Annotated in this window: 54 protein-coding genes and 4 pseudogenes (1 of these 58 cut by a window edge); 38 read left to right on the top strand and 20 right to left on the bottom strand. The window is 62.6% G+C overall.

Annotated elements, in window-relative coordinates; translation table 11 throughout:
* Positions 1–7: 7 nt before the first annotated feature.
* On the bottom strand, positions 8–265 hold the full coding sequence (locus ABIF91_RS04375) for a hypothetical protein (RefSeq protein ID WP_284281859.1): 258 nt from the start codon (positions 263–265) through the stop codon (positions 8–10).
* Between the two features lie 142 nt (positions 266–407).
* Here ABIF91_RS04375 and ABIF91_RS04370 point away from each other — a divergent pair, with 142 nt between their 5' ends.
* Complete coding sequence (locus ABIF91_RS04370; RefSeq protein ID WP_424578772.1) at positions 408–1,430, top strand: hypothetical protein; 1,023 nt, start codon at positions 408–410, stop codon at positions 1,428–1,430.
* Positions 1,431–1,477: 47 nt separating this feature from the next.
* Here the strand turns inward: ABIF91_RS04370 and ABIF91_RS04365 are convergent, their stop codons facing one another.
* Positions 1,478–1,603, bottom strand: a complete 126-nt coding sequence (locus ABIF91_RS04365; RefSeq protein ID WP_283805393.1) for a hypothetical protein — start codon at positions 1,601–1,603, stop codon at positions 1,478–1,480.
* A 145-nt stretch (positions 1,604–1,748) separates the two neighbouring features.
* Here ABIF91_RS04365 and ABIF91_RS04360 point away from each other — a divergent pair, with 145 nt between their 5' ends.
* Positions 1,749–2,954, top strand: a complete 1,206-nt coding sequence (locus tag ABIF91_RS04360) for an extensin family protein (protein WP_028178091.1) — start codon at positions 1,749–1,751, stop codon at positions 2,952–2,954.
* Positions 2,955–3,038: 84 nt separating this feature from the next.
* Here the strand turns inward: ABIF91_RS04360 and ABIF91_RS04355 are convergent, their stop codons facing one another.
* Entirely contained in the window at positions 3,039–3,377 is a 339-nt protein-coding gene (locus tag ABIF91_RS04355; protein WP_028178092.1) for a DUF6665 family protein, read from the bottom strand.
* A 43-nt stretch (positions 3,378–3,420) separates the two neighbouring features.
* Positions 3,421–4,056: a TetR/AcrR family transcriptional regulator gene (locus ABIF91_RS04350; RefSeq protein WP_028178093.1), complete on the bottom strand. Its 636-nt coding sequence runs from the start codon at positions 4,054–4,056 to the stop codon at positions 3,421–3,423.
* 193 nt (positions 4,057–4,249) lie between these two features.
* Here ABIF91_RS04350 and ABIF91_RS04345 point away from each other — a divergent pair.
* Positions 4,250–4,765, top strand: a pseudogene (locus tag ABIF91_RS04345) (biotin/lipoyl-binding protein); the annotation flags it as partial.
* Positions 4,766–4,794: 29 nt separating this feature from the next.
* On the opposite strand, the gene ABIF91_RS04340 reads toward ABIF91_RS04345, so the two are convergent.
* A complete protein-coding gene (locus ABIF91_RS04340; RefSeq protein ID WP_038952271.1) occupies positions 4,795–6,063 on the bottom strand; it encodes an IS256 family transposase in 1,269 nt (422 codons plus the stop codon).
* A gap of 86 nt (positions 6,064–6,149) precedes the next feature.
* Between ABIF91_RS04340 and ABIF91_RS04335 the strand changes: the two are divergent.
* Together ABIF91_RS04335 and ABIF91_RS04330 are read left to right on the top strand one after the other, a co-directional pair.
* A pseudogene (locus tag ABIF91_RS04335) lies at positions 6,150–6,854 on the top strand (efflux RND transporter periplasmic adaptor subunit); the annotation flags it as partial.
* 89 nt (positions 6,855–6,943) lie between these two features.
* Positions 6,944–8,074: pseudogene (locus ABIF91_RS04330) on the top strand (IS3-like element ISRj2 family transposase).
* Positions 8,075–8,517: 443 nt separating this feature from the next.
* Here the strand turns inward: ABIF91_RS04330 and ABIF91_RS04325 are convergent.
* Positions 8,518–8,730, bottom strand: a complete 213-nt coding sequence (locus tag ABIF91_RS04325; protein WP_028180185.1) for a hypothetical protein — start codon at positions 8,728–8,730, stop codon at positions 8,518–8,520.
* A 420-nt stretch (positions 8,731–9,150) separates the two neighbouring features.
* Between ABIF91_RS04325 and ABIF91_RS04320 the strand changes: the two genes are divergently transcribed.
* The 7 genes from ABIF91_RS04320 (at position 9,151) to ABIF91_RS04290 (ending at position 17,234) form a co-directional block, all read left to right on the top strand.
* Complete coding sequence (locus ABIF91_RS04320) at positions 9,151–10,443, top strand: DUF2254 domain-containing protein (protein ID WP_035694786.1); 1,293 nt, start codon at positions 9,151–9,153, stop codon at positions 10,441–10,443.
* 142 nt (positions 10,444–10,585) lie between these two features.
* Complete coding sequence (locus ABIF91_RS04315; protein ID WP_028180186.1) at positions 10,586–11,671, top strand: AI-2E family transporter; 1,086 nt, start codon at positions 10,586–10,588, stop codon at positions 11,669–11,671.
* A 64-nt stretch (positions 11,672–11,735) separates the two neighbouring features.
* Positions 11,736–13,955, top strand: a complete 2,220-nt coding sequence (locus ABIF91_RS04310; protein ID WP_424578771.1) for a DUF3141 domain-containing protein — start codon at positions 11,736–11,738, stop codon at positions 13,953–13,955.
* 29 nt (positions 13,956–13,984) lie between these two features.
* The gene (locus ABIF91_RS04305) at positions 13,985–14,947 is read left to right on the top strand and encodes a phosphate acetyltransferase (RefSeq protein WP_028180188.1); all 963 of its coding nucleotides are present in this window, start codon (positions 13,985–13,987) and stop codon (positions 14,945–14,947) included.
* A 5-nt stretch (positions 14,948–14,952) separates the two neighbouring features.
* Positions 14,953–16,167, top strand: a complete 1,215-nt coding sequence (locus ABIF91_RS04300; RefSeq protein ID WP_028180189.1) for an acetate/propionate family kinase — start codon at positions 14,953–14,955, stop codon at positions 16,165–16,167.
* Positions 16,164–16,952 (top strand): enoyl-ACP reductase FabI, encoded by a 789-nt coding sequence (gene fabI / locus ABIF91_RS04295; protein ID WP_035672680.1) that lies wholly within the window; start codon positions 16,164–16,166, stop codon positions 16,950–16,952. Before ABIF91_RS04300 ends, fabI begins: the two co-directional genes overlap by 4 nt.
* A gap of 18 nt (positions 16,953–16,970) precedes the next feature.
* The gene (locus ABIF91_RS04290; protein WP_080659961.1) at positions 16,971–17,234 is read left to right on the top strand and encodes a DUF3551 domain-containing protein; all 264 of its coding nucleotides are present in this window, start codon (positions 16,971–16,973) and stop codon (positions 17,232–17,234) included.
* A gap of 42 nt (positions 17,235–17,276) precedes the next feature.
* On the opposite strand, the gene ABIF91_RS04285 is transcribed toward ABIF91_RS04290, so the two are convergent.
* The 5 genes from ABIF91_RS04285 to ABIF91_RS04265 form a co-directional block, all read right to left on the bottom strand.
* Positions 17,277–17,735: a MaoC family dehydratase gene (locus tag ABIF91_RS04285; RefSeq protein ID WP_028180191.1), complete on the bottom strand. Its 459-nt coding sequence runs from the start codon at positions 17,733–17,735 to the stop codon at positions 17,277–17,279.
* Positions 17,736–17,748: 13 nt separating this feature from the next.
* Positions 17,749–18,399: a 3-oxoacid CoA-transferase subunit B gene (locus tag ABIF91_RS04280; RefSeq protein ID WP_028180192.1), complete on the bottom strand. Its 651-nt coding sequence runs from the start codon at positions 18,397–18,399 to the stop codon at positions 17,749–17,751.
* A gap of 3 nt (positions 18,400–18,402) precedes the next feature.
* Entirely contained in the window at positions 18,403–19,056 is a 654-nt protein-coding gene (locus ABIF91_RS04275) for a CoA transferase subunit A (protein WP_028180193.1), read from the bottom strand.
* Between the two features lie 91 nt (positions 19,057–19,147).
* Entirely contained in the window at positions 19,148–19,747 is a 600-nt protein-coding gene (locus tag ABIF91_RS04270; RefSeq protein WP_028180194.1) for a hypothetical protein, read from the bottom strand.
* Positions 19,744–20,670: an alpha/beta fold hydrolase gene (locus ABIF91_RS04265; protein ID WP_028180195.1), complete on the bottom strand. Its 927-nt coding sequence runs from the start codon at positions 20,668–20,670 to the stop codon at positions 19,744–19,746. Before ABIF91_RS04265 ends, ABIF91_RS04270 begins: the two co-directional genes overlap by 4 nt.
* Before the next feature lie 131 nt (positions 20,671–20,801).
* On the opposite strand from ABIF91_RS04265, the gene ABIF91_RS04260 reads away from it, so the two are divergent.
* The 5 genes from ABIF91_RS04260 (at position 20,802) to ABIF91_RS04240 (ending at position 25,836) form a co-directional block, all read left to right on the top strand.
* Positions 20,802–23,309 (top strand): alpha/beta hydrolase, encoded by a 2,508-nt coding sequence (locus tag ABIF91_RS04260; RefSeq protein WP_028180196.1) that lies wholly within the window; start codon positions 20,802–20,804, stop codon positions 23,307–23,309.
* An 8-nt stretch (positions 23,310–23,317) separates the two neighbouring features.
* Positions 23,318–24,181, top strand: coding sequence for an alpha/beta fold hydrolase (locus ABIF91_RS04255; protein WP_028180197.1), 864 nt, complete (start codon positions 23,318–23,320; stop codon positions 24,179–24,181).
* Between the two features lie 20 nt (positions 24,182–24,201).
* Positions 24,202–24,378 (top strand): hypothetical protein, encoded by a 177-nt coding sequence (locus ABIF91_RS04250; protein ID WP_162832017.1) that lies wholly within the window; start codon positions 24,202–24,204, stop codon positions 24,376–24,378.
* 580 nt (positions 24,379–24,958) lie between these two features.
* Complete coding sequence (locus ABIF91_RS04245; protein WP_028180198.1) at positions 24,959–25,309, top strand: phasin; 351 nt, start codon at positions 24,959–24,961, stop codon at positions 25,307–25,309.
* A gap of 74 nt (positions 25,310–25,383) precedes the next feature.
* A complete protein-coding gene (locus ABIF91_RS04240) occupies positions 25,384–25,836 on the top strand; it encodes a potassium channel family protein (RefSeq protein ID WP_028180199.1) in 453 nt (150 codons plus the stop codon).
* Positions 25,837–25,928: 92 nt separating this feature from the next.
* Here ABIF91_RS04240 and ABIF91_RS04235 read toward each other — a convergent pair whose 3' ends face one another.
* Positions 25,929–26,612: a helix-turn-helix domain-containing protein gene (locus ABIF91_RS04235; RefSeq protein WP_028180200.1), complete on the bottom strand. Its 684-nt coding sequence runs from the start codon at positions 26,610–26,612 to the stop codon at positions 25,929–25,931.
* Positions 26,613–26,851: 239 nt separating this feature from the next.
* On the opposite strand from ABIF91_RS04235, the gene ABIF91_RS04230 reads away from it, so the two are divergent.
* Together ABIF91_RS04230 and ABIF91_RS04225 are read left to right on the top strand one after the other, a co-directional pair.
* On the top strand, positions 26,852–27,484 hold the full coding sequence (locus ABIF91_RS04230; RefSeq protein WP_035672699.1) for a response regulator transcription factor: 633 nt from the start codon (positions 26,852–26,854) through the stop codon (positions 27,482–27,484).
* Between the two features lie 160 nt (positions 27,485–27,644).
* On the top strand, positions 27,645–28,037 hold the full coding sequence (locus tag ABIF91_RS04225) for a response regulator transcription factor (RefSeq protein WP_348522450.1): 393 nt from the start codon (positions 27,645–27,647) through the stop codon (positions 28,035–28,037).
* A gap of 182 nt (positions 28,038–28,219) precedes the next feature.
* Here the strand turns inward: ABIF91_RS04225 and ABIF91_RS04220 are convergent, their stop codons facing one another.
* Together ABIF91_RS04220 and ABIF91_RS04215 are read right to left on the bottom strand one after the other, a co-directional pair.
* Positions 28,220–29,563, bottom strand: a complete 1,344-nt coding sequence (locus ABIF91_RS04220; RefSeq protein ID WP_208086440.1) for an IS1380-like element ISBdi2 family transposase — start codon at positions 29,561–29,563, stop codon at positions 28,220–28,222.
* Positions 29,564–30,166: 603 nt separating this feature from the next.
* Positions 30,167–31,435 carry an IS256 family transposase gene (locus tag ABIF91_RS04215; RefSeq protein ID WP_038952271.1) on the bottom strand — a complete coding sequence of 423 codons (1,269 nt, stop codon included), beginning with the start codon at positions 31,433–31,435 and terminating at the stop codon, positions 30,167–30,169.
* Positions 31,436–31,643: 208 nt separating this feature from the next.
* Here ABIF91_RS04215 and ABIF91_RS04210 point away from each other — a divergent pair, with 208 nt between their 5' ends.
* Positions 31,644–31,991, top strand: a complete 348-nt coding sequence (locus ABIF91_RS04210) for a hypothetical protein (protein WP_028182046.1) — start codon at positions 31,644–31,646, stop codon at positions 31,989–31,991.
* Positions 31,992–32,290: 299 nt separating this feature from the next.
* Positions 32,291–32,956 carry a helix-turn-helix domain-containing protein gene (locus ABIF91_RS04205; protein ID WP_028182045.1) on the top strand — a complete coding sequence of 222 codons (666 nt, stop codon included), beginning with the start codon at positions 32,291–32,293 and terminating at the stop codon, positions 32,954–32,956.
* A 29-nt stretch (positions 32,957–32,985) separates the two neighbouring features.
* On the opposite strand, the gene ABIF91_RS04200 is transcribed toward ABIF91_RS04205, so the two are convergent.
* Positions 32,986–33,570, bottom strand: a complete 585-nt coding sequence (locus ABIF91_RS04200) for an invasion associated locus B family protein (RefSeq protein WP_028182044.1) — start codon at positions 33,568–33,570, stop codon at positions 32,986–32,988.
* 30 nt (positions 33,571–33,600) lie between these two features.
* Positions 33,601–34,443 carry an alpha/beta hydrolase family protein gene (locus ABIF91_RS04195; RefSeq protein ID WP_162131059.1) on the bottom strand — a complete coding sequence of 281 codons (843 nt, stop codon included), beginning with the start codon at positions 34,441–34,443 and terminating at the stop codon, positions 33,601–33,603.
* Positions 34,444–34,701: 258 nt separating this feature from the next.
* Here ABIF91_RS04195 and ABIF91_RS04190 point away from each other — a divergent pair, with 258 nt between their 5' ends.
* The 5 genes and pseudogenes from ABIF91_RS04190 to ABIF91_RS04170 all read left to right on the top strand — a co-directional run bounded on the left by ABIF91_RS04190 (position 34,702) and on the right by ABIF91_RS04170 (position 39,471).
* Positions 34,702–35,373 carry a YoaK family protein gene (locus ABIF91_RS04190; RefSeq protein WP_028182042.1) on the top strand — a complete coding sequence of 224 codons (672 nt, stop codon included), beginning with the start codon at positions 34,702–34,704 and terminating at the stop codon, positions 35,371–35,373.
* A pseudogene (locus ABIF91_RS04185) lies at positions 35,370–37,062 on the top strand (SulP family inorganic anion transporter). The gene ABIF91_RS04190 and the pseudogene ABIF91_RS04185 overlap by 4 nt, the downstream one beginning before the upstream one ends.
* Positions 37,063–37,184: 122 nt before the next feature.
* Positions 37,185–38,314 (top strand): IS3-like element ISRj2 family transposase gene (locus ABIF91_RS04180; RefSeq protein WP_129557670.1). Its coding sequence is split into 2 segments (ribosomal slippage): positions 37,185–37,437 and positions 37,437–38,314, totalling 1,131 coding nucleotides; the frame shifts between segments, so codons are not numbered across the junction.
* 266 nt (positions 38,315–38,580) lie between these two features.
* Positions 38,581–39,003, top strand: coding sequence for a hypothetical protein (locus ABIF91_RS04175; RefSeq protein WP_028177099.1), 423 nt, complete (start codon positions 38,581–38,583; stop codon positions 39,001–39,003).
* A gap of 33 nt (positions 39,004–39,036) precedes the next feature.
* On the top strand, positions 39,037–39,471 hold the full coding sequence (locus ABIF91_RS04170) for a hypothetical protein (protein WP_028177098.1): 435 nt from the start codon (positions 39,037–39,039) through the stop codon (positions 39,469–39,471).
* A 209-nt stretch (positions 39,472–39,680) separates the two neighbouring features.
* Here ABIF91_RS04170 and ppk2 read toward each other — a convergent pair whose 3' ends face one another.
* Entirely contained in the window at positions 39,681–40,481 is an 801-nt protein-coding gene (gene ppk2 / locus ABIF91_RS04165; RefSeq protein ID WP_028177097.1) for a polyphosphate kinase 2, read from the bottom strand.
* Between the two features lie 44 nt (positions 40,482–40,525).
* On the bottom strand, positions 40,526–40,981 hold the full coding sequence (locus tag ABIF91_RS04160; RefSeq protein ID WP_028177096.1) for a hypothetical protein: 456 nt from the start codon (positions 40,979–40,981) through the stop codon (positions 40,526–40,528).
* Between the two features lie 149 nt (positions 40,982–41,130).
* On the opposite strand from ABIF91_RS04160, the gene ABIF91_RS04155 reads away from it, so the two are divergent.
* The 10 genes from ABIF91_RS04155 to ABIF91_RS04110 all read left to right on the top strand — a co-directional run bounded on the left by ABIF91_RS04155 (position 41,131) and on the right by ABIF91_RS04110 (position 51,628).
* Positions 41,131–41,586: a hypothetical protein gene (locus ABIF91_RS04155; RefSeq protein ID WP_050995086.1), complete on the top strand. Its 456-nt coding sequence runs from the start codon at positions 41,131–41,133 to the stop codon at positions 41,584–41,586.
* A complete protein-coding gene (locus ABIF91_RS04150) occupies positions 41,579–42,817 on the top strand; it encodes an HlyD family secretion protein (protein ID WP_028177095.1) in 1,239 nt (412 codons plus the stop codon). The genes ABIF91_RS04155 and ABIF91_RS04150 overlap by 8 nt, the downstream gene beginning before the upstream one ends.
* A gap of 11 nt (positions 42,818–42,828) precedes the next feature.
* Complete coding sequence (locus ABIF91_RS04145) at positions 42,829–43,245, top strand: hypothetical protein (RefSeq protein ID WP_028177094.1); 417 nt, start codon at positions 42,829–42,831, stop codon at positions 43,243–43,245.
* A gap of 84 nt (positions 43,246–43,329) precedes the next feature.
* Complete coding sequence (locus tag ABIF91_RS04140) at positions 43,330–44,121, top strand: DUF2092 domain-containing protein (protein ID WP_035672703.1); 792 nt, start codon at positions 43,330–43,332, stop codon at positions 44,119–44,121.
* Complete coding sequence (locus ABIF91_RS04135; protein WP_028177092.1) at positions 44,118–44,399, top strand: hypothetical protein; 282 nt, start codon at positions 44,118–44,120, stop codon at positions 44,397–44,399. The genes ABIF91_RS04140 and ABIF91_RS04135 overlap by 4 nt, the downstream gene beginning before the upstream one ends.
* 95 nt (positions 44,400–44,494) lie before the next feature.
* On the top strand, positions 44,495–46,378 hold the full coding sequence (locus ABIF91_RS04130; RefSeq protein WP_028177091.1) for a sensor histidine kinase: 1,884 nt from the start codon (positions 44,495–44,497) through the stop codon (positions 46,376–46,378).
* 128 nt (positions 46,379–46,506) lie between these two features.
* Positions 46,507–48,186 carry a DUF3300 domain-containing protein gene (locus ABIF91_RS04125; protein WP_424579080.1) on the top strand — a complete coding sequence of 560 codons (1,680 nt, stop codon included), beginning with the start codon at positions 46,507–46,509 and terminating at the stop codon, positions 48,184–48,186.
* Positions 48,183–49,097: a DUF2950 domain-containing protein gene (locus ABIF91_RS04120; protein ID WP_035672728.1), complete on the top strand. Its 915-nt coding sequence runs from the start codon at positions 48,183–48,185 to the stop codon at positions 49,095–49,097. Before ABIF91_RS04125 ends, ABIF91_RS04120 begins: the two co-directional genes overlap by 4 nt.
* Entirely contained in the window at positions 49,081–49,548 is a 468-nt protein-coding gene (locus tag ABIF91_RS04115; RefSeq protein WP_035672731.1) for a hypothetical protein, read from the top strand. The genes ABIF91_RS04120 and ABIF91_RS04115 overlap by 17 nt, the downstream gene beginning before the upstream one ends.
* A 325-nt stretch (positions 49,549–49,873) precedes the next feature.
* Positions 49,874–51,628 carry a beta-(1-6) glucans synthase gene (locus tag ABIF91_RS04110; RefSeq protein ID WP_245285419.1) on the top strand — a complete coding sequence of 585 codons (1,755 nt, stop codon included), beginning with the start codon at positions 49,874–49,876 and terminating at the stop codon, positions 51,626–51,628.
* Positions 51,629–51,673: 45 nt separating this feature from the next.
* On the opposite strand, the gene ABIF91_RS04105 is transcribed toward ABIF91_RS04110, so the two are convergent.
* A complete protein-coding gene (locus ABIF91_RS04105; protein ID WP_028177086.1) occupies positions 51,674–52,360 on the bottom strand; it encodes a CBS domain-containing protein in 687 nt (228 codons plus the stop codon).
* A gap of 155 nt (positions 52,361–52,515) precedes the next feature.
* Here ABIF91_RS04105 and ABIF91_RS04100 point away from each other — a divergent pair, with 155 nt between their 5' ends.
* Both ABIF91_RS04100 and ABIF91_RS04095 read left to right on the top strand, forming a co-directional pair.
* A complete protein-coding gene (locus ABIF91_RS04100; protein ID WP_035694793.1) occupies positions 52,516–53,337 on the top strand; it encodes a universal stress protein in 822 nt (273 codons plus the stop codon).
* Positions 53,338–53,362: 25 nt separating this feature from the next.
* On the top strand, positions 53,363–53,545 hold the full coding sequence (locus ABIF91_RS04095; protein ID WP_028177085.1) for a hypothetical protein: 183 nt from the start codon (positions 53,363–53,365) through the stop codon (positions 53,543–53,545).
* Positions 53,546–53,643: 98 nt separating this feature from the next.
* Here the strand turns inward: ABIF91_RS04095 and ppsA are convergent, their stop codons facing one another.
* Positions 53,644–55,960, bottom strand: the 3' portion of a protein-coding gene (gene ppsA / locus ABIF91_RS04090; RefSeq protein WP_284282791.1) for a phosphoenolpyruvate synthase. The gene runs 104 nt beyond the window's last position; 2,317 of the gene's 2,421 nt are visible here — the last part of the coding sequence; its start codon lies off the right edge, out of view; it ends in the stop codon at positions 53,644–53,646.

Below are 55,960 nucleotides of genomic sequence, written 5' to 3'. Positions count from 1 at the left end.
ACTGAAGTCACGGCCGCCGGCCCGCGCAGCGCGAAGTGTCGGGCGGCTCGCGGTCGTAACAGCGTCTCGCTGCTTGCTCGGTCTTGCGGAGAAAGCCATCCAGACCGGCAAGCGCCGTGACCCAGAGCAATAACAACTCGTTATCGGGAGTAGTGAATCCGTGCCACGCGTTCTTGGGAATAAATATCGTTGCGGCTTTCTCAATTGGGCAACTGACATCCATCATTCGCGTCAGATGTGTCGACGCTGTCCGCTTCTCGCCCATTTGCAACCGCCTCGACTTCTGGACACCCTGTAGCCCTTCGATTAAGTTGATCGCTCCGGCTTCTGAATTGATCGCTCTGCCTTCCTGCGCAGCCGGCCGTCACTGACGCGCTCCTCCGTCCACGACGAACAAGGGGTCACGCATGGTGGAAGACGTTCCCGAGCTGGAGTATCGCTCGCCGCGTGAAGTCGAGCGGGAGCCAAAGAGGCCGCTCGAGACGCAGAGCGTCCCCATGATTCGAGAACTCAAGGATCACCCGAGCGCCAAGGCGTTTCCGGCGAACGACAGGCTCCAAGTCGCCGCTCCGGATACGGTCGTGGCCGACAGGGTGTTGCGGTCGGGGACGACCGGGCACAACGGGTTCAGGAATTTCGTGTTTGCATACGCGAGAGGGTTGCCGGCGCGCGTATGCGCCGTGGTGCCGGACGGCACGACCGAGTTCACCCGCGCGCTCATCTTCTTCCATCCGCTGCCCACACCACGGGCCGGATACGACGACGGACAGTACGCGGCCCAGACCGGCGGCTGGCACAACATCTACCGCTACTGCGAGCAGCAGGGCGCCCAGCTCGCCGCGTCGAACAAGAAGATCGTGCTCATCATGCCGATCTTCAACCTCGCGTCGACGGAAACGTGCGGCGTGTTTCCCGACAAGTGGAAGGATTTGATCGAGTTGATCCTGAGGCATATCCGCGACCAGCGTTTTCCGGGACGGAAAGGCGAGGATATGGACCTCAAGGAGGTGATTACGGCGAGCTACAGCGCAGGCGTCCACTACATGAGCACGTTCCTGAACCAAGCCAAGGACCTCAAGTCCGCTCTGAAAGAGGTGTGGGACTATGACGGCCGCTTCTCGACGAGTAGGGACAAGAGTGAGGGACTGCGCTCTTTCGCCCCGAAGGTGTTGACCTACGACCAGCGGCCGGTGAAGCTGAACCAGGTCGTGCAGGAATTCCGCCTCAACAAGGGGATCCACATTCCGCTGCCGCGGTGGCAGGACCTCGGCAAGTCGTCGAGCTTCCTCGACGTTGCCGACCCCAACGTCGCAGCGGTCCCGGGTGCATCGCTGTTCGTCCACGGCGCCATGCCGCGGTACCTGATGTTTCACTCGCTGAAGCTCGGTTGGATAGCACTCGGCTCAGGCTGGCATTCACACACGCTTTAGAGCCTCGGCGGCCTGATGGCAGGCTGTGATGCGGTCGGTGAACGCTTCTAGATCATGCCGAGGACGATAGCGCCGACGAAGGCCATGGCGAGGTAGGCGGTGATAACGCCCAGTCTGCCGGCGAACGTCATGAGGTCGCTCCCGATGGTCGCGCACCCTGCCGCGACCATCATGGTTAACAGAAAGTCTCCTCGCGAAAAAGGCAGTCTCGCTGTCGCTCATCGTCGGCAGCCGACAGCGCGCGCGGCCGCCATGGTTAAGGAAGGCTGAAATCAACGTGTTGAAGAGTCTTTAAGTAAATTCACCGAACGTGCGTGCATGACGCGCGGAGTTCGTTTGTATCTCGTCGGCTCCATCGTCCTTGTTTCGCTAGCGGGTTGCGGTCGCGGCTTCTTCCAGGCCGAACGCGAACCGTGGCGGGCCGAGGCGGAAGCCGCATGCCTGAAATCGGGCGCGGTGAAGGAGAGTGCGGACATCGTCCGCATCGACCCGATTTCCGGCCCCGGCCAGTGCGGCGCCGAGTTTCCACTCAAGGTCGCAGCGATCGGCGAAGCCTCCAGCACCTATGGCTTTGCCGACGAGCCATTGCGTCCGCCGGGGAGCATCGGCAACCAGCCGCGCTGGCCCGTGACACAACCGCAATCGAACTATCCGCAGGGTCAGAACTACCCGGCCTCCTCCTATCCGCCGCGGTCGAACTATCCCGAGAGCGCGACGCGCCAGCCGTCCGGCTATGGGGCCTCGACCGGGCCGATGTCGCTGAACGCGCCCGGCGTGGCGCCGCAGGAGGACGAGATCGATCTGCCGCCCGAAGGCACCGATGCCGCCGGGGCTGCGCGCTACATGAATGCGCCGAGCTATCCGGCACGGCCGGCGCCTTACTCGCAGGCGCCCGCGCAGCAGCCACTGCCGCGCCTTGGTCCGGCGCAGGGCAATCCCGTCACCGCGGTCGGGCCCGTCGCGATCAAGCCGACGGCGACGCTGGCCTGCCCGATCGTGTCCGAGCTCGACCGCTGGCTCGCCGACACGGTGCAGCCCTCGGCGATGCGCTGGTTCGGCGTCCGCGTCGCCGAGATCAAGCAGATCTCCGCCTATTCGTGCCGCGGCATGAACGGCAACTCGCGGGCCCACATCTCCGAGCACGCCTTCGGCAACGCGCTCGACATTTCCGCCTTCGTGCTCGCCGACGGCCGTCGCGTCACCGTGAAGGACGGCTGGCGCGGCATGCCGGAGGAACAGGGTTTCCTGCGCGACGTGCAATCGGGAGCGTGTGCGCATTTCACCACCGTGCTCGCGCCTGGCTCGAACGTCTTTCACTACGATCACATTCACGTCGACCTGATGCGCCGTGCCAGCCGCCGCCTGATCTGTCAACCTGCCGCCGCGTCCGGAGAGGAGGTCGCCGCGCGCGCGCAGTCGCGCAGGCCCTATGCCAATGCGCGCGATCCCTCCGTCACCGGCTCGCTGGGTGCGCGCAAGAGCATGGCGCGCAAGCACGAAGAAGACGAGTACGTCGACGAGTAGCCTTCCTTTGTAGTCCGGATGAGCGCAGCGATATCCGGAGCAGTTTTCCCGCATGTCGCTGCGCTCATGCGGGCTACGATCTCGCTACGAGGCCGGCTTCGACGGTGCAGGGGCCAGCCCCATGCACACCTGCACCTCACTTGGAACGTTGTAGGTGCGCATGATGTGGCGGCTGTCGCGCAAGCCGGACGCCTCACGTTGGACGACGAACATCCAAAGCGCGTGCCCGGCTTCCAGCACCAGCTTGCGCCTGGCCGATTGCATTGAGGCCGGCACCTCCGAGGGTGCGTGGGCGGCGTCGAATTCGCGCAAGCGCGCGAGACTCTGTTCGAGTGCGCGGCCCATCCGTCCAAGCGCCGAGGCCTGTTCCTGGACGATCTCGTAGTGGAGGATGTCGACCGGCGGGCGAAGATCACGAGACATGGCCGCAATATAATGCCGCCCGGTCCGTATCCGCAACGCGCTGCTACTTCGTCTTGTACGCCGCCAGGAACATCCGCGTTGCGCTGTCGACCACCTCGGTCATGCGCTGTTCCGAGGGCGCGGGCGCGGCCTGGAAGACGAAGGGCAGGAACAGCGAGGCCTTGCAGAGCTCCATGAACTGCGAGGCGGCAAGATCGCAATCGTCGATATCGAGATCGCCCGCGGCGACGCGGGCCTTGAGATAACCGGAAAGGCGGTTGATGGACTTGTCGAGCACGCGCCCATAGTAACGGCGGCCGACATCGGGCATGCGTTCGGCGATCGCCATCACGGTGCGGATCGCCGATCCGCCACCGGGCCGGCAGACCAGGTGAAGGTAGGCGAGGCCAAACTCCTTCAGCGTGGTCTTGGCATCACGGGCGGGATCGAAACTGAACACGACCTGGCCGTGCTGGAGCGCTTCCTGCTCGAGGATGGCTTCGAACAGCGCGGATTTATCGGCGAAGTAGACGTAGAGCGTGCCCTTCGAGACCTGAGCCGCGCGCGCGATCTCGCCCATGCTGGCGCCATCGAAACCGAGATCCATGAACACTTTGCGGGCGCCGTCGAGGATCTGGCGGCGCTTGGAGCTGTCCTCTTCATGGACAACCTGCGGATGTTCGTTGGCAACTACAACCATTGGTTTAGAGTCTCGAAAAGTTTTTGGACCGGAACAGGTCCCTGAAACCCGAATAAAGCCTTCGAGGTCGTATGGTCTGTCCGCGAAGCTTGTTTATATTGACCGAACGGTTCGGTCAATGGTACTTGGGATCAGCGAGAGGGAAGGCTGCGCAGCGGCCGCCCTCGATCGCACATATTTGGGGGAGGCCTTTATGGCCGTATCGAGAGACCAGACTGCTCGCGTCCTTCGCCAGGACGCGGTGGAGGAGCAGTCGGGCGATGATGCTGCGTCCGAGACAGCTGCACCCCATGCCGAGCAGCTACGCGCTCATGTGGCCGACGAAGCGAAACGTCCGACCCCGGAGGCGCCAAAGCCCGTGACCGACAAGCCGGCCGTGCCCGCGCCAGGCGCACCCGCCGCCGGTGCGCCCAAATCCGGCAAGCGCAAGTTCGTCCTGATGGGCGTCGGCCTGGTCCTCGCGCTCGCGGCCGCGAGCTACGCCGGCTATTACACGCTGGTCGGCCGCTTCTATATTTCCACCGACGACGCCTATGTCCGCGCCAACAACACCATGCTCGGCGCGCGCGTTGCCGGCCACATTGCCGCGATCCTCGCCGGCGACAACACGCCGGTGCGTGCCGGCGACATCGTCTTCCGCATCGACGACGGCGACTACAAGATCGCGGTCGAAGCCGCCGCGACCAAGATCGCGACCCAGCAGGCGAGCTATGGCTGATTTTGGGTGACGCGGCCTGATCAGGCGGCGTGGCTTTCAGTGTTCGGAATGACTTCGATTCCGTCGATGAACTTTACACCGGCGATGACTTTCGGCAACTGGTTCGTGCTCTTCAATCGCCGCCAGGTCTTCGATGCGGCGTCGATGAGCTTGAACACCATCAGCTTCGCAGTTTGTTGCGACAGCGATCCCTTGGTCCGCACCGTTCGGTGGCGCACCGTGGCGAAGACGCTCTCGATCGGGTTCGAGCTGCGTAGGTGGATCCAGTGCTCAGCAGGGAAGTCGAAGAAGGCGAGCAGCGCATGGCGATCCTTGATCAGGCACTCCACCGCACGTCCGTATTTGACGTGGTATTTCTCGACGAAGACGTCGATCGCGGTTTCAGCTTCGGCCCGGTGTGGGGCCAGATAGATGTTCCGCAGGTCGTTCTTCATGGGGCCCTGCACGGATTTGGCGACCTTGTCGAGTACGTTGCTCACTTTATGGCACCAGCATCGTTGGTGCCGCGTGCCGGGAAAGGCCTCGTCCAGTGCCTTCCAGAAGCCGAGGGCGCCGTCGCCGATGGCGAGTTGCGGGGCAATCCGTAACCCGCGTTGCCGCAGGTCGATCAGGAGTTCGCGCCAGCTCTGCGCGCTCTCGCGCACGCCGACCTGGAAGCCGATCAGCTCCTTCTTGCCTTCCGGCGTGGTGCCAATCAGCACCAGCATGCATTCGCTGTGATCTTCCATGCGGGCCTGCAGGTACACGCCATCGGCCCAGATGTAGACATAGCGACGCGCCGACAGATCGCGTCTCTGCCAGCGTTCGTACTCGACCTGCCAATCGGCCTTCAGGCCGGCGATCACCGAAGGCGACAGGTTCGGCGCATCCTTGCCGAGCAGCGCCGAGAGCGCCTCCTGGAAGTCGCCGGTCGAGATGCCGCGCAAATAGAGGACCGGGATCAAGGCATCCAGGCTCTTCGTCCGCCGCGCCCATAGCGGCAGGATTGCCGAACTGAAGCGGAGGCGGTCGCCTGGCCCGCTCGCTCCGCGGTCGCGGACCTTGGGACGAGCGACCTCCACCGGACCGATGCCGGTCGCAATCTCGCGCACCGGACCGTGCCCATGTCGGACCAGGCGCGCTCGACCGTCGGGCAGCGTCAGATTGGCCGTGCTGGCCAGAAACGCGCCAACCTCGATCTCGATCGCCCTGGCAAGCAGGTCCCGCGCGCCGGCACGAACGATATCGGTCAGTGGATCATCAACCGCGGACGGCTGACGGAAAGCAAGAACATTGGTAGTCTCGGTCATGGCGTATCGCTCTCCTCGAGAGGTTCTGGCAGGCTCGTCACCCGCCTCGATACGCCGCCTTCCTCACACCGTCATCACCCAGATTCCGCCATAGCTCCCAGCAGGCCACCATCGATCGCATCGGTCGCCAGGTCGCCGCGCTCGACAGCCAGGTCGCGCAGGCCAAGGCGCAGCTCGTCTCCGCGGAGGCGGGCCTCAAGCGCGCCGACCTCGATTATGAGCGCCAGCAGGCGCTGAGCAGCAAGGGCTTTGCCTCGCGCGCCACCTTCGAGAGCTCGGAAGCCGGACGCGATCAGGGCGCCGCCGCGGTCAAGGCCGCGCAGGCCGCCTACGACGTTGCCGTCAGCAATGTCGATGTCGCCAGGGCGCAGCAGGCCGAGGCCCAGGCCCAGCTCGCCGAGCTCAAGACCACGCTCGCCAAGGCCGAGCGCGACCTCGCCTTCACCGCGGTGCGCGCGCCGGTCAACGGCACGTTCTCCAACCGCCTGGTCAACACCGGCGACTTCGTCGCGGTCGGCCAGCGCCTCGGCAACATCGTGCCGCTCGACGACGTCTATATCGACGCCAACTTCAAGGAAACGCAGCTCAAGCGCATCCGCCCCGGCCAGCCGGTGACGATCAAGGTCGACGCCTACGGCATGCGCAAGTTCTCCGGCGTCGTCGACAGCATCGCGGCGGGTGCGGGCTCGGTGTTCACGCTGCTGCCGCCGGATAACGCCACCGGCAATTTCACCAAGATCGTGCAGCGCGTGCCGGTCCGCATCCGCGTGCCGAAATCGGTGACGAAGCAGAAGAGCTGGCCCCGCAAATTCGGACAGTAGCTTGAGTGGATTTTCTGCCTGACAGCGGCGAGGATTCTTGCTGCGAATCAGGAGCGAAGATGACGAAGAAGAGCCGCCGGACGCATTCTCCGGCATTCAAGGCGAAGGTTGCTTTGGGCTGCGGTCAAAGGCGACAAGACACTGGCGGAGCTGGCGCAACTGTTTGATGTTCATCCGAACCAGATCACGATCTGGAAAAACCAGCTCCTGGAAGGCGCCGCCGGCGTGTTTGGGCATGACAAGACATCGGCCGAGACGCCGGTCGATTTGAAGGCGTTACATGCCAAGATCGGCGAGCTGGCGTTGGAAAACGATTTTTTGTCCGGCGCGCTCACCAAGACGGGCCTGCTGAGCGCAAAGCGATGATCGACCGCGATCATGATCTTTCTATCGTGCGCCAGGCGAAGGTCCTGAAGCTGGCTCGCAGCACGGTCTACTATGAACCTCGGCCAGTTTCGGCCGAGGACCTTGCCTTGATGCGTCGGCTCGATGAGCTGCATCTCGATTATCCCTTCGCGGGAGCGCGTATGCTGCGATCGTTGCTGCGGCGGGAGGGCGTATACGCCGGTCGCCGCCACATCGCGACGCTGATGAAGCGCATGGGGATCGAGGCGGTCTATCGTCGCCCGAACACGAGCAAGCCGGCTCCGGGTCACAAGATCTACCCGTACCTGTTGCGCGGATTGAAGATCGAGCGGCCCGACCATGCGTGGGCAATGGACATCACCTACATTCCGATGCGGCGTGGCTTCGTCTATCTCGCGGCGGTCGTCGATGTGTTCAGCCGACGGGTCCTGGCCCATCGCGTCTCGATCACAATGGAGGCGGCCTTCTGCGTCGAAGCGGTCCAGGAGGCGTTGGCGAAGCACGGCAGGCCCGAGATTTTCAACACGGATCAGGGCAGCCAGTTCACCAGCCTCGAGTTCACCGATGTGCTGCTGGACGCGAAGATCGCCATCAGCATGGACGGCAAGGGCGCCTGGCGCGACAACGTGTTTGTCGAGCGGCTCTGGCGCACGGTCAAATACGAAGAAGTATATCTCCGCGCCTACGACAGCGTGTCCGAGGCGCGAGCGTCAATTGCCAAGTATCTGGCCTTCTACAATCAGGGACGCCCTCACTCGAGCCTTGACGGGCGCACGCCCGACGAGGCTTACTTCGGCACGCAAGCTATGGTGATGGCCGCATGACCGTCGCCGACGGTTTTGTCGTCGCTCTGGTCGGGCTACGCCCTCCCGACGCAACGACAAAACCGTAAAGCCCCGCGTTCAGCATAACCCGGCAGGAATCCACTTAAATCCAGCGGGGCGCTGTCCAAACAACCGGGGCCAGCTCTAGATTCAGAAGCGCAAAGTTTGGCAGCAACCATTGGTAGATTGAATCTGCATTTGGGCCGCCTTCTTTCATGGCCCTCGAAAGCGAGTGGATGTGTCCTAGATTCGATGCAAACTCCGGTCAAGAATCGAAGGGCAAGCGTACGTGAAATTCAAGGAGGTCGTTGAACGTTCACGACTACTTCTATCCAAAGTATTCAAATGCTAGGAGGTATGAGGGGATCCTTTTCCGACTCCCCCAGATATGGCGTTTGAATAGATGAGTCTAATCAGTGAGTTAGCTGGTTTGACGGTTGAGGCTAGATCCCTCCCGCCCCAGCCAGATCGCCCGCCCGCCTGACATCACTCGCGGGGAGCTGCTGCATGGCCCTACGACGCATCACTGCCGCGCATTCTTCCGCGGAATGAGCTCGCCCCCCGTTGAAGCTGTCGGGGAACGCGGTCATCACGATGTCGATGCCTTCAGCCGACGGATTCATCGCGCCATTGATCGCGAGGAGTTCGACGCTCACATCGGGATGCGCTTTCGCAAATCCCGGACCCGGATCCTATCAACTCACGTACGGCTTCGCCGAGGATGTGCTGCGCGAATTCCGGCGACGCGTTGCCTCGGCGCACCGAGCGGAGCGAAACGGTCTCGTTGCTCTCTCCGATGAGCCGAATTGGCGGCCGTCTGCGCCCGGTCTCCTCGCCAGGCCGGGATTGACGTCATCCTTGGCGTAGTCATTCAATCGGCATCCCGCGGCACCGATTGAATCGAGAGCTTGTTTGTTCGACGGCGCAGAGCACCACCGCCTGCCCCAACCCCGATCTGCCGACTGCATCCCGACCATTGATCGAGATCAACGAACCGGAGGTCTCCGCGCCGATGCTGAGCGTGGCCAACTGGGGCGACAAGCCCTCCTGGCGCTGAGCCATGGAGACGACGCGGAATGCAGCTCTGGCTGATACCATCCCTCTATGCCGCTGCGAGTATCGTGGCAGGCTTGTTGGTGCCGCGGCTGGAAGCCAGGTTCATGGCGTCTGGGCTTGATCTCTCGACATCGTCTGCCCAGGCGTACCTCTCGGCCGTCGCTTCCGGCATGATGGCGTTGACCGGCATCGTCTTCTCGATCGCCTTTGTGCTCGTTCAGTTCAATGCCGTCGTCTATTCGCCGCGGCTGGTGGTCTGGTTCGCGCGCGACCGGCTGCTGTTTCACTCGCTGGGCATGTTCGTCGCGACCTTCATGTACAGTCTTGCGACGCTGGCCTGGGTGGATCGCCAAGGCACTCAAGGCGTCCCTTTGTTGTCCGCAATGATTGTCGGTGCCATGCTGATGGCGAGCGTGCTGATGCTTGCACAGCTCGTCCAGCGCCTGAACAACCTTCAGATCACGCGCGTGCTGCAGTCGCTGGGCGATTCGGGAAGGGAGGTCATTGCAAGCACATATCAAGAAGTGCGGCCGTCGACCGCAGCAAGCGCAGTTCCCGACCCACGGCACTCCGAGTTACCGGCGCTAGCCATCCGGCACGTCGGAAACCCGCAATCGGTGACCTCGATCGATGTTGCGAAGCTGGTCGGGCTTGGCCACCGGATGGACGGCCTCGTCGTACTGGAGTGCGCCGTCGGCGATACTCTGCTTGAAGGCACCGTAATCCTGCGCGTTCGCGGTGCGGCCAGCGCCGGGTTGGAGAGCCAGCTGCGCGCGTCGATCCATCTAGGCGACCAGCGGACATTCGAGCAGGATCCGAAATATGCCATGCGCCTGCTGGTCGATATTGCCATCAAGGCCCTGTCTCCAGCCATCAACGATCCGACGACGGCCGTTCAGGCCATCGACCAGATCGAAGATCTCCTGCGACGATTGGCAAAATGCGATCTGGAGGCCTGTCGCGCCTTCGATCAGGACGGCATTCTGAGGGTGATCTATCGGATGCCGACATGGGAGGACTACCTTGCGCTCGCATTCGACGAGATCAGGCAGTTCGGATCGACCTCCATCCAGGTGATGCGCCGTCTTCGATCCGCCCTGGTTGAGCTTGCCGCGTGCGCCGGCAACGAGCGGGCACGAACGGTCCAAGCTTATCTCGGTCATCTGGATTCCGGAATCGAACGATCGGGTTTTGACCCGGAGGATCGCGCCGCGGCCCGCATTGAGGATCGGCAGGGGCTCGGCCTGTCGCACCGCCAGGAGGAGAACGCCCCGGCAAGGCTCGGGGGGCAGTCGGAACGGGCGGCATCATGAGCACCGGCTCCGCCGGATTGGCGCGAGTGGGGTTGCGAGCGCCACGCGTCGCTACAGCCGTCGGGATCGGCGTCTTTTCTTTCTGGGTTCTCCTGGTGCGCATCAGCATCTGGCTCAAACGAGACAGCGGAGAGGAGCGACGATGAGAACACTCCTTCAACGTCTCACCGGCGAAGATGCGATCCAGCTGTTGATCCGCCTCGGATTGCTCGCTCTGTTGATCTTCTGGACATTCTACCTGGTCCGCCCGTTCGTGACCATTCTGGTCTGGGCCCTCGTGCTTGCGGTCGCGCTCCATCCGGCCTTCGTCCTGCTCGCCAGGATCCTGGGCGGCCGCCCGAAGCTCGCGGCGGCCATCTTCACCGCAATCAATCTCGCCATCTTCATCGGCCCTGCGGCCTGGCTCGGCATGGGTGCGGCGGATGGCATCAAAGACTTCGCCGCCGAGCTGGCCGCGGGTGAACTGACGGTTCCATTGCCGCCGCAGGCCCTCAAGACCTGGCCGCTGATCGGAGCGCAGCTTTACGAGCTGTGGGAGCAGGCCGCAACGAATCTTGGCCCGGCCCTGCATCAGGTCGCACCTTATCTGAAGCCGTTCGCCGGCACGCTGCTCGGTCTCGTGGGTGATGCTGGCGTGGGAGCAGTCAAGTTCCTGCTCTCGGTCGTCGTCGCTGGCGTCATCCTTCCCTATGGCCCGCAGCTCGTGGCCGCGGCCCGGGGCTTTCTCGCGCGGATCGTGCCCGAGCAGAGCGAGCATTTCCTGGATTTGGCGGGAGCGACCATTCGAGCGGTATCCCAAGGCGTGATCGGTATCGCGGTGATCCAGGCGCTGCTGGCCGGAATCGGATTCAAGCTCGCGGGCATCCCGATCGCCGGCCTCCTGGCGGTTCTGGTCCTGCTGCTCTCGATCGTGCAGATCGGCGCAACCCTCGTCATGATTCCCGTGATCGTCTGGATCTGGACCGACAAGGACGTCACCACCGCATTACTGCTGACCTTCTTCCTCGGAATCGTCAGCATCCTCGACAACGTCTTGAAGCCGCTGGTGATGGGGCGCGGCTTGACCACGCCGACACTCGTCATCCTGATCGGCGTGATCGGCGGAACGCTGGGGCATGGAATCATCGGTCTTTTCATCGGCCCCATCATCCTTTCGGTCGCCTGGGAGCTTGCGGTCGCCTGGATCAAGACGGACGCCGTCCCGCTGCAAACCGTTGTCGAACGTTGACTTAAATCAACGGCGGCGCGTCGTGGAGGCGCCTTCTGACTGCACACGACAGCGAGATCGGGATATGACGATGGAAAAATCGGACCTGCCGGGTGGTCCGTTATCCGGGATGGTTGCCTCGGCGGTCGAATACATGGTCGATGCGGGGCAGCGGAGCGTCCTGTTCCTGGACATCATGCGCCAGCGCGGCGACCAGTATCGCGAGCACGTCGCGCAGACGGCGCCGCATGTCCTGCAATATGCCGCTGAACTGATCATCGACGGGCGCAAGCTCGATGAGCCCGTCAACTACGCGCTGGTGCGCATCATTCCACCCAAGGGGGTCGAGATCGATCTCGAACGGAGGCCGTTCGTCGTGGTCGATCCACGCGCGGGACACGGTCCGGGAATCGGCGGCTTCAAGGCGGACAGCGAGATCGGCGTCGCGATGAAAGCGGGGCATCCCTGCTACTTCATCGGCTTCCTGCCGGAGCCGATGCCGGGGCAGACCATCGAGCGCATCGCGCGCGCCGAGGCGCTGTTCATCGAGAAGGTCATCAGCCTGCATCCGAAAGCAGACGGCAAACCCTGCGTGATCGGCAATTGCCAGGCCGGCTGGGCCGTCATGATCCTGGCGTCGCTGCGGCCAGAATTATTCGGGCCATTGATCATCGCCGGCGCGCCGCTCGCTTACTGGGCGGGCGTGCACGGCAAATATCCGATGCGTTATTCCGGCGGCCTGTTGGGAGGGAGCTGGCTGACTGCACTGACCAGCGATCTCGGTGCCGGCAAGTTCGATGGCGCCTGGCTGGTGCAGAACTTCGAGAACCAGAATCCATCCAACACGCTCTGGACCAAGCAATACAACGTCTACTCCAAGGTCGATACCGAAGCCGATCGCTACCTCGACTTCGAGCGCTGGTGGGGCGGGCACGTCAACCTGAACGCGGAGGAGATCCAGTTCATCGTCGATGAGCTCTTCATCGGCAACAATCTCGCGGCTGGCAAGATCGAGATGTCGGACGGGCAGAAGGTCGATCTGCGCAATATCAGGTCGCCGATCGTGTTGTTCTGCTCCAAGGGCGACAACGTCACGCCGCCGCAGCAGGCGCTGGACTGGATTCTCGATTGCTATGCAGACGTCAATGAAATCAGGGCCTATGGGCAGACCATCGTCTACACCGTTCACGAAAGCATCGGACACCTCGGCATCTTCGTCTCCGGCGGCGTCGCGAAGAAGGAGCATGCGGAATTCTCCAGCAATATCGACCTGATCGACATTCTGCCGCCTGGACTGTATGAAGCGACGTTCGAAGCCAAGGGTGAGGAGACCGCGAGCTCCGATCTCGTCATCGGGCAGTGGGTGATGCGCTGCGAGGCGCGAACGCTCGACGATATCCGCGCCATGGGCGGCAATTCGCCCGAGGACGAGCGGCGCTTCGCAGCCGCAAAACGCGTCTCCGAGATGAATCTCGCGGCGTACCGGAAGTTCGTGCAGCCCTGGATCAAGAAGATGGTCACGCCACAGATGGCGGAGACCATGCGCAACCTGCATCCGCTGCGATTGCAGTACGAGGTCCTCAGCAGCCGGAATCCCTGGATGGGCGCCGTGAAGACGGCCGCCGAGGAGATCGAGGAGAAACGCAAGCCTGTGGCAAAGGACAATCCGTTCCTGGCCTTCCAGGAGCAGATGTCCAAGCAGATCGTTCATGCGCTGGATAGCTGGCGCGACGCACAGGAAGCCCTGAGCGAGACGATCTTCCTCAATGTCTACGGCTCGCCTGCACTTCAGGCGGCGGTCGGGATCGATCCGAACTGGGAGTCTTCGCGCAAGCGCGAGATGTCGGCAGAGCACCGGACAATGCTCGAGAAGCGAATCGCCGAACTGAAGTCCAGGGTGGGGGAGGGCGGTCTTCGTGAGGCCGCCATTCGCGGCCTGGTCTACATCGGCTCGGCCCGCGGAATGGTCGACGAGCGGAGCATCGAGGCGCTGCGTCGGATTCGCCGCGATGCCGGCGGTTCGCGTTTGACGCTGCCCGAGTTCAAGATGCTGGTGCGCGAGCAGTTCTTCATGCTGTTGCTCGACCAGCAAGGCGCCCTGGGTGCGATCCCGAAGATGCTTCCAGAAGATGCCGCGCAACGACTCGCGGCATTCACAATGATCCGCGAGGTCCTTTCCGCGAGCGGCGAAATCACCGGCGAGCGTGCAAGCCGCCTGCAGCGTATCGCCGCGCTGTTCGGTGTCGAGGCGGGAGAGGGAACGTCCAACATTACCCCTTTCGACCCAAAGGCGAAAGCATCTTAGGCGTTCATGGAAGAGGCGGGAGCGAGATCATGTCAGCCGATACGAGGCCAGCGCAGTCTCCCAGCAAGTACGATCGCTTGATTGCGGCAGCGAAGGCCGTGCCGCCGGTGCAGACCGTGGTGGTGCATCCTTGCGATGAAACTTCGTTGCGCGGAGCCGTCGATAGCGCGCAAGCCGGGATCATCCGACCGATCCTGGTCGGACCCGAGAGAAAGATCAGGGAGACGGCGGGCAGGCACGATCTCGATATCTCCGGCTTCGAGATTGTCGATGCCGCGCATAGCGAAGAAGCCGCGTCCAGGAGCGTCGAGCTCATCCATGCTGCCAGGGGCGAGATGCTGATGAAGGGCAGCCTGCATACCGACGAACTCATGCGCGCCGTCACGGCGAAAGCGGGCGGCCTGCGCACCGACCGCCGCATCAGCCACGTCTTCGTGATGGATGTTCCGGCCTATGCCGATACGCTGCTCGTCACCGACGCGGCCATCAACATCTTTCCCGATCTCGATGCCAAGCGGGACATCATCCAGAACGCCATTGATTTGTACAACCAGGCCGGCTTTGGAAAATCGCCGCGCGTGGCGATCCTGTCGGCCGTGGAAACCGTGACCTCGAAGATCCCGTCGACGATCGAGGCGGCCGCCCTGTGCAAGATGGCCGACCGCGGCCAGATCAGTGGCGGCGTGCTCGACGGGCCGCTGGCCTTCGACAACGCCATCGATCCCGAGGCGGCACGGATCAAGGGCATCAAGTCCGAAGTTGCCGGGCGAGCCCAGATCCTCGTCGTTCCCGATCTCGAAGCCGGCAACATGCTGGCGAAGAATCTCGCCTACTTCGCCAAGGCCGACGGCGCCGGCATCGTGCTCGGCGCCCGGGTGCCGGTCGTGCTGACGTCCCGGGCGGACACGCCCCGTGCGCGCATGGCGTCCTGCGCGGTGGCATCGCTCTATGCCAACGCTCGGCGCCAACATGCGCCGACAGTCGCTGCGTGACCGCGATGGATACGATCCTCGTCGTCAACGCAGGCTCCTCGAGCGTCAAGTTCCAGATCTTTTCTGTCGAGGGAGAGGGCATCCTTCGCCGGCAGATCAAGGGCCAGATCGACGGCATTGCCAGCCGACCACGGTTGCGGGCGAGTGGCGCGAATGGTGAGACGCTGGCCGAGCGAGCGTATCCGATCGAGGCCGTCGCAGACGTTCCGGCGGCGATGGAGATCGCCGGGAGCTGGTTGCGGGACGAGCTTCGCATCCACCCGATCGCGGTCGGACACCGCGTCGTGCATGGCGGCCCGGACTTTGACCGGCCGGTGTCGATCGATCACGGCGTTGTCGCCCGCCTGGAGCGCTTCGTCAATCTCGCACCACTGCACCAGCCGCACAATCTGGCGCCGATCCGGTCGATCCTTGCCGGCTTCCCGAGCTTGCCGCAGGTGGCCTGCTTCGATACCGCCTTTCATCGAACGCACAGCGCGGTCGCCGATCACTACGCGATCCCGCATCACCTCCATGCCGAGGGAGTGCGCCGCTATGGTTTCCACGGGCTGTCTTACGAATATGTCGCGAAGACCCTGCCGCGGATTGCGCCCGACATCGCGAACCGGCGGGTCATCGTGGCTCATCTGGGTAGCGGCGCCTCGATGTGCGCGCTCAACGAGGGACGAAGCGTCGAAAGTACCATGGGCTTCACGGCGTTGGACGGGCTGCCGATGGGAACGCGGCCCGGCCAGCTCGACCCCGGTGTCGTGCTCTATCTCATCTCCGAGAAGGGCATGACGGCGTCGAACGTTCAGGACCTTCTCTATCGCGATTGCGGACTGAAGGGACTCTCGGGCGTCAGCAACGACATGCGGGAGCTCGAGGCCAGCGAAGACGCCAAGGCAAAGCTGGCGATCGATTATTTTGTATATCGGATCGGCCTCAATGCCGGCATGCTCGCGGCCGCATTGCAAGGTTTGGACGCCTTCGTCTTCACTGCCGGCATTGGCGAGAATTCCGCGACGATTCGCGCCCGTGTGGTCGAGCAGCTCGGATGGCTCGGTATCAGCCTCGACCACGCCGGCAATTCTCGCAATTCGCGGCTGATATCGCGTTCCGAGAGTCGTATCCCCGTCTATGTCGTACCGACTGACGAGGAACTGATGATCGCGCAGCACACGCTGTCGCTGCTGATGAAGCAGCCATTGAGCAACTCCAGACAGGAGAGGGCGTCATGATCCCCGTGTTCCCGGACACCAAGGTTGCCTTGAAGGGTAAAAAGGGCCTCATCGTCGGCATCGCCAACGACCAATCCATCGCCTGGGGCTGCGCAAGGGCGTTTCGCGCCCTCGGGGCGGAGCTCGCCGTCACCTACCTCAATGACCGTGCCAAGAAGCATGTCGAACCGCTCGCGCGTGCGCTTGAGGCGCCGATCTTCATGCCGCTGGACGTCATGGTGGAAGGCCAGACTGAACAGGTGTTCGAGCGGATTGCAAGCGAATGGGGGCAACTCGATTTCCTGCTGCATTCGATCGCATTTTCGCCGAAGGAGGCGCTGCACGGCCGCGTTGTGGATGTTGGGCGCGACGGTTTCCTGAAGACGATGGATGTCTCCTGCTGGTCGTTCATGCGGATGGCGCATCTCGCCGAGCCGCTGATGAAGAACGGGGGCACGATGTTCACCATGACCTATTACGGCAGCCAGATGGTCGTGAAGAACTACAACGTGATGGGGGTGGCCAAGGCCGCGCTTGAAGCGGCGGTCCGCTACATTGCGGCCGAACTCGGTCCGAAGGGCATCCGTGTTCACGCGATCTCACCAGGACCGCTCGCCACGCGCGCGGCATCGGGCATTCCCGAATTCGATGATCTCATGGACAAGGCGCAGTCCACCGCGCCGACCCGCAGCCTCGTTAGCATTGAAGACGTCGGCAACGCCACGGCGTTCCTGGCGCTCGACGGGGCCAAGCTGATCACCGGCGGCGTTCTCTATGTCGACGGCGGCTATCACATCATCGACTGAACAACGGCGGAGGTTCAGGTGCGTGCGCTCGGGTTGAGCTTGTTGTTGCTTGCGATCCATTTCGTGCCGGTGCAGGCGCAAACCTACGATCCGCGCTATGCCGTATGCATGAAGGTCTACGAAGGGTCTTTTGGCGGAGGCGAATGGATCGATTGCAGTTACACATCGCTGCCGCAGTGTCAGGCGTCAGCATTCGGTCGAGCCGCCATGTGCGTGATAAACCCGTACTTTGCTCAGGCGTTCCCCCGTGCGGGATACCCGCGATATCCACGAGCCTACTGACGGCGTCCACCGGATCGCCGTGGCCCGCCGTCGGCTGCACACCTAGCGGTAATGCAGCGCGATCAGCTCGGCGACGCAGGCCGGCTTCTTGCCGCCCTCGATCTCGATGACGAGATGATAGTTGACCCGCAGGCCGTCCGGCGGCACGTCCTCGGCTTCGGCGACCGTGATCCGCCCGCGCAGCCTCGATCCGGCGGGGACGGGGGCAAGATATCGGATTCGATCCGCGCCGTAGTTCAGGGTGTTGCGCAGGCCCTTCAGGCCCATCACCGAACGAATGAAAAGAGTCGCAAGCGACAGGGACAGCAGGCCATGCGCGATGGTGGTGCCGCCTGGTGCTTCCCTCCTGGCGCGCTCCTGATCGACGTGGATCCACTGCTCGTCGCAAGTCGCCTGGGCGAACTGGTTGATGCGATCCTGCGTCACCTCGATCCAGTCGCTGACACCGATCTCGGTACCGACCGCGGATTTGATCTCGTCGAAGTTGCTGAATATGCGCATGATGGTGGCCTGCTCAGATCTTCATTTCCGGGATGTCGTCGGGCACGACGAGCTCGGCGTCCGTCACCGCCATGACCTCGCCCACGCTGGTGCCGGGAGCAATCTCCAGCAACGTGGCCTTGCCGCCAGGAAAACCGATCACCGCCATGTCGGTCACGACCAGCTGCACCGGCCGGACCGACGTCAACGGCAGCGTGCATTTAGCGACGATCTTGGACTTGCCTTTCGCGGCATGCTGCATGGCGACGATGACCCGCTTGGCGCCGCTGACGAGGTCCATCGCGCCGCCCATGCCCGGAACCATCTTGCCGGGGATCATCCAGTTGGCGAGATGGCCGTGGGCATCGACCTGGAGTCCGCCGAGCACGGTGACATCGACGTGGCCGCCGCGGATCAGTCCGAACGACATCGCGCTGTCGAAGGTGCTGGCCCCCGGCAGCGCGCTGATCGGGCGGCCGCCCGCGTCGGTCAGCAGTGGATGAGAAAGTCCTTGCTCGGGGATCGGCCCGGTACCGATCAATCCGTTCTCCGACTGGAAGAATACGTTCAGACCTGTCGGAACGTAGTTGGCTACCAGCGTCGGAATGCCGATGCCGAGATTGACGAGATCGCCGCTTCTGAGCTCCTTGGCGACGCGTCGGGCGATGATCTCCTGTGCGTCCATGTGTCACCCGTTCGGGTTCGTAATGAGATAGTCGACGAGCGGCGCCGGCGTCACGACGTGGTCGGGCGCGATGACGCCAACGGGCACGATGTGTTCCGCGGTCACGATCACGGTGTCTGCCGCCATCGCCATGACCGGATTGAAGTTGCGCGCGGTCAGCGCATAGGAGAGGTTGCCGAGGTAATCGGCGAGAAAAGCGTGCACCAGCGCGAACTGCGCCCGCAATGCGGTCTCGAGCAGGAACGGTTTTCCGTCGACCTCGATCTGGCGCTTGCCTTCCGCGACCAGCGTGCCAACGCCGGTCGGCGTGAGGACGCCGCCGAGACCGCACCCGCCTGCGCGGATGCGCTCGACGAAGGTGCCTTGCGGAATCAAATCGACTGCGATTTGCTTGGCCAGCATCTGTTGCTGCGCCTTCGGATTGAGGCCGATGTGGGTCGCGGTGAGACGCGAGACCAGATCCGCATCGAACAGCTTCCCGACACCCTTGCCGGGCAACGCAGCGTCATTGCTGATGATGAAGAGCCCTGCCTTTTGCTGCCGGACGAGCTCGTCGAGCAGACGCCACGGCGTGCCCACCCCCATGAAGCCTCCGACCATGATGCTTGCGCCTGCCGGGATCATCGCGACGGCTTCTTCGATGGAAACGGCCTTCATGGTTCCAACTCCAGTCGGCAGAGATCAAGGAAGCGACGGTGGGATGCTCGCTTTGCGCTCATCTCGGTCCCTTGATCTGCGTCAAGGCTTCTCATGATTCGTGGAACGCGATGCCGACGCCTTCCAGCGCGCTGGTCCATAACCTGCGAATCTCGACGTGGCGATGTTCAAGCGCCGCGGTGACGGCGTCGCGATGAGGCAACAGCTCCGGCCCTTTGAGGAACAGGATTTGCGCCTGCAGCAACCGGCCGCTCTCCAATTCGATGCGCCGCAAGGCCATGACGAAGGGATCGTCGGCATTGGCTTCCCTCGGGAGCAAAGCTGCCGGCCTTATGCCGGCATGAACGGCATGCGCAAGTGTTGCCAGGCCGACTGCCTGCGCCTGTGGCTGGTCCGGAATGCCCTCGGCTGGTTGCGGAAACCATGCCGTCTCCCAGGACATCGACAGGTACCCCAGCGCAAGGTCCGGGACCCAGGATGTCGCCCGAAGCAGCAGGGAGACGATCTCCGCCTCATGGTAGACCTGCGCGTTCAATTCGGTCTGCCAGGCCGACACGAGCTTTGCGGGCAGCGCGAACGCGAACTGCCGCGCCAAAGCGCCATGGGCGGAGGTCAGGAACGCGGCGACGCGAGTCTGCTGGTACGGCGGCACACGGCCTTGCGGGTCGAGCGGTCCAAGGAATTCGCTCATGTGGCCGGTCCCTGCACGGGAATGGCGCGCAGATGATCGTAGCCGGCAGGAAACGCAATGAGCTCGCCGCCCGCCTCTTCCGGCGCGATCCAGACAGCCTTGTTGCCATGCCAGCGGCCGGCCAGCACGTCTTCGGCGAAGCGGGCGAGCAGGTCCGCGGTCAGTGCCGGCTTCTCCAGTGTGAAGGCGTGATAGGCGCGCTGGATGATCACGAGCGCGCTGTTCGGAATCTCGGCGCGCAGGGTCTCATGGACTGCGCGGGGCGTCAGGAAGTCGAACTCGCCGTTCAGGATCATGGTCGGCAGGGTGATCGACGCCAGTTGCGACGTCAGCGGCCGGAAGTCGAGGAAGGACTCCATCAGGTTTTGCAGCGCGTAGACGTCGTTGACCAGCCAGCCCTGCCGTTTCACGCTGTCGAGCTTGTCCGATACCGGTCCTAGCCATTGATCGGAGACGTTCATCGGCAGCAACAAATCCTGCAGGTAGCTGGTGCCGCCCAGGATCAGCGCGGTGCGGAGCGCGTTGCCAAGCAGGAACAGTTGCGGCGGAAGCTCCGCGAAGCAGCTCATCGGCGCCAGCCCGGCCAGCCGCTCGCCGTGCTCGATCGCGTAGCGCAGCGCGATCAGGCCGCCGAAGCTGATACCGGCGAGAAAAATGGGTCCATCGCCGAGTTCGTCGACCAGGAGATGAAGCGCCGCCACCTGATCATCCTGGCTGATGAAGAGAGCGGGCTTGTCGGACACCCCCTGGCCGAGCAGGTCGAACGTCGCGACGCGGAATTGCCGCGCAACCAGGGCGTCGCGATACGCGGCCCACAGCTCGGCATATTGTGTAAGCCCGTTGACGAGCACATAGGCGGGAGCATTCGCTGGCCCGTCAAGCTCATAACGGATGCGATATGAGCCGTGACTGAGAAAGGGCATTGCGAGGTCCGGACCGGATGGATGGCAACCGCAATGCTCGTCCACGAAGACAGCGATCCATTGAGTTAGATCAAGGGTCGGCGGCGATCGCGTACCTAGCCTTTTGACAAAATTGCCGGGAGGAAGCGGCCATGGCCGGAAGGAATTTCATTCGGTATTGCTGTGTGAGTCTGCTGTTGCTGTTGGTGGGGACCGCGCTGGCGGTCGCGCAGCCCTTCACCCGCCGCTCATCGCAGATGCAGCATGACGAGCTCAAGAAGACCTACGAGATTGCGAACTTCCGCATCGGCGGCAGGTACGATCTCTCCGACTCTTCGAAGTGGGAGAACGGCGGCGAGGGCGGCGTCACGCTCGAATCGCTCGGCGCCGGCAAACTGCGTACGGCCTACATTGCGATCGGCAACGCCCGCCGCAATGCGGCGGGCGAGATCACCAATGCCGTGATCGTCAATTCCTATTACTCCGGCGATTCCACTGACATGTACGAGCAGTGGGTCAAGGGCACTGCCCTGTCAGGCGGAGTTCCCGTCATTGGGCCGGGCCGGCCGATCGACACCGATCGCTACTATGTCGTGATGGTCGATCCGCTTGGCACCTGGGGCGCGAGCAAACCGTCCGACGGGCTCGGCATCAAGTTTCCGCAGTATAGCTACTACGACATGGTGCAAGCGAACTACCGCATGCTGCGCGACGGCCTGAAGATCGCGCATGCTGCGCTGATTACCGGCGTCTCGATGGGCGGCACGCAGACCTATGTCTGGGGCGTGATGCACCCGGAATTCATGGGCGGGCTGATGCCGATCGGCGGCACCACGCAGTCGGATGCAGAGGATCCGGTCGGCAACTGGACGTTCCAGATGATGACTGCAGCCATCCAGTCCGATCCCGTGTGGCAAGCAACGAAGGGCGACTACTACAAGCTGCCCAAGGAAAAGCACCCCGTGCCGGGCGTTGCCTTCGGCTGGTCGGTGCTTGGCTTGACCGGATACGACTTCGCCTACCGCACGACGCAGAGCTTCGCCGCCGTGCAGCCTGAAGTGTTCTACTGGGATCCGCCGAACGAAAAGGCCGGCAGTAGCGTGACCAATCGCGCCAAGCTGTATGACGCCGTCGATCTCGTCTGGCGCAACCGGGTCGGCGAAACCCACAACGTCAATCCCTATCTCGGCCGCATTCAGGCCCGCACCATGGTGATGCACATCACCAACGACCTGTGGCTGAACTTCAAGCTGGCCGAGCGCGCCGTCGACCGCGTACCGGGCGCCCAGCTGATCGCGGAGGAAAGCCCTGTCGCCCACTATGGCGTGTTCTCGATCGTCAATCACCGGAAGAACGATCCGAAGTTCGTCGCCTTCATGGATGAGGTCGCGAGCCTCGATCGCGCGCAGAAATACGTCGACAAGAACTATCGCGTGCCGGGCGTGACCGAAGAGATCGACCCCGCCAAGTCGTTCTGGAAGGACGCCGTGACCTACCCTTATCCGGTCAAATACGCGACCACGAAAGACAAGCGAGGCACGTCCTGGCAGATCGGCTACATGGACGAGTACGCCGGGACCGAGAAGGATCCAAAGGTGCTCGTCATCATTCATGGCAAAGGCGCGTTCGGCGGGCACTACGGTAACGTCATGCAATATGCCCTGCGTAGCGGCCTGCGCGTGATCGTGCCGGACTTGCCGCACTACGGCATGTCCGGTCCCGGCAATCTCGACAAGAGCCCGGCGCGGACGATGCAGGACATGCGCGAGGCCGTGTACGATCTCGTGGTCAATCAGCTCGGCGTCAAGAAGGCCCACTACCTCGGTCATTCGCTCGGCGGCCAGGTCGTCATGGGCTATGCGCTCACGTGGCCGGACGCCGTCGTGGGCCTTGCGCTCGAAGCTCCTTCGGGCCTTGAAGAGTATCCGCGCGACATCACGATCGCCAAGGACAAGAAGGCGCGCCTGTTCGATCAGGTCTTCGATCATGATTTCGACAAGTGGAACGAAACCTGGGGGCCGACCGGCATCCTTGCCGCGGAGCTGGGACGCTCGGAGCAGAGCGTCCGCGACTTCTTCTATTTCAAGAAACGTGATCCTGAGACCAACGCCGTGTCGGCGGCGAAGAGCGGCTATTTCTACAGCGACAGCGAATATGCCCGCTTCCACACCGAGCAGCGCGTCGGGCTCATCAAGGGTAACCCGAAGGAGCTCGAGCAATGGGCCAACGTCTTCATCTACGACATCTATTCGATCGGGTCCGAGCTGCAGCAGGATGACCCGAAAAACCTCTACCGGCGCGTGGTCCAGATCAAGGCGCCGATCTTCCTCTCCTTCGGCGACAAGGAGCCGTTCATCCCGACGCCGGCGTTCAACGGCTTGACGGATCTCGGACGCGACGTCATCACGCCGTTCATGTCACGCATGACCGGTGCGGGCAACCGGCCAATTCTCAAGATCTATCCGGAGACAGGTCACTTCATTCACACCGACAATCCGGTGGAGTTCCCGGTCGACGTGGTAGACTTCGTGATCAAGGGAACGGTCGATACGTCGTCGCCGCTCGGCACGGATCGGATGATCAAAGGTTCGGCGGTCTCGGCCCTGCCGGTGGCGCCGACGCCACCCGGCGCCGCACCGACGGCCGGCCTGAACAAATAGGCTGGACCATGTCAACGGTTGAGGCGGGTGAGGTCCGGTTGGGCTGGCGAGAGTGGGGCCAAGGCGACGTCACCGTCGTCTTCATCCACGGCAATCTCGCCAGCAAGGACTGGATCGAGCTCGCTGCGCCGATGTTTCCGAGCGGACTGCGCGTGATCGGAATCGACTGGCGCGGCTGCGGCGACAGCGATCGGCCGAAACCCGCGGCCGACTATGCCAACTACTCGATGCAGCAGCATGCGCACGACATGCTGGCGGCACTGGATGCGCTGGGCATCGGGTTTTGCCATCTCGCGACCCACTCGACCGGCGGCATCATCGCCGCACGGATGCTGCTGATGCAGCCGCAGCGGTTCGGGCGGGTGTTTGCGCTCGACCCGGTCACGCCGCTCGGAATGTCCTTCAATGCCGATCAGATCGGCCTTTTCCGGGCGATGATGGCGAGCAAGCAGCTGACGCGGACGGTGATGGCCACCGCAGCATCCTCGCTGTTCGTGCCGGAGAGCCTTGCGCCGAACGCGATCCCGCGATTCCGCGAGGGCCTCGGCGAGATCCCGGCGCTGTTCGATCGCATCATTGAGCAGACTTTTGGCGTCTCCGAGGGCGTCTGGATCGGCACGCCGGTCAACCTCAACCGGGAAAAGGAAAGCCGGGAACTGGAGCGCCGCATGCCGGAAATCCAGCATCCGCATCTCGTGCTCTGGGGCGAGCAGGACGGGTGGATCCCGCCGGCGGATCTCGAGACCATGGCGGCGGCGATGCCGGACTGCCGGCTCGTGACCGTACCCCGGATGGGTCATTCCATGAATCTGGAACTGCCGGCGCTTTATGCCGGCTATTTCGGAGCCTGGTTCGGAGGACTAGCGAAATAGCAATTCAATGGAGGATGAGCATGGCCGAAACCACAAAGCTTTCCGTCGAAAAGGCACTCGAGAAGCTGCGCGCCGAAGAGCAGCCGAAATCGAGGACCGAGCAGCAGGACGAGAAGATAGAAGCACTTAACGAAGAGATCAGGCGCATGAGAGTTCAGAGGCTGCGCCTCGACCAGAGGCCAGGTAAGCGCCGTTGAAGCGCATCCGCTTGGCGGGTGTTGCCCGTGCCCGCCCTGCTACCGAGGCTCACATTCTCGCATGACAATGTAAGGAGGTTCTAATGAAGCTTCGTCGATCAGCCACATTGACCCTTTCCGGGTTGGCCTTAACCGCGTCGGTGGCGCTCGTAGGAACTGCCGTCAGTAGCGGACCGGCAGCTGCAGTCGTCTACTGCCAATACGTCGATTATCCGCCGAGCTGCATTGCACGGCCCGGCGTCGTGCTCAGGCCGCGTCCTGTCGCGCGCGCGGTAACGCGTGAAGCGGTGCGGCCCGGAACGCCAATGAATCGCGGCGGCCCCGTCGATCGCGTCGGGCGGCGCTGAAAATCGGCAGACGCGACGTGAGCACAAGTTCGGCAGCTCTCGACCGGTTTGTTCGAGGTGCAATCCTGGTTGCTCACGCCGATATGCTGTCGCGGTTGGCGGTGAAGGCGACGATCGCCTTCACCCGGCGGATTTCGCTGCCGCAATGACGACCTTGTGCGCGATCCGGTTCTCCGCGATTCCTGTCTCGGAGCAGGTGAGTTGAATCCGTTGGTTAGAGGAGGAGAAAGACAATGGCAGACATCAATCCTTCGGCTGAAAATGCACGTGCGATGTTGACCGAGAGTCTCGGCCGCCTTCGCAAGGGTAGTGACGAGTATTTCAGTCTGCTTGAAAAAGCTCTGAGTTCGTCGCCGCTGCCGATCGCCGATCAGGCCAAACAGTTCTGCAATTTCATGCAGCGCAACGTAACCGCGACATTCGATCTCGGTGACAAGCTGACCCAGGCCAGGGACGTGCAGGACGCCCTCAAGATGCAATCCGAATTCTTTCAGGACCAGATGAGGGCCCTGACCGATCAGGCCAAGAACATGGGCGAGACTGCAATGAAGGCCGTGACGGGGGCCTTCACGCCAAAGATCTGAGCAGATGGAAACTCGAAGAGATGGGCGCTGGCAGGACCACCGCGCCTCATGTTCTGGCTCGCGATGAGGGCACAATGGCGCTTCAGTTCGTGGTCGGCACTATTGTCAGCCTTGTAAACATCATGATTCACGCGCTGGTGACAGTCGGTGCAATTGGCATTGCTCGTTCGGCCGGACTGCGACATATGGAGTGGCCAAGACTGCACCTGATGGCCGTGATGGCCGCTACCGCCGCCGTTCTGATGGTGGCGCATACGTTGGAAAGCGTCGTCTGGTCGGCGGCTTATTTGATGGTGGGCGTGGCGCCTGCCGGCACCGATTTGGTCTATTTCGCCTTCGTCAACTACACAACGCTCGGCTATGGCGACATCACGCCGATCCAGGCGCGCCGGCTACTAGGCCCGATGACTGCGATGAACGGCATCCTGCTGTTCGGCTGGTCGACCGCAATGCTGTTCGAAGTGCTGCGCAAGACCGTGGAGCACCTTGCCGCGATCAACGCTAGCGCTTGCAATTCTGCGGAATAAGCGAGCTGCCCGGCTCCGCCTCGGATTGCAGTGCATTCAACGGCGACCTTTAGTGCAGGCGTAGGACGAATTGTCGCGCTTCGCGCGCAGCGTCAGTTCTGGAGATCGAAGCTGGCAAGCTTGACCCGGTCCAGCAGTACGATCTGACGCTGGGTATTGCCGATGAAGCCGAGGACTCCGAACTCGTGCAGCCGTGACAACGCACGCGAAACGGTTTCGAGCGTCAGGCCGAGATAGTCGGCGATGTCGCGCCGCGACATCGGCAGCGCGATAACGTCCGCCGCCGTCAAGCGCGTATCCATTTCGAGCAGGAACGCGGCAACCCGCTCGAGCGAGGTCTTACGTCCCAGCAGCAGCATGTGTTCTTCGGCGTGGTGGAGATTGGCAGTCGTCATGCCGAACAGGTTCTTGGCGACCATCGCATCGCTCTTGGCCACCATTTCGAGACTTTGCCGCCTGATGAGGTGAACTGTGGTGTCGATGATGGCTTCCGCCGTGAAGCGATGAGCTCCGCCATTTTCGAGGCCGAAAATGTCGCCCGGGAGGTGAAACGCGCCGATTTGGCGCCGGCCGTCGGTCAGCAGCTTGTAACTTCGCACTGCACCAACCTTGACCTGATAGACGTACTCGGCCGGCTCTTTCTCCCCGTAGACTTCAGTGCCCTTCCTGTAGGTGAATTCGCTCAGACTGACGATCGTGTTCGGATCGCTGGTCATTCCGAAGTCACGGAGAGAATTGGGGCGCGGGGACCGGTCGGTTGCGATACGCACAAACATGGACCGCCTCCTCTGGTCGCTTGACGGGTTCGTCGCTGGGATTATTTCGCTGCCGGGAGTGCCTCTTTTTCCCGGGCGATTGGTGTACGATGAAGGCCGTGTTATAAGCCATTGTCTCTCAGGTCATGGTACCAAGGGGCAGGGCGGAATACCTTGCACGACATGAAGGGCCTCAGGCGCATTTTTCGTTGGTTGCTTTTGTTGCGCATTTGAAGGTTGCGGACCCTCCAGGAGGTCAAATGCCCGGCTTGGTTCACGTGGTAGACGACGACGCGTCCTTCCGCACGGCCGTCGAGCGCCGGCTGAAGCTTGCTGGTTATGAGGTCGCTACCTATTCATCGGCCCAGGACCTGCTCGAGCGGCTGCCGGGCGGCGATGTCCCCGGATGCATCTTGCTCGATGTTCAAATACCCGGGCTCTCCGGTCCCCAGCTGCAGAGCCACCTCACCGGACTCGGGTCCACGCTCCCGATCGTGTTCGTGACAGGCTACGCCGATACGGCGACGACCGTGCGCGCCATCAAGGCCGGAGCCGAAGATTTTCTCACCAAGCCCGTCTCGTCGGAGCAGTTGCTCGATGCGCTCGCTCGTGCCTTGATCCGCCAGCAGGCCGACCACATCCAGCGCACAAAGCTCAGTTTGCTCCAGATGCGGCTGAAGTCACTGACGCCGCGCGAACGCCAGGTGTTCGAATTGATCGTGCGCGGCAAGATCAACAAGCAAATTGCCCACGAACTCGGCACCGCCGAACGCACCGTAAAGGCCCATCGCCATCAGGTGATGGAGAAAATGCAAGTGCAGTCTCTGGCGGAACTTGTGTCGATGGCGGAGCGGCTTGGCGTACTGGATCCCGAATCCAAGCGGCCCGGCTAACGACGCCTGTGGTCTCGGCGGGTCTGCGACACGCAACCTGCACACAAGGACTATTTCAAAGCTCGGCAAGGGTATGCTGTAGTTCGGGTGCGCGGGCTGCAGTCGGGCTTGTTGTCCGACTGGATCTAACATCGTCCGGCAAACTGACGCCAGCCAATACTTGGAAGGACCGGCGAATTTGTCCTCGTGCAAGCCTGTTCTTGTCGTCGACGACGACGCGTCGATGCGCATGAGCATCAAGCGCCTTCTGCGCGCGCACGGCTTCACTGCGCTGCTGTTCGAATCGGCACATGCGCTGCTCGGTCATGGCGGCTGCGGCGAGGCAGCATGCATCATCATCGACATCAACCTGGACGATGCCTCCGGAATCGAGTTGCGCCGCAGGCTTGCTGAGCATGGCGTTGCGTCACCGGTGATCTATATCACCGGCAACGACAACCATTTGAGTCGCACGGCCGCAATCGAGTCCGGATGTATTGCCTATCTGACCAAGCCGTTCGCGGCAAAGGCGTTGATCGACCCCATCCATCGCGCCTGGTCGACGGCAAACTAAAGCGCGATGCGATTAGCCCGTCCTATTCGTGAGAGTGCGGCTTTTGGGCCCGATTGATGCGGCCGCACATCTTGTCTGACGAGGCGCACAGGATTGCCTTCGGCTTTTCGCCGCCTGACGACCGGTACTTTGCAACGCGCTTGAGGGATGGGTTGGGCGAACGGGGGCGGACGCCCCGCCGGTCAAGGACCGAGCGGCAGCAGCGCGCCGGGCAAGCCGCAGATCAGGTCGGCTTCGGGACATGCCGCGGCAAACGCAAGGCGAATGCGGCTCGTGGTCTCGACGACACGGGCGGCGATTTTCAAGAGCCGAAGACGCAGCGTCGCGAACTCGGCAGCGGCCAATTCCCGGGCTTTGGGAATGGCGTCGCGCACGGTCAGCATCAGCCAATAAGCGGCCGTATGGAGCACGAGACGGACCTGGTTGGCGAGCGCCGAACGGCAGCTGGTGCGATCGGAGGCGAGCTGCGTCTTATGCAGCTTGATCAGATTCTCGGCTTGGCCGCGCGCGCAATACAGGCTGTCGTAGATCCACTCGGCCGAGCCGACATCGAGGCTGGTGACGACGAAGCGGATGTCGAGGCCGAGCATCGTCGCCTCAATACGGGCGACAGTGCGCCGTTCGCGATCCCAGGACTTTGCCTTGTGGCGCGTCTCGGTATAGCCACGCAGAACCGGCAGGTTCTCGATGGCGCGTCGCGTGCGGATGTCGTCGGCGACCTCGTCGACTTTTCTGGCGAGAGGCTTGGTGCCGGACAGACCGAAGATGTAGTCGATGCCGTTGGTCTCGCACCACGCCATTGCCTCCGGCCGGGCATAGTGCCCGTCGCCACGGAACGTAATTTGCGTGTTGTGCCATCGCGTCCGGATATGCCGTACCAGGCGGCGCAGATGGGCACGCACCTCGACGCCGCCCGGCGTCTTGCCGGGCCGCAGCACGACGGCCACGGGCCGGCTCTTCTCCGTGTCGTAGACGTGGATCGGCAGGAAGCAGCGTTCGTCATAATGAGCGTTGAACAGCGAGAGCTGCTGATGGCCGTGGACGACGTCGCAGGTATCATCGATGTCGAGCGTGACGGATGCCGGCTCGCGCGGGTAGCTATCCATCCATGCGTCGACCAAAGTGTAGGTCAGCCGGATCACGTCGCGCAGGCGCGGAGCATTCTCCAGCCGCGACAGCGTCGGCTGGGAACACAAATCCCGGCCCGTGTCCGGTAGGCGACCGCAGGCCAGCTTGAATGCCGGATCGGACCTCAGATGATCGAGGTCGTCGGCGTCCTCGTAGCCGCAGCAGATCGCGAACATGCGAGCGCGGAACATATCGACCAGGCTGTGCACGACCCGCGTCGGATCGCGCCGATCCGGGAACACCCGGGCCAGATTGTTGGCCAAACCGAGACGCCGCTCGGCCATCGCCAGAAGCATCACGCCCCCGTTCGAGGTTAGGCGCCCACCATCGAAGGCAGCTGTGACTTTCTTGGCGTGAACGGCTGGAAACGAGAAGGGCGGAATCGTATCGTCGGTCATGGCGGGCGTGGCGTTCGCGGTTGGAGGTGATGGGGTTGGCTTCGCAACCGAATCCTACGCCGCATCAGCGCTTTACCCCTCAGGCGCACTCTTACGAATAAGACGGGTTAAGTTGAAGAAAGATTGAGTGACTCCCGATCATTTCTGTGCCGAAACGTGGAGTCGCGGTCGTGCCGCGTCCAAAGAAACCGGCGCGAGCGGCCTATTAGACGCGGTAGGTGCTCAGCCTCCGAAACGAGACTATCAAGCATGAAGAGATCGAGCGCGAGGCAGAGGTTTTATTTGTGTTGAATTCTTGCTTCTCGATAGTGGTCTGAAATCGTATCATCGGTCATGGCGGGCGTGGCGTTCGCGGTTGAAGGTGATGGGGTGGCTTCGCAACCGAATCCTACGCCGCATCAGCGCTTTACACCACGCTCGCCAGCCTCTCAGGCGCCCTCTCGCGAATAAGACGGGTTAGGATGAATCGTCATCGCGCTTTAGGTTGTTGTTTAAGCATGATCTTTTCGGAAAATCGCTGCGCACTTTTCCGGATCATGCTTTAGCGGCCAGCGATTGCCTCTTCATCCCGAGCTATGGCTGATTTTGGGTGACGCGGCCTGATCAGGCGGCGTGGCTTTCAGTGTTCGGAATGACTTCGATTCCGTCGATGAACTTTACACCGGCGATGACTTTCGGCAACTGGTTCGTGCTCTTCAATCGCCGCCAGGTCTTCGATGCGGCGTCGATGAGCTTGAACACCATCAGCTTCGCAGTTTGTTGCGACAGCGATCCCTTGGTCCGCACCGTTCGGTGGCGCACCGTGGCGAAGACGCTCTCGATCGGGTTCGAGCTGCGTAGGTGGATCCAGTGCTCAGCAGGGAAGTCGAAGAAGGCGAGCAGCGCATGGCGATCCTTGATCAGGCACTCCACCGCACGTCCGTATTTGACGTGGTATTTCTCGACGAAGACGTCGATCGCGGTTTCAGCTTCGGCCCGGTGTGGGGCCAGATAGATGTTCCGCAGGTCGTTCTTCATGGGGCCCTGCACGGATTTGGCGACCTTGTCGAGTACGTTGCTCACTTTATGGCACCAGCATCGTTGGTGCCGCGTGCCGGGAAAGGCCTCGTCCAGTGCCTTCCAGAAGCCGAGGGCGCCGTCGCCGATGGCGAGTTGCGGGGCAATCCGTAACCCGCGTTGCCGCAGGTCGATCAGGAGTTCGCGCCAGCTCTGCGCGCTCTCGCGCACGCCGACCTGGAAGCCGATCAGCTCCTTCTTGCCTTCCGGCGTGGTGCCAATCAGCACCAGCATGCATTCGCTGTGATCTTCCATGCGGGCCTGCAGGTACACGCCATCGGCCCAGATGTAGACATAGCGACGCGCCGACAGATCGCGTCTCTGCCAGCGTTCGTACTCGACCTGCCAATCGGCCTTCAGGCCGGCGATCACCGAAGGCGACAGGTTCGGCGCATCCTTGCCGAGCAGCGCCGAGAGCGCCTCCTGGAAGTCGCCGGTCGAGATGCCGCGCAAATAGAGGACCGGGATCAAGGCATCCAGGCTCTTCGTCCGCCGCGCCCATAGCGGCAGGATTGCCGAACTGAAGCGGAGGCGGTCGCCTGGCCCGCTCGCTCCGCGGTCGCGGACCTTGGGACGAGCGACCTCCACCGGACCGATGCCGGTCGCAATCTCGCGCACCGGACCGTGCCCATGTCGGACCAGGCGCGCTCGACCGTCGGGCAGCGTCAGATTGGCCGTGCTGGCCAGAAACGCGCCAACCTCGATCTCGATCGCCCTGGCAAGCAGGTCCCGCGCGCCGGCACGAACGATATCGGTCAGTGGATCATCAACCGCGGACGGCTGACGGAAAGCAAGAACATTGGTAGTCTCGGTCATGGCGTATCGCTCTCCTCGAGAGGTTCTGGCAGGCTCGTCACCCGCCTCGATACGCCGCCTTCCTCACACCGTCATCACCCAGATTCCGCCATAGCTCCTTCATCCCGTATTGGGGGTATCCGTTGACGCGGATCAACCACATCATCCATGGCGCCGGATATTGAAGTCTGCTTCTCATTGGGAGCAATCGTGTGCAGGGAGATGAGGTATGAAACGGCTATTGATGGTCACAGGCATGGCTGCTGCGCTGACGTCCGGCGCGGCGCTGGCCCAATCGGTTGACCTTACCGGCACTTACACGTGTGTCCAGATGTGCCGCGGTGATTTGCCGGCCCACGTTACGCAGAACGGACCCGAGCTCAATCTCACCACCGAGGCGGGCGTGCCGTCGCGCGCATGGCCGGACTGGTTCTCGCCGGCGAGCCGCATCTGGATCGATGCTTACGACATCAGCGCTGTTTATACGCCCGACGGCATGACGATCCAGTTCGACAACGGGACCATCTGGCAGCGTTATGTGCCGCCGCCTGCGCCGTCACGTCGCAGGGCGAAATGAGCCAAATCCATCGACAAGACAGCCGTGGCGGCTTGATGGCGACCAACATGGCGCGACCACTGACTTATACAAGAAGGGTGCAAGAAGGGTGCAAGAAGGGCGTAGGGCCCAATTGCGCAAACTTTTCCCCATGTTGGCGGAGAGGAGCACATGGCCGTTCGAACTCCTGGTGCCCGTCCTCACCCGCCTCGGGCCATTGCGGAGCTACCGCTTGGAGTTGAGCTAGATCAAAAGCGCTGGTATACTATTGCCTAAAATTCCCGAGTTCACTGCCAATTCAAATTGTAGGGAGTTCTGCAATGTTGATCAGGACCAGGACAGTGAGCCGTCCTGCCATTGACGGGCAATTGGCAGCCCTCGCCGGCGAACGGGTCTGTTGCAGCGAGTTCACTTATCGGAGGGGAACGGAAGTCTTCGGAGAAGGCGAGGAGGCCGAGTACGTCTACCAGATCGTGTCTGGTGCGATCCGGACTTACAAACTGCTCTGCGATGGCCGCCGGCAAATCAATTCCTTCCATCTTCCGGGTGATCTGTTCGGGTTAGAGAACGGCGCGGTTCATCGTTTCACCGCGGAAGCAGTCGTTCAGACCAGGGTTCGCATCACGAGCCGGCGACACTTACTCGACAGCATCGAGCACGAGGAAGAGGGCAGGGCAAGCCTGCTCACCCTCGTCACGCGCAATCTTCAGCACGCGGAGAACCACATGCTTCTCCTGGGCCGGAAGAGGTCCGTCGAGAAGGTGGCCGCATTCCTTCTGGAAATGGACCGGCGGCAGGATCATCCATACGTGATGAGCTTGCCGATGAGCCGCCGCGACATCGCCGACTATCTTGGATTGACGCTCGAGACGGTCTCGCGTGCTCTCTCGACCTTGCGCGATGACCACATGCTGCGGTTTGACGGCCAGACGCAGCGCAAGCTCGTGCTTCTGGATCGCAAAGGACTAGCGCAGCTCGATGCCTGACGGCGAGCGATGCGCTGTAGGCCGTCGTTTCACTCGTCGATGTCCTGCTCGAGCATCTGCGCCGGGGGGCCTGTGTGGGCCGATGCGAACTGCGTCAGCGGCAGCGAGGTCGTCAGCGACAGCAAATTGGAGTCGATCACTTCCAGCACGAGTGCCTTTCCCGCTTCCATGTCTTTGACGATGTTGGGATCCGCGACATCGGCCGCGATGCAGGCGTTGCTGAGGCACCAGCTGTAGGGCAACCGGTAGGAACGTCCTTGGTCGACCGTCAGCTTGACGGGATGCTGTAAGTACATGCCGACGGGTACGAACACCTGCAGTCGCCCGTTGCGGTCGCCATCGCGCTCTATCAGGTCCACACGGACGGCCATCTGACCGGTGGGAAAGGTGCCGGTAATCGAGGTCCGGCACACTCTCGGAGCTGCACCTGCCTTGAAGCACCGCTTGCGCCAGCTTCCGTATGTAATGTCCTTTGCCTCGCGCTGGCCCCGGGGAGCGACTTCGGCAGGCTTGGCCGCCGGCGGCTTTTCCCGCGCGACCGCCTCCAGAACCGGCGCTGTCGTGACGATGGCTGCAATGAGTGAGGCAGACAGACAATAGCGCGCGGTGATCATGGCCGTATCTCCAAACATGGGTAACTTCGGCTATCTTCGATCCTCCAGAAATTTCACGACGAGCGGCGACCAGATCGGGATTGCGTCCGGCGATCCTATGAAGAAGTGACCTTCGTTGCCGAACGGCGGCATCAGGTGATACTCCGCGCTGCCGCCGGAGGCGGTGAAAGCCTCGTGCATGCGCTTCGACAATGCGGGGCCGAAGAACGTATCGTTTTCGATATAGATCCAGAGCATCGGTACACGCGAGGTGCGACCGAACTCACGGGTTGCTTCGACCAGCTTGTCAGGCGCGCAGTTATTGTTCGGCTTGCCGTCGACACGGCCGCCGCGGCCGGCCGCAAAGGTGATGATCGCCTTGACTTGCGGCGGATTGACGCTGGACAGGGCGATGGACCCCCAGCCGCCCCCCGATTGCCCGACAACGATGACGTCCTTGGGCACGATGCGCTTCTCCGCAACCATATAGTCGATGATCCAGAGGTCGACCTGTGCGACGGCCATGCCGGCGGAGCGGAAGTTGGGATTACTGCACTTGCCGACTTTTGCGATGAACGGGCCGTAGAGTGCACGTTCAGGGATGTCGATCGCGGAGGCGCCATATCCGGTGCCAACCGGCGCCACCACGAGGTGCCCGCGCGTCGCGAACCATTTGGCTGCGTCGCGAAATTCAACCAGTGGAAAGAAGCTTCGCTCTATCGGATTGAGCGACACGCCATGGTTCATGATAACGAGCGGAAACGGACCGTCGCCGATTGGACGCACCACATAGGCAAACGTCGGGAGCGGCAGGGGCAGCGCCCATATCTCCTCCCGGATCGGATGCGAGGTGCCCTGATCACCCGCGCGCGAAGGATCGACAAAACAGGCCATGAGCAGCACCGCTTTGAGGAGAGATCGATAGAAGGAGCTATGCCAGAATTGCATGCGTATCTCCTCGACAGCAGCAGAAAGATCTCGGGCGCAGTTGAAATGATTCCCCTGACTGCGTTCATCGTCGTGGATCCCGAAGCCTCGCGGCAGGGCGAGCTGGGCACGCAAGCGGGCGGGATGGTTGATCCAAGTCAACCCTTTCGCGAGCGAGACCACTCTTGATGGTCCAACGCGCCCGCGACGAACCGCGTCACGAACATGAGCCTGATGAATACCGCCAGTCCTTTGCTGCGCCGCGACGAGACGGCGCAGATCGCACTGCTGCTGGCTTTCGTTGGCGGCTATCTCGACGCCTACACCTGGATCATCCATGGCGTGATGGCGAATGCCCAAACGGCAAACCTCGTTCTGCTATGGGTCCATGGCTCGACCGGGAATTGGGACGACGCGCTTCATTTCGTGCCGCCAATTCTCGCATTTGCAGTTGGCATTCTGTTCGCGGCGTGGCTGCGCGGAGTCGCAGGACAACGCGCCAGTGCCATCAGCACACTCGTCGAAATCCTGTCGCTGGTGGCCGTTGGCGTCCTGCACAATCGCTTGCCGGATCTCGCCGGTACGCTCGGAATCTCGTTCGTCGCGGCGATGCAGACTGCAGTCTTCACCAAGGTGGAAGGCGTGGCCTACAGCTCTGTGATGATCACCGGCAACATGCGCCAAGCCATCGAAGGCGTTTACATAGCTCTATCCGGCGGCGGACCGCTGCGCCGCTCCGGCATATTTGCCGCGCTTTGCGTCGCGTTCGGCGTGGGCGCGGCTGTCGGGGCCTTTGCGACCAAAGGCATTCCCGATCTCACGCTTGGCATTCCCGTGGCCGCTCTGCTGATCATCCTGTTGCGCTGCGAAATCGACCCGAGCGAGGTGCCCGCATGAGCTCGCCGTCCGACCGACATGCGGGGTGGTCGCGATTCTTCCCAGTCTCCGGCTGGCTTGTGGTCTATCGCCGCGAATGGCTGGCATCGGACGCAGTGGCCGGAATAACGCTGGCCGCGTACGCGATTCCCGTATCGCTGGCCTATGCGACGCTCGCCGGCCTGGCGCCGCAGGTTGGCATCTATGGCTACATGCTCGGCGGTATCGGCTATGCGCTGCTCGGGTCGTCGCGGCAGCTCGCGATCGGCCCGACCTCGGCAATTTCGCTGATGATTGCCTCCACGGTCGGGGTGCTCGCCGGCGGGGACGCAGTGCGATACGCGCAGATCGCCAGCCTTGCGGCTTTTGCGGTCGCGGTCCTGTGCCTCGTCTGTTGGCTGTTCAAGCTCAGCGTCCTCGTCCGCCTGGTCAGCGACAGCATACTGGTCGGCTTCAAGGCCGGCGCCGGGCTCACCATCATCATGAGCCAATTGCCGAGCCTGTTCGGCGTCGCGGGCGGTGGGCATAATTTCTTCGATCGCGCGTTGCGGCTGGCTGGTCAGCTCGGAGATCTCAACCTTCTCATCCTGGCGATCGGCGCGGTGGCGCTCGCGCTTTTGCTGCTCGGCGAACGGTTTTTGCCGGGAAAGGCCGGTCGGCATCACGATCGTCGCGCTGTCGATCCTCGCTGCCACACTGCTCTCCCTGCCGGCCGCCGGCGTGCCGGTGACCGGGAAGATCCCCGAGGGACTGCCGACGCTGGCGCTGCCGACGTTTGGTCTCCTGCAGTTCGACGATCTCTTTCCGCTCGCCGCGGGATGCGTGCTGCTGGCCTACATAGAGGGCGTCTCGGCTGCTCGCAGCTTCGCGGCCAAACATGGCTACGCACTGGATGTGCGACAGGAATTCCTGGGGTTGGGAGCTGCGAATCTCGCCGCGGCTTGCGGCCACGGCTATCCCGTCGCCGGCGGGCTGTCGCAATCGGCTGTCAACGACAGCGCTGGGGCGCGCACGCCACTTGCCTTGCTGTTCTGCTCGATTGCGCTGGCGCTGTGCCTGCTGTTCTTCACGGGACTACTGACGAATCTGCCAAAGGCCGTCTTGGCCGCCATCGTCTTTGCCGCAGTGTATCGGCTGGTGGACGTCCGGGCCCTGCTGCGAATGTGGAAGGTCAGCAGGCTCGACTTCTATGCTGCGGCGATTGCGCTCGTGGCCGTTCTGCTGCTCGGCATCCTGCAGGGTGTCCTGCTTGCGTCGATTGCATCGATTTTCCTCCTGCTGGCGCGCGCATCGCATCCGAACATTGCATTCCTCGGCAGGCTTCCGGGAACCGGCCGCTATTCCGACAGCGCCCGGCACGACGGCGTCGAGCCGCTCGTTGGCGTCATCGCGTTTCGTCCCGAAGCCTCGCTCCTCTACATCAATGCCGAAACGATCCTGGCGGTGGTCCTCGAAGCCCTGCGGAAGTCGTCAGACATCAAGCTGGTGGCCTGCGACCTCTCCGCATCGCCCTACATCGATCTGGCTGGCGCGCGTATGCTGCGAGATCTCCATGATGAGCTCGCCTCTCGTCACGTCGCCTTCTGCATTGTGGGCGCTCATGCGCAATTGCGCGACCTGCTGCAGGCGGAGGGGCTCGCGGAGAAGACCGACAGTTCGCGGTGGCTGCGATCGCTCGACAGCGTCCTCGGCGACTTTCAAGTCAAATAGCCTCTGCTGCAGCGCGAAGCGTCCGAGCGGGAAGAGAGCTGGCCCCGCAAATTCGGACAGTAGCTTGAGTGGATTTTCTGCCTGACAGCGGCGAGGATTCTTGCTGCGAATCAGGAGCGAAGATGACGAAGAAGAGCCGCCGGACGCATTCTCCGGCATTCAAGGCGAAGGTTGCTTTGGCTGCGGTCAAAGGCGACAAGACACTGGCGGAGCTGGCGCAACTGTTTGATGTTCATCCGAACCAGATCACGATCTGGAAAAACCAGCTCCTGGAAGGCGCCGCCGGCGTGTTTGGGCATGACAAGACATCGGCCGAGACGCCGGTCGATTTGAAGGCGTTACATGCCAAGATCGGCGAGCTGGCGTTGGAAAACGATTTTTTGTCCGGCGCGCTCACCAAGGCGGGCCTGCTGAGCGCAAAGCGATGATCGACCGCGATCATGATCTTTCTATCGTGCGCCAGGCGAAGGTCCTGAAGCTGGCTCGCAGCACGGTCTACTATGAACCTCGGCCAGTTTCGGCCGAGGACCTTGCCTTGATGCGTCGGCTCGATGAGCTGCATCTCGATTATCCCTTCGCGGGAGCGCGTATGCTGCGATCGTTGCTGCGGCGGGAGGGCGTATACGCCGGTCGCCGCCACATCGCGACGCTGATGAAGCGCATGGGGATCGAGGCGGTCTATCGTCGCCCGAACACGAGCAAGCCGGCTCCGGGTCACAAGATCTACCCGTACCTGTTGCGCGGATTGAAGATCGAGCGGCCCGACCATGCGTGGGCAATGGACATCACCTACATTCCGATGCGGCGTGGCTTCGTCTATCTCGCGGCGGTCGTCGATGTGTTCAGCCGACGGGTCCTGGCCCATCGCGTCTCGATCACAATGGAGGCGGCCTTCTGCGTCGAAGCGGTCCAGGAGGCGTTGGCGAAGCACGGCAGGCCCGAGATTTTCAACACGGATCAGGGCAGCCAGTTCACCAGCCTCGAGTTCACCGATGTGCTGCTGGACGCGAAGATCGCCATCAGCATGGACGGCAAGGGCGCCTGGCGCGACAACGTGTTTGTCGAGCGGCTCTGGCGCACGGTCAAATACGAAGAAGTATATCTCCGCGCCTACGACAGCGTGTCCGAGGCGCGAGCGTCAATTGCCAAGTATCTGGCCTTCTACAATCAGGGACGCCCTCACTCGAGCCTTGACGGGCGCACGCCCGACGAGGCTTACTTCGGCACGCAAGCTATGGTGATGGCCGCATGACCGTCGCCGACGGTTTTGTCGTCGCTCTGGTCGGGCTACGCCCTCCCGACGCAACGACAAAACCGTAAAGCCCCGCGTTCAGCATAACCCGGCAGGAATCCACTTAAGTCCAGCGGGGCGCTGTCCAAACAACCGGGGCCAGCTCTAAGTCACCAACGCGTTTCCGATATCTCGCGACTGTTGACGTGGATCAAAGGAGCGGGCCTCCCGCCGTCCACGGTCCATCATCACCTTCCGCGCGAACCGATAAGAATTGGGAGATACCTATGTCCAAGGACGCCAAGCCCACGCAGAAGCACGTTGATCGGTTCTTTTCGGGGCCCGGTGCAGGGGCCGACGATTGGCGTGATCTGGTGGATGCTGCAAAAGCGTGGGCCCGCGGCGGCGACCGCGCGAAATACGATGCGGCGCTGGCCAATCTCTCGATCACGGAGGAGTTTCACGGCTATCCCGGCCTGCAATTGATGGGGGCGCTACGCGGAGCAGCGGCGGCCGGCGATGGGGCATCGTCGCTTGCCCTTGCGACACGGAACACCCAGGCGTTGGCGACGCGATCCTTCCGCCAGCATTCCGACGACTGCAACGCGAAGGACGATGGCAATGGCGATGTGCCCGAGCTGGTCCCACCGACCTTCGGTGCGCATACGACACGCAGGCTCGGCTACGTCGCGCTGCTGCTCGCCCAATAGTCTGGCGTCAAACTCCAGGAGGAAACGAAAACCATGAGAAAGCCTGTTATCTATGCGGCCCTGATCGCCTCCCTCGCCGGCATCGCCGGATTCAGCACGCCGTCACGGGCCGAGACCGGCCAGGTTGCGGTCGTCTTCACCAAGGGCGGCTTCATCGTCGGCGTCGGGGGTGGTGAGGGCGTTCTGCTGCTTCGGGGCAAGAGATATCCCTTTACGGTGTCGGGCATGAGCGTGGGCTTCACGATCGGCGCCTCGACCACCAAGCTGGTCGGCCGCGCTCTCAACCTGAGGGGCCCCGCCTCCATCGAAGGCTCCTATGCCGTAGGCGGAGCGGGCGGGGCGGTTGCCGCGGGGGCCGGCGCGGTTCAGCTGCAGAACGCGAACGGCGTCATCCTGCAGCTGAGCGGCCCGAAAATCGGCGCGGAGGTCTCGGCCGCCGTGGGCGGTGTCACCATTCGCCTCAAATGAGCGGAACGACGGGCCGCGTCGATGCGTGGCCCGTCGTCCTGCGCGGTGGGATGCGTTTCATGGATCCATCTTTCTGACGGTTTACGACCGGAGCGAGCGATGGCGTCTCATGAGCCTCGATCGAGTTCATCAGAAGCAATTGCCGAATCCCACGAAGAATCGGCGCGGCTGTACCGACGTTGCCTGATGTTCGTTGAGCTTCGCTGTGGTCAATATCGCTCGGCGACGAAGTTCATTCCGCGCAAGCCCGCCTGGTCATTGTAACGTCCCTTATCGGAGCGTGGCGGCAGCTTGACCTTGTCCTTCTTGATCCGCTTGTGGGGGATCGACTTCAGCAAATGCGCGATGCAGTTCAACCGTGCCCGGCGCTTGTCGTCGGAACGGATGATGTACCATGGCGCGTGTTTCGTACTGGTCCGCTTGAGCATGAGATCGCGAGCCCGCGAATAATCGTACCAGCGACGATAGGATTCGAGATCCATCGGGCTCAGCTTCCATTGTCGTACTGGATCATCGATCCTGGCCCTGAAACGGCGTTCCTGCTCGTCCATTCCGACCTCGAGCCAGATCTTGACCAGAATAATTCCGCCGTCGATCACGTATTTTTCCATTTGAGGACAGAGGGTTAGAAATCGGTCGTGCTCCCTGGCCGTACAGAAGCCCATGACATATTCGACGCCGGCGCGATTGTACCAGCTCCGGTCAAAGATCACGATCTCACCGCCGGCGGGAAACTGCTCCATATAGCGCTGGAAGAAGAGCTGTGTCTTTTCCCGATCGGACGGCGCCGGAAGCGCGACGACGCGAAAGACCCGCGGGCTGACTTTCTCCGTGATGGCCTTGATCGTGCCGCCCTTGCCGGCGGCGTCTCTGCCCTCGAAGAGGACGATGACCCGCAGCTTGTTCGCCTTCACGAAGTCCTGCAGCTGGCACAGCTCGACTTGAAGCTTTTCGAGGTGCTTCTCATAATCCTTGCGCTTCATTCGTTCCGCAGGTTCGTTCTTTGCCATGCGTCCCTCTTCGTAACGTCTGCTGCGACGGCGTCAGGAAACCGCTAGTTGTCTCCCCAGGAGATGGTCACGCCGATGTCCCCCGGCATGCCACCCGGGAAATCGATGATCTGGTAGGCGATGCGATAGCCGCGCGGCTTCAGATAATCCGTCCAGAGCTGGAAGATCTCCTTCGGAATGCCGGTCAGCGTGTTCTCCCAGCCGGGCTCCATCTGGTTGATGGCGCGTCCCCTGTCCGTGCACAGCGTGTTGGGAAAGCGGTAGACCTGCACTTCCGTGAGGCCGTTTCGCACCGCACGCTGAATGACGGTCGAGGCGAGCTTGATCTTCTCCTCCTCCGACTTCCCGGATGGTTTGCTCAGCCGCTCGATCAAAGCCAGCTTCTCGGCTTCAGCGGCGGCGGCGACGCGGACATATTGTTCTGCCTTCTCGGCCTCCTTCAGCGCGGCTTCCTTCCGGATCTGCGTTGCACTGGGGATGAGATCGTCAATGCCTGGCATGGCGGCGGCTCCTGATTGCTGGTTTGTTCCAGTGATCGAGGCTAGGCGGGGCGAAGTGCATTCCCTTGATGCAAATCAAGCAATTCGGAGCCGGGGTCGTCACTCTCGGCGCAATTCAGGGGACACGCGGTCCCGGTCAGGAGGGAACGTTGAGCGAGCAGCTGCACCCGATGGGCCCGCATCATCTGCCCTTCTACATTGTTGCGCCCGGTGAGACCGACTGGCTGATGGTGGCGACCGGGCTATTCTTGATCGGCGCAGTTTTCAGCGTCGGGCTGTTTTACTGGTATCTGCACAGCCTGCCCGAGCGCATGGCTCACAAGACGCAGAAGTTGCAGTTCGAGGTTGTGGCAGTGCTGGGCCTGATCGCGCTGTTCACGCACGAGCATCTCTATTGGATTGCAGCGTTGGTGCTTGCGATGATCGAGCTTCCGGATTTCGGGACGCCCTTGCGCAGCATTGCAGGATCGGTCGAGCGGATCGCGGACGGTGCGTCGCCGAGCGACGACGATCGGGTGACCGTCGGTGATACGCCTTCGACGGAAACGCGGCCCCAAGAGCTGCATCCGGCGGCATCCGGCAACAAGGTACCCAGCCATGCTTGAGCTTGCCATCTGCTCACTCTTGACGATTCTTCCGGACTATCTCTACCGCCGTTTCGCGCAGGGCAAGCGGTTCGGCAAAGAGATCACGCTCTTCTCCGTCTGGTACGAGCTCAGATGGGGCATCACCGGCTGCCTGATGCTGACGGTGGCGCTGATCACGAGCGTCTTCTTCTTCCATCCGGCGACCCGGAACGCGGCGCTGTTGTTCCGGACCGTCCCGATCCTGCCCGAGGGCTCGGGGCGCGTGGTCGAAGTCAATTTCGGCTACAGCGCGGCGGTGAAGAAGGGCGACGTTCTGTTCACGCTGGACAGTTCGAAGCAGAGGGCCGCGCTCGAAACCGCCACGCGCAAGGTCGCGGAAATCGATGCCTCACTGGAGACCGCGAAGTCCGACGTGGTCAAGGCTGAAGCGCAGCTCGGGGAAGCAAAGGCCAACTATCAGCAGGCAAAGGACGAATTGGATGTCAAGATCGAGCTGCAGCGCCGAAATCCCGGCATCGTGCCGCAGCGCGATATCGAGAAGCTGCAGGTTATAGTCGATCAGCGGCAGGCGGGAATTGACGCGGCGGCGGCCACGTTGCAGTCGGCGGTCTTGCGAGTCTCGACGCTCCTGCCGGCGGAGAAGGCGAGCGCTCAAGCCGCGCGGGCTGAGGCTCAGGTTGACCTGGACAAGACCTTCGTTCGCGCCGGCGTCGACGGACGCGTTGAACAATTCCTCATTCGCGCCGGCGACGTGGTCAATCAGCTGATGCGGCCGGCCGGTATTCTCATTCCCGAGGGCGCCGGTCAGGCCAAGCTGCAAGCCGGGTTCGACCAGATCGAGTCCGGCATCATGCGGGAGGGAATGGTCGCCGAGGCGACCTGCATCTCGAAGCCATGGGTGATCGTCCCTCTGGTGGTGACGTCCGTTCAGGACTACATCGCAGCGGGGCAGTTCCGGGCCGGCGAGCAACTCATCGAGGCGCAGAACCTTGCCAAACCCGGTACCATTCTCGTGTTCCTCGAACCGCTTTTCAAAGCCGGTCTCGACGGGGTGACGGCCGGCAGCAGCTGCATCGTCAATGCCTACACCAGCAATCACGACGAGATCGTCGACCCCAAGACGTCGACCGGCCGCAAGATCGCACTCCATGTCATCGACGGCATCGGGTTCGTGCATGCCTTGCTGCTGCGCATCCAGGCTTTGCTGCTGCCGTTCAAGACGCTGGTGTTCGGGGGCGGTCTCGGATGAGGAACAGATGCATGCACGATGTGAGAGCGCTGGTCGCGGGAGCGGCGCTATCGCTCGGCGCCTTGTTCGCATCAGCCGGCGGCGCGGGGGCCGTCGAGCTGAACGGCGCCTGGGCGAGCAGCGCGGATCAATGCGACAAGGTGTTCACCCGCGAAGGCGGGAGGATCGGCTTCACGGACATGTCCGAAGTCTACGGCGGCGGCTTCATCGTCGATGGCAGGCAACTGATCGGCAAGTTCGCGCGGTGCACGGTCAAGGCACGGAAAGACGACGGTCCAAATGTCAACCTGGTCGCGTCCTGCGCAACGGACATTATGCTGTCCAGTGTTCAGTTCAGCCTGAAGCAGCTCGATGCGAACAGCATCGCCCGACTGTTTCCGGGGATGGCGGACATGGAGATCATTTATCATCGCTGCCCGTTCAACTGAGCAAGCGGTCGCGTAGGCTTGATGCATGTCAAGCAACTGCGTGCGCGCAGGCGTCAAGTGCCGTTCATCCCCGGGAGGATAGACATGACATCCAACAGATGTGTTCACAGGAAGATCTACGCGATGCTCGGAGCTGCGACGGTTGTGGTCGCTCCTTGCGTCCAGGCGCACGCGGACGACCCGGCCAGGATTCTCAAGTCGATGTCGGACCATCTCGCCGGTCAGAAGACGCTGTCCGCGTCCTTCGACAGCGACATCGAGATCATCACGCCCGAACTCCAGAAGATCCAGTTCGCGAGCTCCGGCGAAATCAAGATGAGTCGCCCGGACAAGCTCCGGGTCAGGCGCACCGGCGGTTATGCCGATGTCGAGCTGGTCTATGACGGCAAGCTGATTTCGATCTATGGCAACAATGCCAAGAGCTATGTTCAGGCAGACGCGCCCGGGACCATCGACAAGATGATCGACGCGCTTCAGGTGCGTTCCGGCACCGGGATGCCGGGCGCCGACCTGCTGCTCTCCAATGCGTTCGACGAGTTGATGGCCACCGTCATCGAGGGCAAGCATATCGGGCAGGGTGTCGTCGATGGCGTCGAGTGCGAGCATCTTGCGTTCCGCACGCCGGATACGGACTGGCAGATCTGGATCGAGGCCGGCGCCAAGCCCGTGCCGCACAAATACGTCATCACCAGCAAGACACTCGCCGGCGCGCCGCAATACACGCTCCGGATCAAGGATTGGAAGACTGACGCTCTGAACGCCGATGTCTTCGCGTTCGTTGCGCCGGCGGGCGCCACCAAGGTCGATCTGGAGGGTGCCGCAATTGCAGAGTTCGACGAGCTTCCCCCTGGTACACCGACAGGAGCAAAGAAATGATCGCGCTTCGAAAAGTCATCCTGTTTGCCGCAGGGGTAACCGCCTTCAGCGCCGGATTGTCCTCGAATGAAACAAATGGCCTCATCGAAGGAAGGTTCTTTGCCGAGGCCCAGGCGAGGGTCGGTCGCCCCTTGACTCCCATGAGCTATGCCGGTGTTGCCCGGAGAACCACACGCCGCGCGGTCGCCGTAGGAGCGGCGGGAGCTGCCGGTGCCTACTACGGCTCATCCTGCGTGCAGGTCGTCGATGCCTATGGCCGGGTCGTGACGCGCTGCTGACAAGACCCGCCAGGGCGAGACGCTTCTTCCGTGCGGCCGTGCTCGGATTGTGCTTTGATGAGAGCCGTTCGATCATTGTAGCCGCCGAAAAGAGCATGAGCGGACGTGTCCCCAGTGCTGCAGGCGCCTCGTACGGCCGGGCCGCGTGTCTCGCCGCTTGCCTGCTCGCCTGTCTGGTCGTCGTCTCCGCGCCGGCGATGGGTGCCGAGCGCAGCGCGCCCAAACGGATCTTGTTGCTGCATTCTTTCGGGCGAGACTTTCGCCCATGGAGCGAGTATGCGCTGAGCATCAAGGCCGCGCTGGAGCAGCAGGCGCAGTGGCCGCTCGAGGTCCAGGAGCACACCCTGCTGACGGCACGGTTCAACAATCCCGGGCCGGAAGAGCCGTTCGTCAACTATCTCCGCTCCCTTTACGCGGGCGTCCCCCCAGATGTTGTTGTTAGCATCGGGGCGCCGGCTGCACGATTTGTCCAGAAATATCGCGATCAGCTTTTTCCCGATACGCCGATGGTTCTGACCGTGGTCGAAGAGCGGCTGGTGAACCGCTCGGACTTGACCGACAACGACACCGTGATCTCCGTCCGGAACAACTTCACGGCTGCCTTCAACAGTGTCCTCAAGGTCCTGCCGGAGACGAAGACGATCGCTGTCGTGATCGGCGCCTCTCGCCTAGAAAAGTTCTGGCTCGACGAGATCAAGCGCGAGACGGCACCTTTCGAAGGGCGCGTGGCCTTCGTCTGGTACAATGAACTGTCGTTCGACGAGATTCTGAAGAGAGCATCGGTGCTTCCGCCGCACACGGTTCTGTTCTGGGGCTTGATGTCGGTCGACGGGGCCGGCATTGTCCATGAAAGCGATCTCGCCCTGCGCAGTCTTCGCGCCGTCGCCAATGCTCCGATATTTTCCTACCAGGAGCCGTTTTTCAACGGCTATACGGTCGGCGGCCCGATGCATTCGATCGGCGCGACCACGACGAAGACAGTCGAAGCCGTGATCCGCATCCTGGCCGGCGAGAGACCAGGCACGATGAAGTTCGAGCCCCTCCAGTTCGGGCCTCCGAAATACGATTGGCGTGAAATGCAGCGATGGGGCATCAGCGAGAGCGACCTGCCCGCGGGAAGCGAAGTTCTGTTTCGGCAGGCGGGCCTTTGGGAGACGTACCGCTGGCAGATCGCAATGCTCGCCACCGTCATCCTGATCCAGGCGGGTCTGATCGGCGGCCTGCTTTACGAGCGACGCCGGCGGCTCGTGGCTGAGGTCGAGTCCCGGCAGCGTCTTGCGGAGCTGGCCCACGTCAACCGGTACGCGGCGGCAGGGGAGCTGACCACGTCGATCGCCCACGAGCTGAATCAGCCGTTGGGGTCGATCCTGACGAACACCGAGACGGCGGAGCTGATGTTGAAGAGCGAGTCGCCCAATCTGGTGGAAATCGGAGAAATTCTCGCTGATATCCGGCGCGACGACCAGCGGGCCAGCGAGGTGATCCGCAGGCTGCGCAGCATCCTGAAGAAGACGCCGTTCGAGATCGCCAATATCGACCTCAACGACACGGTGGGCGAGGCAATCAGGCTGATGTCCGCCGTCAGCGATGGGCGCCGAATTGCCCTGAAATTTGCGCCATCCGCCAGCGTGCTGCGGGTCAAGGGCGATCCCATTCAGCTTCAGCAGGTCATTCTCAACCTGATCATCAACGCGATCGACGCGATCTCGCAGGCCGGTGCGACGGAGCGGGAGATCCATGTGGCAACGGCCCAGTCCGATGCGTTTGCGGAAATCCGGATCGGCGACAGCGGGCCGGGAATTTCTCCCGCAGACGTGAAGAATATCTTCAATCCGTTCTTCAGCACCAAGCCGCAAGGCATGGGCATGGGCCTTGCCATCGTCAGGACCATCGTTGAAGCCCACGGCGGCAAGATCGCTGCCGAGAACCAGCCATCGCGCGGTGCGCTGTTCACGATCCGGCTCCCCATCGTGCATTGACCGTCGGTCGCCGAACTGTCGACGGGCGCATCGCAGCACATCGCATGCGCGTGGTTTCTTTGATCTTTGTCAACGAAGGCCGGCTTGGTGCACCGATGCTGACACTTGCCTCGACGATGGAGGATGCGATGTTTCGTAGCGGCAAGACCCTGATTGCGCTCATGATGCTTATGGCGACACCCGTCGCAACGTTCGCGCAGACGTCCGACAAGCCAGCGGCCCCGGCGATGCAACCGGCGAGCCCGGCCGCGCCGTCCGCGGAACTGCTGAAGCCCGAGCAGCTCGAGGCGCTCGTGGCACCGATCGCTCTTTACCCGGACGATCTGCTCGCAAACGTTCTGGCCGCCTCCACCTACCCACTGGAGTTGGTCCAGGCAGACCGATGGCTCAAGGAGCGCAAGTCGCTGAAGGGCGATGCATTGAAGACCGAGGTCGACAAGCAGCCCTGGGACGACAGTGTCAAGGCACTCGCGAGCACGGCGGACGTTCTCGCCATGATGAGCGACAAGATCGATTGGACCAAGAATCTGGGCGATGCGTTCCTCGCCCAGCAGCCGGATGTGATGGACGCGATCCAGCGCCTGCGCACCAAGGCCTACGACAACAAGAAGCTTGTTACGACGAAGCAGCAGAAGGTCAGCGTTCAAACCCAGGAGAACAAGCAGGTCGTCGTGATTCAGTCGGCGGATCCCGAAGCGATCTACGTGCCGTATTATGATCCGGCAACGGTCTACGGCGCGTGGCCCTACGCGGAATATCCTCCCTATTACTTCGGATATCCGTCGTATATCGGCGCCGGCGTAGTCGCCGCGGGTCTCGCGTTCGGTACGGCCTGGGCGATCGGACGCTGGGGCAATTATTGGGGAGGCGGCTGCAATTGGGGCAATCGCAACGTCTACGTCAATCACCGGGCCACCAACATCAACGCCGGCTGGCAGCACAATCCGACACATCGTCAGGGCGTGCGCTACAACAATGCGAACGTATCGCAGCGTTTTGGCAACAACAATATCAAGGCCGGCGCGTCGGACCGGATGGATTTCCGCGGCCGTGATGGCAATCAGGTGCTGCGTCCCAGTCAGGGTGCTGGAGATCGCGCGGGTGACCGTGCGGGCGAGCGCGGCGATCGTCAGGGAGCAGGGGATCGCGCCGGTGCCGGTGCGCGAGATCGTCCGGGCGGCGGCGATCGCGCGGGCGCAGGCGATCGTGCCAAAGGTGCCGGCGATCGTGCCAAAGGTGCAAGCGATCGTGCCAAGGGTGCAAGCGATCGTGCCAAAGGTGGCGGCGATCGCGCCAAGGCGGCGAACCGCGCCGGTGGCGGTGCGGCAAACCGCGGCGGTGGTGGCAATCGTGGCGGCGCGATGAACGTCTCGTCCGGGCGATCGGCGGCCGCGGCGTCGGCGCGCGGTCGGTCCAGCATGGCGAGCATGCCGCGCGGCGGTGGCGGACCGAGCATGGCCGGCCGTGGTGGCGCCGGAATGTCGATGGGGGGTGGCGGCGGCTTCCGCGGCGGAGGAGGCGGCCGCGGTGGCGGCGGCCGGCGCTCCGATGTCGCGCTGAAGCATGATGTCGTCCTGCTCGGCCATCTCGGCAATGGGCTCGGCTACTATCGCTTCAGCTATATCGGCAGCGACAAGGCTTATGTCGGCGTCATGGCGCAGGAGGTCGAGCAAATCATGCCAAACGCCGTCATGCGCGGCGGCGACGGGTATCTGCGGGTCAATTACGAGAAGCTCGGCCTGAAATTCCGCACCTACCGCGACTGGCTCGCCGCCGGCGCGACGATCCCGGCCGAGGTGGCGCCATGATCGGTCTGAAATCATGTCGTCGCGCTGTTTTGCCGAGCGTCATGGCGCTTGCGCTGATGTGCACGGCGAGCCTGGCCCAGCAATCCTACCGGACGCCTGAGGAGGCGGGGTCCGCGCTCGCCGAGGCGGTCAAGAGCGGTCCGCGTGAGATCCTGAAGGTCCTCGGCAGATCGGCGGCCGACATCGTCTCGTCCGGAGACGAGGTCGCCGATGCCGATATCCGTGCGCGCTTCGTCTCCATGTATGACTCCAAGCATGCGATCAAGGCGGAGGGCAACAAGAAGGCCACGCTGATGCTCGGACCCGAGGACTTCCCGTTCCCGATTCCACTCGTCAACACCAGAACGGGTTGGGAGTTCGACACCGACGAAGGACGCATCGAGGTGCTTCGTCGCCGTATCGGCCGCAACGAGCTCGATGCGATCCAGACTTGTCTCGCCTATGTCGATGCCCAGAACGAATATGCCGACAAGGATCGCGGCGAGGGCGCAGGCGTCTACGCGCAACGCATTGTCTCTACGGCCGGCAAAAAGAATGGGTTGTTCTGGTGGGACGACAGCGACCCGAGCCCGCTTGGCGCGCTGGCGGCACAGGCCTCGGCCGAAGGCTACAAGGCTGGTGAGAGACCGGCGCCGTATCACGGCTATTACTTCCGTATCCTCAAGGGGCAGGGGTCCGATGCGCCGGGCGGCGCGCTCAACTACGTGGTCAAGGGCAAGATGATCGGCGGCTTCGCGTTGATCGCCTGGCCCGCGGAGTACGGAAATTCCGGCGTCATGACCTTCCTGGTCAATCACGCCGGCACCGTCTACCAGAAGGACCTCGGCAGGCGGACGGAGTTCGTCGCGCGGCGCATCACGCTGTTCGATCCCGACCAGACCTGGAAGAAAGTCGATGCTGCGAAGCCGTGACCACATGCGCCCTGCGCGGCGGGCGTTCGTCATTCGTCTGGCGGCGCTGGCGCTTCTGGCAGTTTCAGTGCCGGTGACGCCTTCGCTTGCCCAGGCGTCCGGCCAGGTGCGGGTCAAGATCGTGAAGGCGGGCCTGCTGGTCGGTGGTGGCGCCGGCAGCGGCGTTCTGACCTATCGTGGCCGCAACTATCCGTTCCGCATGACTGGCGTCAGCCTGGGCATCACCGCTGGTGCGACGATCGGTCGGCTCGATGGCTGGGCGTCAGGAATTCGCCACATCGGCGACTTCGCCGGCACCTACAGTTCTGTCGGTGGCGGCGCCGCTCTGGTCGGCGGCGTCAATGGCGTCCATCTCCGGAACGACAAGGGCGTCACGATGGTGCTGCAGGGACCCAAGGCTGGGGTGGAATTCGCCGCCAATCTCAGCCACATCACGATCTCGCTGAGATGACGGGCGCGCATCGCAGCCCGGCAATCGTCATGTCTTGTTTCGATCGGTCGTCCGACGCGTGATCCGCCGCCGTGGGAGGGCCTTATGGGGGCCCATATCCATACTATCCGGCCCCGGTCTACTATCCTCGGGACCTTACTGTGCACCGTATGGGCCCATCCCACTACGGGCCGTGCGTTCGCCGCACCGGAATTGGCATGAACGAACCGGCTTGTGGAAACGTGAGCGATCCTATAATTCCTTCGGGAGCGACCGTCGAACAAGTTCAATTGCATGATCCCCTTGCTTCTCATGCAGTCGCGATCGCAGGCGCGCACTTGAATCAATGTGGCGCGTCCGCGACATCGCGGCAGGTGAAAAGCGGCACCTCACGTGTGATCAGTTGGTCTATCCTCGGAAAGCAAGCTGGTTCTCCAGGCTGTTGCTCTCGCCAAGCGAGGAAGCCAGTCACGTCGCGCCTGCCGGAAGACCCCGGGATGTTGTCCGCGTTTCGCTCGCGCTCTTCCTGATATCGCTGGGCGCCATCGCCGTCGTGTGGTGGTGGTTGGGGACTCCAGTCCATCTGGTGCGCGCACCTATCGATCCGAACGACAAGGTCCAGTGCATCTCATACGCTCCATTCCGCAACCATCAGACGTCACTTTCGCCTGCGACGCAGGTATCGCGTGAGCAGATCGCGGAGGATCTTGCCCAGCTGGCGGAGATAACCGACTGCATCCGCACCTATGCCAACGATCTTGGTCTCGACCAGATCCCCGAACTTGCGGCCAGAGCGGGGCTGAAGGTCATCCAGGGCATTTTCCTCGACAAGGACAAGCAGAAGAACCGAACGCAGATTTCGACGGCGATACGCCTCGCCAGGGAATATCCCGAGACCGTGATCGCGCTCGTGGTCGGCAACGAGACGCTGCTGCGCAAGGACATAACTGTATCCGATCTCGTCGACACGATCCGCGCAGTCAAGGCGCAGGTCAGTGTCCCCGTGACCTATGCCGACGTCTGGGAATTCTGGTTGAGCAATCGTGAGCTCTATGACGTCGTCGATTTCGTCACGATTCATATCCTGCCCTATTGGGAGAACGTGCCGATCCCGGCGGAATCCGCTGTTGCGCACGCCGACGCGATACGCCGACAGGTCGCGGCGGCTTTTCCGGGCAAGGAAATCCTGATCGGAGAGATAGGTTGGCCGAGCCAGGGACGGATGCGGGAATCGGCGTTGCCGTCCCCTGTCAATCAGGCTCGGGTGGTCTCGGAGGTCCTCGACCTTGCCCGACGCGAGCATTTCCGCGTCAACCTGTTCGAGGCCTATGACGAATCCTGGAAGCGAGAGATCGAGGGCACGGTCGGCGGATCATGGGGCCTGTTCGGAGGCGAGGAGCGCGTGCTCAAATATCCTGCCGGCATCCCCGTCAGCAACTTTCCGCTCTGGAAGCTGCAAATGTGCAGTGGAATTGCGCTGGCGACGCTGGTCTTCGGCGCGGCGTGGTTGACCTCGCGTCGTAAGCCCGGGCGCGCTGGCCTTGCGTCATGGTTTGGGGTCGCAATATCGGCGACGACAGCCGGAATCCTGTTTGGCGTGGCCGCCCAGAAGGTGTTCTTTGAAAGTATCGGAATGGGTGGCTGGCTCCTGTGGAGCTCTCTGCTGGTGGCCGCCACGGTTTCGCCGGTGCTCGGTGCCAACGCCCTGATGTCGGGGCGACCACTGCCCAGTTGTCAGGAATTGCTCGGCCCCAAAGGCTATCGGACGGAGTCGATGCTCGTGACCATGCACGGGTTGGCCCTGATCGGAACGGCGGTGATCGGTACGGCCACTGCGCTCGGGCTTGTGTTCGACCCGCGCTTTATCGACTTTCCTTTTGCGGCTCTCACCATGGCGGCGTTACCTCTCGCGGCCGTGACGCTGCTCAATCCGCCCGGGAAGGGAAGCCGTCCTGTGGCGGAGACGTTGTTTGCTGGCGTGTTTGTCGGAGCGGCGGTCTATGTAGGGCTCAACGAAGGGCCGGCGAACTGGCAGGCGATGTGGACTTGCGCCGCCTATCTCCTGCTTGCCGCGACGCTGTGGCGGGTGCGCGCCTCTTGATCGCCATCAAGGTCGCCTCGGAGCCGGAGCACGCGATCCTCTGCGTCAGTAAACGAAAGCCGGAGTTTCGAGCAGGTGGTCATTCACCAGCACGACGCCCGGGATCGCCTCGGCTGCGACGCGGATGGCTGTGCGTTCGGCCGCAGATGGCGCGAAGCCCCAGATGTCGATGATGCCGTTCTGGACGGTTGCGTTCAGGTTGAACGTATGCGCCCAAGGCTGCTTCTTGATTTCTTCAAGGAACTTCTTCCTGATGGTCGCATCGGAAAGTGAAATCTCCAGCTTCGGCCGGGCGCTCGCGATGGCCTGCAGCAGATTGGCCCGGCTGACGATCCCGACGAGCTGACCCTGCTTGTTGACGATCGGCACACGCTTGATCTGACGCTCCTCGAACAGCATGGCGATGTCGCTCAGCGGCGTTTCGGGGGTGGCAGTCACGACCTCGCGGGTCATGATATCCTCGACCTTGATTGCGTGCGACTTGACGTAGTCAGTCGCCATCTGCGCGTCGCCGGTCAGGAGGCGGAGCCACCAGGCATAATGCCGCTCGGTGCCGGATTCGGTTCGATGCATCAGGTCGCCTTCGGTCACGATCCCGAGGATCTTGTTGTCGGCATCGACGACCGGCACTGCGCTGATGCGACGCTCGAGGAGGATCTTGGCGACTTCGCGAACGGTTGCATTTCCGCCGACGGTCACCACCGGGGCGATCATCACGTCCTGTACTTGCATGGCTGGCCTCCGTGTTGGCTTTTCAACATCTTGCCGCCTCTTGGGCCAGCCGGATTGATCGGGATCAAGGAGCGCGGCCGGACCGCTTGATTTGCGTCAACGGGACCATCGGGAAACGCGACATAAGAGTCCCATTCGAGCAATGGAGCAACGACATGTCTCTTGCCAGCGTCATGGTCTACGTCGATCCCGAGCAGCAGGACGAAGGGCAGATTGCCGTCGCCGAGACGGTCGCGAGCGGCTTTGAGGCCGCCTTGCTCGGCGTCTCGGCCGTTGCAATAGATCCACCGTTCGTCGCCGAAGGCGTGATCATCGAACAGACCACTGAGGAGGATCTCAAGCGCATTCGCGCAACGCTGTCGGACAAGGAGGCGTGGTTCAGGCGCATCGTTCGCCTGCCGAGTGAAAAGGTCGAATGGCGCTGGACGATCGGCTTTCCGACCGAGTTCCTGGTCGAGCAGTCCAGGGCAGCGGACCTCGTCGTGGTGCGGCGCAGCCAGCTGAAGCCGAATTACTCCCGCCATCTCGATGCGGCGGGAGCGATGTTGCGGCTGGGCCGTCCGATCCTCTCGGTGCCGGACGGCGTCACCCGATTGTCGGGTGATCGGATCGTGGTCGGCTGGAAGGATGTCCGGGAGTCGCGCCTGGCCGTTCGGGACGCGCTGCCGTTCCTGACCCGCGCTTCGCAGGTCACGGTCGCCGAAATCTGCACGTCGAGCGAACAGGATGCGGCGCGAGACCGGGTGCGGGACGTGACCAGATATCTTCAGCGTCACGGCGTGAGCTGCCAGCACGAGGTGCGCGTGCATACGGCGGAGCCTGACGCGGGCTACCTCGTTCGGCTGGCCGCCGATGTCGGCGCCGACCTCATCGTGACCGGAGGCTACGGGCACAGCCGGTTGGGCGAGTGGGTCTTCGGCGGCATGACGCAGAGCCTTCTGCGACACGCTCCGGTCTGCCTGCTGATGTCGCACTGACGTCCACGTCCCAGGAGAGTGTGCAATGGACAAGGATGGCCAGGCGGCGAAGAAGAGCGTGGCCGAGCGAAAGGCGGAGGTGCCCGCACCTGATCGGGAGGCGCCGGTACCGGAGACCAGGCCGGCCGACCGCGCGATCAGGGATGCCCTTGAGGACGACGAGGTGCGTGAGGCGCTTGGCGTACATCGCAGGAACAAGCGCCCCTGAAGCAGCGCTACAAATGCGGAACGGGTTTGCGCGGAGATCATGCTCAAACAGTAACCCAAGGCTCGGTGATGGCTCGTCCTGAACTCATCGCGCTTAAATTAGCCCGCAGCCCGCCGGCCTTCCCCGCTGTCGCGCTCCGCGGCACGGACGATCTCAATGGTCCGCAACACGCTCGACGGATTCACGCTGATCGAGTCGATCCCGAGCTCAGCCAGATATTTCGCGATCTCCGGATAGTTGGCGGGAGCCTCGCCACAGATGCCGACGTGGCGCCGGTTGCGCTTGGCACCGAGCACGGCCATCGACAGCATTTGCAGCATGCCGGGATCGCGTTCGTCGAAGTCGAAGGCGACGATCTCGGAGTCCCGGTCGACGCCGAGCGTCAGCTGGGTGAGATCATTGGAGCCGATGGAGAAGCCGTCGAACAATTGCGCGAACTGGTCGATCAGGATGACGTTGTTCGGGATCTCGCACATCATGAATATCTCCAGGCCGCTCTCGCCCCGCTTGAGGCCATGACTTGCCATGGCTGCAATGACCTTGCGCGCTTCCTCGACACGCCGGCAGAACGGAATCATGATCTTGAGATTGGTGAGGCCCATCGCCTCGCGCACCCGCTTCAATGCAGCGCATTCCAGCGCAAATCCTTGCGCATAGGCGGGGTGCGCGTAGCGTGCGGCGCCCCGAAAGCCGAGCATCGGGTTCTCCTCGTGAGGTTCGAAATCGGCGCCGCCGAGGAGGTTCGCATATTCATTGGTCTTGAAATCGGAGAGGCGCACGATCACCGGCCGGGGATAGAACGCGGCCGCGATGGTGCCGACGCCCTCCGAAAGCCGCTCGACGAAGAACTCGGACGGCTGCTTGTGGCGTGCGGTCAACAGCTTGATCTTCCGCCGGTCCCGCACTGAGGTCACCTTGTCGGGGCAGGCGAGCGCCATCGGATGGATTCCGATATGCTGGTTGATGATGAATTCCATACGGGCAAGGCCAACGCCATCGCTCGGCAGGGATGCGGTCTTGAACGCGACCTCGGGATTGCCGAGGTTCACCATGATTTCGGTGCGCGGCTTCTGCACGCTTTCGGTCGCGGTCCGTTCGACCTCGTAGGGTAGGGTGCCCTCGAAGACGTGACCGATATCACCTTCCGCGCAGGATACCGTCACCGCCACGCCCGTCTTGGCTCTCTTGCTGAAACCGCCTGTTCCGACCACCGCGGGCACCCCGAGCTCGCGTGCGATGATGGCGGCATGGCAGGTCCGGCCGCCATGATCGGTCACGATCGCGGCGGCGAGCTTCATGACGGGCTCCCAGTCCGGGCGCGTCGCCGTCGCGACAAGCACCTCGCCTGGGCGGAATTTCTGGAGATCCCGCTCGTTCCTGATCAGCCGGATGCGCCCTGCCGCGATCTTTTCCCCGACGGCACGGCCTTCGGCCAGCGCCGTCCCGGACGATTTCAGGACATAGCTCTCGAACGCCTCCGGCTTCCGCCGCGAGGCGACCGTCTCGGGCCGGGCCTGGATGATGTAGAGCGAACCGTCCTTGCCGTCCTTGGCCCATTCCACGTCCATCGGGGTCGGCTTGCCGGACTTTTGCGAGTAATGCTTCTCGACGAGCATCGCGCATTCGGCCAGCGTCAGGACCTCGTTGTCATTGATGCAGAATTGCTGGCGCTCGCTCGCCGGCGTTGCAACGTTCCTTGTTGCATTGTGCCCGCGGCCGTAGACCATCCGCTTTGCCTTGGATCCCAGGCGGCGCGACAGAACCGCGCGGAAACCGGCGTTGAAGGTCGGCTTGTGGACGTAGAATTCATCGGGATCGACGACGCCCTGCACGATATTTTCACCGAGGCCGTAGACGCCGGTCACGAATACGACGTCGCGAAACCCGGTCTCGGTATCGAGCGTGAAGGTGACGCCGCTTGCCGCGATATCTGAGCGGACCATCTTCATCACGGCAACCGACAGCGCGACCTTGAAGTGATCGAAACCATTGTCGATCCGATAGGAGATCGCACGATCCGTGAACAGTGAAGCAAAGCAGCGGCGGCAGGCCTCCATCAGCCCGTCTGCGCCCCGGATGTTGAGAAAGCTGTCGTGCTGACCGGCAAAGCTTGCGGTCGGAAGGTCCTCGGCCGTGGCCGAGCTGCGGACCGCGACCGCGACGTTGCGTCCGTATTCCTGCTCCAGCTGCCGATACGCCTGTCTGACCTGATGGCGCAGATCCTCCCGGTCGGTCGCCGCGTAGACGATCGCGCGCGCGGCGGCGGCGCGGCGGGCAAGATCGGCGATCCGCCGCTTGTCCAGACCGGCGAGAAGGGAGCCGAGCCTGTCCCATGCGCCCGCCTCGGTCAGGGCGTCCCGATACGCGGCCGCGGTCAGCGCAAAGCCGTTCGGGACCTTGACGCCCTCCGGCGTC

Source organism: Bradyrhizobium sp. USDA 241 (assembly GCF_049739505.1).
Lineage (GTDB): Bacteria > Pseudomonadota > Alphaproteobacteria > Rhizobiales > Xanthobacteraceae > Bradyrhizobium > Bradyrhizobium liaoningense.
Note: the sequence above shows the minus strand (reverse complement) of the source record. Positions and strands in the feature narration are given on the sequence as shown.

Coding starts and splice junctions, on each gene's coding strand:
- ABIF91_RS04275 (WP_028180193.1), bottom strand. CDS start 19,056: ATGAAGGCCGTTTCCATCGAAGAAGCCGTCGCGATGATCCCGGCAGGC.
- ABIF91_RS04145 (WP_028177094.1), top strand. CDS start 42,829: ATGCACGATGTGAGAGCGCTGGTCGCGGGAGCGGCGCTATCGCTCGGC.
- ABIF91_RS04300 (WP_028180189.1), top strand. CDS start 14,953: ATGGATACGATCCTCGTCGTCAACGCAGGCTCCTCGAGCGTCAAGTTC.
- ABIF91_RS04355 (WP_028178092.1), bottom strand. CDS start 3,377: ATGTCTCGTGATCTTCGCCCGCCGGTCGACATCCTCCACTACGAGATC.
- ABIF91_RS04110 (WP_245285419.1), top strand. CDS start 49,874: ATGTGGCGCGTCCGCGACATCGCGGCAGGTGAAAAGCGGCACCTCACG.
- ABIF91_RS04170 (WP_028177098.1), top strand. CDS start 39,037: ATGAGAAAGCCTGTTATCTATGCGGCCCTGATCGCCTCCCTCGCCGGC.
- ABIF91_RS04210 (WP_028182046.1), top strand. CDS start 31,644: ATGAAACGGCTATTGATGGTCACAGGCATGGCTGCTGCGCTGACGTCC.
- ABIF91_RS04250 (WP_162832017.1), top strand. CDS start 24,202: ATGGCCGAAACCACAAAGCTTTCCGTCGAAAAGGCACTCGAGAAGCTG.
- ABIF91_RS04245 (WP_028180198.1), top strand. CDS start 24,959: ATGGCAGACATCAATCCTTCGGCTGAAAATGCACGTGCGATGTTGACC.
- ABIF91_RS04175 (WP_028177099.1), top strand. CDS start 38,581: ATGTCCAAGGACGCCAAGCCCACGCAGAAGCACGTTGATCGGTTCTTT.
- ppk2 (WP_028177097.1), bottom strand. CDS start 40,481: ATGGCAAAGAACGAACCTGCGGAACGAATGAAGCGCAAGGATTATGAG.
- ABIF91_RS04265 (WP_028180195.1), bottom strand. CDS start 20,670: ATGCCCTTTCTCAGTCACGGCTCATATCGCATCCGTTATGAGCTTGAC.
- ABIF91_RS04255 (WP_028180197.1), top strand. CDS start 23,318: ATGTCAACGGTTGAGGCGGGTGAGGTCCGGTTGGGCTGGCGAGAGTGG.
- ABIF91_RS04200 (WP_028182044.1), bottom strand. CDS start 33,570: ATGATCACCGCGCGCTATTGTCTGTCTGCCTCACTCATTGCAGCCATC.
- ABIF91_RS04220 (WP_208086440.1), bottom strand. CDS start 29,563: ATGACCGACGATACGATTCCGCCCTTCTCGTTTCCAGCCGTTCACGCC.
- ABIF91_RS04215 (WP_038952271.1), bottom strand. CDS start 31,435: ATGACCGAGACTACCAATGTTCTTGCTTTCCGTCAGCCGTCCGCGGTT.
- ABIF91_RS04350 (WP_028178093.1), bottom strand. CDS start 4,056: ATGGTTGTAGTTGCCAACGAACATCCGCAGGTTGTCCATGAAGAGGAC.
- ABIF91_RS04140 (WP_035672703.1), top strand. CDS start 43,330: ATGACATCCAACAGATGTGTTCACAGGAAGATCTACGCGATGCTCGGA.
- ABIF91_RS04100 (WP_035694793.1), top strand. CDS start 52,516: ATGTCTCTTGCCAGCGTCATGGTCTACGTCGATCCCGAGCAGCAGGAC.
- ABIF91_RS04310 (WP_424578771.1), top strand. CDS start 11,736: ATGACGATGGAAAAATCGGACCTGCCGGGTGGTCCGTTATCCGGGATG.
- ABIF91_RS04270 (WP_028180194.1), bottom strand. CDS start 19,747: ATGAGCGAATTCCTTGGACCGCTCGACCCGCAAGGCCGTGTGCCGCCG.
- ABIF91_RS04125 (WP_424579080.1), top strand. CDS start 46,507: ATGTTTCGTAGCGGCAAGACCCTGATTGCGCTCATGATGCTTATGGCG.
- ABIF91_RS04315 (WP_028180186.1), top strand. CDS start 10,586: ATGAGAACACTCCTTCAACGTCTCACCGGCGAAGATGCGATCCAGCTG.
- ABIF91_RS04375 (WP_284281859.1), bottom strand. CDS start 265: ATGGGCGAGAAGCGGACAGCGTCGACACATCTGACGCGAATGATGGAT.
- ABIF91_RS04095 (WP_028177085.1), top strand. CDS start 53,363: ATGGACAAGGATGGCCAGGCGGCGAAGAAGAGCGTGGCCGAGCGAAAG.
- ABIF91_RS04365 (WP_283805393.1), bottom strand. CDS start 1,603: ATGATGGTCGCGGCAGGGTGCGCGACCATCGGGAGCGACCTCATGACG.
- ABIF91_RS04240 (WP_028180199.1), top strand. CDS start 25,384: ATGGCGCTTCAGTTCGTGGTCGGCACTATTGTCAGCCTTGTAAACATC.
- ABIF91_RS04115 (WP_035672731.1), top strand. CDS start 49,081: ATGCTGCGAAGCCGTGACCACATGCGCCCTGCGCGGCGGGCGTTCGTC.
- ABIF91_RS04160 (WP_028177096.1), bottom strand. CDS start 40,981: ATGCCAGGCATTGACGATCTCATCCCCAGTGCAACGCAGATCCGGAAG.
- ABIF91_RS04305 (WP_028180188.1), top strand. CDS start 13,985: ATGTCAGCCGATACGAGGCCAGCGCAGTCTCCCAGCAAGTACGATCGC.
- fabI (WP_035672680.1), top strand. CDS start 16,164: ATGATCCCCGTGTTCCCGGACACCAAGGTTGCCTTGAAGGGTAAAAAG.
- ABIF91_RS04235 (WP_028180200.1), bottom strand. CDS start 26,612: ATGTTTGTGCGTATCGCAACCGACCGGTCCCCGCGCCCCAATTCTCTC.
- ABIF91_RS04285 (WP_028180191.1), bottom strand. CDS start 17,735: ATGCGCATATTCAGCAACTTCGACGAGATCAAATCCGCGGTCGGTACC.
- ABIF91_RS04150 (WP_028177095.1), top strand. CDS start 41,579: ATGCTTGAGCTTGCCATCTGCTCACTCTTGACGATTCTTCCGGACTAT.
- ABIF91_RS04280 (WP_028180192.1), bottom strand. CDS start 18,399: ATGGACGCACAGGAGATCATCGCCCGACGCGTCGCCAAGGAGCTCAGA.
- ABIF91_RS04360 (WP_028178091.1), top strand. CDS start 1,749: ATGACGCGCGGAGTTCGTTTGTATCTCGTCGGCTCCATCGTCCTTGTT.
- ABIF91_RS04340 (WP_038952271.1), bottom strand. CDS start 6,063: ATGACCGAGACTACCAATGTTCTTGCTTTCCGTCAGCCGTCCGCGGTT.
- ABIF91_RS04190 (WP_028182042.1), top strand. CDS start 34,702: ATGAGCCTGATGAATACCGCCAGTCCTTTGCTGCGCCGCGACGAGACG.
- ABIF91_RS04130 (WP_028177091.1), top strand. CDS start 44,495: ATGAGCGGACGTGTCCCCAGTGCTGCAGGCGCCTCGTACGGCCGGGCC.
- ABIF91_RS04120 (WP_035672728.1), top strand. CDS start 48,183: ATGATCGGTCTGAAATCATGTCGTCGCGCTGTTTTGCCGAGCGTCATG.
- ABIF91_RS04320 (WP_035694786.1), top strand. CDS start 9,151: ATGCAGCTCTGGCTGATACCATCCCTCTATGCCGCTGCGAGTATCGTG.
- ABIF91_RS04260 (WP_028180196.1), top strand. CDS start 20,802: ATGGCCGGAAGGAATTTCATTCGGTATTGCTGTGTGAGTCTGCTGTTG.
- ABIF91_RS04195 (WP_162131059.1), bottom strand. CDS start 34,443: ATGGCCTGTTTTGTCGATCCTTCGCGCGCGGGTGATCAGGGCACCTCG.
- ABIF91_RS04230 (WP_035672699.1), top strand. CDS start 26,852: ATGCCCGGCTTGGTTCACGTGGTAGACGACGACGCGTCCTTCCGCACG.
- ABIF91_RS04135 (WP_028177092.1), top strand. CDS start 44,118: ATGATCGCGCTTCGAAAAGTCATCCTGTTTGCCGCAGGGGTAACCGCC.
- ABIF91_RS04205 (WP_028182045.1), top strand. CDS start 32,291: ATGTTGATCAGGACCAGGACAGTGAGCCGTCCTGCCATTGACGGGCAA.
- ABIF91_RS04370 (WP_424578772.1), top strand. CDS start 408: ATGGTGGAAGACGTTCCCGAGCTGGAGTATCGCTCGCCGCGTGAAGTC.
- ABIF91_RS04105 (WP_028177086.1), bottom strand. CDS start 52,360: ATGCAAGTACAGGACGTGATGATCGCCCCGGTGGTGACCGTCGGCGGA.